This window comes from Brevibacillus sp. FSL L8-0520, assembly GCF_037963895.1.
Taxonomy (GTDB): domain Bacteria; phylum Bacillota; class Bacilli; order Brevibacillales; family Brevibacillaceae; genus Brevibacillus; species Brevibacillus borstelensis.
In genome coordinates this window covers 2041788-2085000 of record NZ_CP150171.1, presented here as the reverse complement: position 1 = coordinate 2085000, position 43213 = coordinate 2041788, and the positions used below count along the sequence as shown (strand labels likewise).

Sequence of the window (43213 nt, the reverse complement as noted above, 5' to 3'; positions counted from 1 at the left end):
ATATGGCGTGATGTCTACGTAATCGTTTGCACCTAGCGACTCATCGCCGATTACACTGGAGAGAACTTTTGCACGGATAAGCCATTTTCCCTGTTCATCTTTCTTAAACAGAGGGTCAACAGCAGCAAAAGCAATCCCATTCACAACAGTGTCTCCATCCTCTGCTTCCAGCTGAAAGCTGTTTACGCCGATCGAGTGGAGAGCTCTTACGACTTGTGCCGCATAGTCTTCCTCTTTGACATCCGGTTCCAGCCCGACGTGATTCACCTTTGTATGCTTCGGTGTAAAATACTCATGCAAAGTGATTTTCAGCGCATCTCCCTCTGAAAGGGGAATAATCTGCTGAGCGCTGCCCTTTCCGAACGTCTTGGTGCCGACCAGCTTGGCGATGCCGTTATCCCGCAGAGCCCCGGCGAGCAGCTCTGAAGCGGAAGCAGTCCCTTCATTGACGAGAATGCGGACAGGATAGTTGACATCCCGGCCATTTCGCACCCACGTCTGCACTTCTACGCCATTGCGATTGGTCGTATACATCAAGAGTCCTTCTTCCATAAACAAGCTGGCAATATCCCGAGCGCTCGACAAGTATCCGCCGCCATTGTCGCGCAAATCTACCAGCAAGCCTTTTAATGAAGGCGATTGCTTCGTAAGCTGGTCGAGTTTGTCACGGAATTGGACGGCTGCTTCCGAACCGAATGTCTCCAGACCGATATAGCCAATCCTCCCGTCTTGAAAGAGACCCCCTTCCACTTCAGGAACAGTAATCGCCGCGCGCTTGAGCTTCACCTGAAGCTCCCGATTTTCTCCTGGCCGAAACACTGTCAAAACCGCTTCTGTGCCTTCTTCCCCTCTGAGCATCAGATATGCTTCTTCGGCGTTTTTGCCTTTCAGCGAAGCTCCGTCTACTGCCAATAGCTGATCTCCTTTTTTCAACCCGGAGGCTGCGGCTGGCGAATTCGGAATGATCTCTCTGATCAGCATCAACCCATTCTGAAAACGCATACGGAAGCCAAAGCCGACTAGCTGATTTTCAACACCTGCTTGAAAAAGCTCCAGATCATCTTTTGTAAAAAACATCGTGTGAGGGTCGTCCAGGGTTGACAGCATCCCCTCGATTGCCAAACGGTTTAACGTGGAAGCTTCGAGCTTCGCCTTATCCTTCCACTCCGACAGGCGCCGCTCCAATTCTGCTAGCGTGTCGTCCTCAGCAGAATACTGCAAAGACAAGTTGCTCTCTTTTTCCGCCAGCTTCTTAATTCCCTCAAGAGCGCCTTGGACAAGCTGCTTTTCGCTAGGCCTGCTCAAATGATTGTCCAGCACTTGATGGTAGACCTCTGCTGTTTCCGCAAACGGTCCATCGGCAGCATGGACTGAAGAAACTCCAAATACGAGTAAAGCTGCTATTACCCACGAGAAGATCCGCTTCATCGCGCTGCCCCTTTCACGACCTCTCGCGGAATGGAAACCCGTACATCGACCTGGGTCTTGTACGTTTCCTCTCCCGCGTAGGCGACGTATTCTTGCGTATTATACACTTCTTCATAACGCCAAACGTGCTTCACCAACAGATCGGAGTCACTATCAATGTAGTACTTGTTCATGTAGACCGGTACGCTCTTGATCTTCCCGTGATTGAGCGATACGTTTTGGGCAGCCTCCACGATTTTGTCGCCTGGTATCCATTCGGTGATGATGTCGTATTCTCCAAATGATTGCTTGTAATATCTGGCCCCAAGGATACGAGCCCGGTCCTTGACACTCATACCGGCCACATAATCTGACATGAATTCCTGCTGGTCAACCCTGGAAGGCTCCCAGCTTTCGGAATCAAAATTGCGTTCATACTTGATGTTCTTTTCTGTATCCGTATAACTTTCCCATTTGTCGAGCACCAGCTTTTGCGGTGATTGATAAATTCCCGTCGCATGTCTAGCTTTGCTCAGACGGTCTACCTCTTCCGTATATTTCACCAGAAAGCCCCTCAGAACAGCTTCGCCTTCCGCCTTGTATCCCTTCAAATTCTCCATGCGGCCCATCGTAAAGCTCAGATCCCGCACAATGGATGCTTGCTCCAAGTCGATAGCCAATTCCTGCTGGAGGAGACGAGTAAGCTGGATGATTTCCACTTCTGTCTTTTTGGGTTGCAGTCCTGCAAGAAACGCCTCCGCTTCTGACAACTGCTCGTTTTGAACGAGATAGTAGACCAGGTTTTTCAAAGCTTCCTGGTGATGAGGAGCGAACGCACGATATATCTCCAGGGCTTTGTCCATATGGCCAACCTTCACTTCCAACGCCGCTTGGTAGATAGCCAGCGCTTCCGACTCTTTCGTATTTTTCCTGATTTTCTGCTCGTAGCCGTTGAGGCGTTCGAGAATCTTCTCGTACATTTTCGGGTCTGTCGAACCTGTCTGCAAAGCCATGTCATATACATTGGCGACTAACAGCTGCAGGGTGTCGGGCAAAACGATCCGATCATCGAAGTAGGCGTCGATCGCCTTGAAGGCATGCTCCAGATTATCTGCAATCTCGGTGTCAGGGTCCCAGCTAAGGTAATAGTGCACACCCACTTTATTGTCAAAGGTCCCTTCCGCCAGCTTGCGCAAAGCGCGGAAGGTCTCCTCGGAATCTTCATGAAACCGGATCGCTTCCGCAGCGTTGACGTATATTTGATCGTCCCCCGTCACCTGATCCGTGTAAGGGGCAAACAGCGGGAACATATCCTGAACCTCCGGAACCATCGGAAACTTCTGGCCGTCATAATCGAGCAGCGGCAGCATTACATCTCTCTGCAAGAACTGCACCAGACGGTCAAAAACAACCGCTGCCTCTCCACGTTTTAATTTGTCTGACGGTCTGCCTGTGAGCCATCCCCACTCATTGACCATGTTCCACGCCTTCTGTTGGTCCGTCTCCATTGTATAAATGGCGAGCAGTTTGGCCGCTTCTTCACGGGTGATTGGCTGATTAGGCGAAAAAAGCTGGCCCGGGAAAATCTCCTGGATCGCACCAGGACCATACAAGCGCTCCAACAGAACCGACATTCGCAATGTCGGGCCGTACATCCATGTCAGCCGGTCGACGTCCTTATATGGAAGATACGGCTCGTCAAAACCCTCTCCCTTTCCAAACTCATCATGCTCCGACAGAAAAGTGAGCGGGTACAAGTGCTGCTGTCCGACAACGAAAACCCTGTCCATCAAGGCGACAAACTCTGCCCGCGTCAGCTCGCGGTTGGGATAAAACCGCTCGATCGAACCACCGGAAGCAAAAAGGCCGTACTGCGCCCCTCTGATAATCGACGATTTCGCCCAGTGCTTGCTGATATCTGAATACGGCATGTACGAGCTTGCAGCACTTGCAGCCGAGGGTACGAGCAAGCTGCAGACAAGCAGTGCGCAGGTTAATACTTTACTCTTTTTTTGCACGAAAATCCCCCTACACCAGTTTGGCTTGCATAGGCTTGTATGAGCAACGAGACCGCCGCTGCGCCATCTAGCCAGGGAGCAAGTCGGGCCCCCTGATGGGATCGGTATTTATCTCCACATCGAATTTTTATAAAAACTGATACGGATCTGTATGTACACGAGAAGCAATAACCTCTGTCCCGTATCCATTTTCCTGAAGCCGATCACGCAAAAAGGCTGCCAGCTTCTCTTTCATGATTTTTTCAATGTTGTGGCCGGCGTCGATAATGAACAAGCCCTCTGCCAGCGCATCATGGGCCGTATGATATCCGATGTCCCCTGTCACAAAGACGTCCGCACCGCGAAAAACAGCCTTGGAGACATACGAGCTGCCGTCTCCTCCTACAACGGCTACTTTTCTGACAGGCGCATGCAAATCGCCAATGACGCGAAGCCCCTGCAACGAAAAGCGCTCTTTGATTTGCAGCGCCAGCTCCTGCAGCGTAACCGTTTCGGGCAGCTTTCCGATGCGTCCGATTCCCAGGGCCTGGCCGGTGTTGTCCAAAGGAATCAGATCATAGGCGACCTCTTCATACGGATGGGCAGCCAGCATCGCTTTGATCACGCTGGTTTGCCTTGAGGACGACACGACCGTTTCGATCCGAACCTCTTCCACTTTCTCCAGTTCGCCCTGTTTGCCGATATGCGGATCGGTGCCCTCTCTCGGCAGGAATGTTCCCGTGCCTTCTGCCTGGAAGGTGCAGTGGCTGTAATTGCCGACCCAGCCTGCACCAGCCTCGGTAATGGCCTGGAATACCGCATCCCGATGGGACTGTGGAACGTAGACGACCAGCTTTTTCAGCGTCTCGCGATAGTTCACGTCAAGCATCTCCACATTTTCGAGTCCGATGGCTTCTGCCAGCCAGTCATTCATGCCTCCTGCGGCTACATCCAGATTCGTATGGGCGGTATAAACGGCGATATCGTGCTTGAGCAGTTTTTCATACAATTTTCCGGCAGCCATATCCGTCCTCAGATGCTTCAGCGGCCGGTAGATGACTGCGTGGTGGGCGACGATCAGGTCTACACCCTCTGCGGTGGCCTCATCTACGACAGATTCCAAAACATCCAGCGCCACCATTACCTTTTTTACCTGCTTTTGCAAGGTCCCTACATGCAGTCCAATCTTGTCACCCTCCAGAGCCATCGCTTTGGGTGCGAGCTTTTCCACATATTGAATTACGGTTTGTCCGTGGGCAAACATGCTATCACCTCATTGATCCATTCGAGTTCTTCTTTAATCTGCGCCGCACGTACGGCCGCCTCTTGTTTGTCCGAGCGACTGAGCTGCTCCAGCACCTTCGTCCACTTCTCACGTTCGCTCATCCACTTTTTTGCCAGGACGGGCGACTTTTCTTCCCAAAGAAAGGGACCGATGCGCAGCAATTCCTCAGGTGAACGGTCCTTGTTTCGATATGGGATCATTCCGTCTCCCTTGTCTGCTACCAGAATTTCATAAATGATCCCGTCTTCCTCCATGATTGTTTCCGCAGAGAGCTGCCAATTGTTTTCCACAAACCAGCGGCGCACATGCTCCTCCCCGACATTCGGCTGGAGAATCAGTCGGCTGACGCCCTCAAGCTTGTCTGCACCCGCAGATAGAATGGAAACGATCAGCTGTCCGCCCATTCCGGCGATGCAGACGACATCCACTTCACCCGGTTTCAGGACAGACAGGCCGTCGCCTTTGCGGACTGATGCCTTGTCCTCGGCTTGTATCGTATGTATTTGTTTCAGCGCTGCCTGGTAGGGACCTTCATTCAGCTCGCCTGCCACGACAAACGAAGCAATTTCTTCCCTAATCAAATAAGAAGCCAATAACGCGTGGTCCGATCCGATGTCGGCAACGCGGGCTCCCTTCGGGCAAAAACGGGCAATCGTTTGCAATCGCCTGGATATCATCCATGTTGTCATAAGCTCTTTCTCCTTCCAATGCCTTTATTCTACCCTATTTGTTCCTATTTTCCCAATGCAAAAAAACGCGAAAAGCCCCGTCTTTTGTCAAGACGAGGCAAAATTTTTGCGTGTTAACAGCCGATTTCACGTGCAATGACATTGCGGAGAATTTCAGACGTTCCTTCCCCGATCTCAAGCAAACGGGCGTCGCGGAAAAAGCGCTCGACCTGATACTCCTTCATATAGCCGTATCCGCCGTGAATCTGGATGGACTGATGGGTCGCGGACATGGCGACTTCCGAAGCATACAGCTTGGCCATGGCCGCCTCTTTGGTGAACTTGCGCTGGTTATCCTTCAGCCAGGCTGCTTTGTAAACCATGTTCCGAGCCAGCTCAATCTGCATGGCCATGTCTGCCAGCTTGTGCTGAATCGCCTGAAAACGGGAAATCGATTGGCCAAATGCAGTGCGCTGATTTGCGTATTGAAGCGCTTTTTCATAGGCTGCCTGCGCAATTCCGACCGCCATCGCACCTATACCGATGCGTCCGCCATCCAATGTAATCAGGAATTGCTTGAAGCCTTCCCCTTCACGTCCGAGCACATGGTCTTTCGGTATCCGCACATTTTCCAAAATGAGCTCGGTCGTGTTGGAGCTGTTCAAGCCCAGCTTCTCGTAATTGTTCAATACGGTGAAGCCCGGTGCGTCAGTGGGAACGATAAACGCCGTGATCCCCCGTGTTCCCTTTGCTTTATCCGTTACAGCAGTCAATGCGAGAAACTTGGCATAGGAAGCATTCGTAATAAAGCATTTGGTGCCGTTTATGATCCACTCGTTTCCATCCAGAACGGCCGTGGTTTTCGTCCCGCCAGCATCCGATCCCGCATTCGGCTCCGTCAAACCAAATGCGCCCAGGCTTTCACCGCTGCATATTTTTGTCAGGTACTCCTGCTTTTGCTGCTCGCTCCCGAACATGGCGAGCGGCGCACCACCCAAGGAAATATGAGCGGAGTAGGTGATACCGGTCGAAGCGCAAACCCGGCTCAGCTCTTCCACGACAATCGCAAAACTGATGCTGTCAGCCCCTGCACCGCCGTATTCTTCGGGGAAAGGAAGGCCCATCAGGCTCAAGTCCGCCATTTTCTCGAAAATATCTGTTGGGAAAGCCTTTGTCCGATCGCGTTCATCTGCCCCCGGCGCAACCACTTCCTCGGCAAATGACCGAACCATGTCTCTCAGCATCAGTTGTTCGGTATTCAAATCAAAATTCATCATTGATCCGCCCCCTTGAAAGCGTTTTTTCATTTGCTTGGACATAGATGGATAATTCCGACTGAGCGTTTGTTCAGTTTGCAATTCCATTATACACCATATTCCTTTGCTCTGTGTACGCCTTTTCAAAAAAATACGACAACTTCTTAAATAAGAAAGCACGCCTATTCATTGCGTGCTCCCATCAATATCGCTCCAAAGAATGAAGCTCCTCCCAGTATGTAACCTATGTTGTATGTCTTCATGCTTACGACCATCGCGAATGCTTCAAATCCAAAGAAAACCGCCGCCAGAAGAATCCCTGTCAGCACCCACATTTTTTTATTCAAAACTCTCACCCCGATGATTTACTCCACTCCACGTCTATTGTAGCAAGAATGCGCAGAAAAGGGAAAAGGCCCCTGCAGGAGCCCTCTATAAACGAAGCCATTGATACCAGTACCCGCGGGTAAAAAAGAAGAAAGCGGAGCTGAGAAATACCTTGATAAACAACAGCAATTGGATCAGATCCTGCCGGGCTGTCGGAATATAAAGAGATTGCACCTCTGCTCCAAAGAAAGCAATCATGCCGCAAATCGCAAAAACGCCTGCCCATTTTGGGTAGTTCTGGTGTACGAGGAAGCCTAATCCGACCATCAGACCGGCGATCGGTACCCAATACAGCTCTGATCTCCACCATGTATACCCGTCCCCTACCCGGTCCACCGTCGCTACTCCATATACGAGAGCCAGGGCCAAAACCCCGCAGTACAGAAGATAGGGAAACCCGAACAAAAATGCGCTGATGCACAGCAGTATGGAAATAATTGACAAATAGATCAGCATGACCGATAGCGGGCCGCCCAACTCGTGAATCATATAAAAACCGCCTAAAAGCAGTACTACAAAGGATAGTCCCAATAGCAAATGCGTGACAAGTGGCGATGATTTCCTAAAAGCGAATGCCAGTATATAGCAAATTAACGAGAAACAGGCAAAGATGGCAATTTGCATTAGGGGGGTAAAACGGTTAAAATGAAAAGCAAGTAAGATGATCCCAGCGATCAAAAAAGCGCCAATCAGCCAGGACAGAATCATTTTACCTGATATGGGAGCAGCACTTCCTGATACATACGGGGCCGTTGCTTTCGTCCCTCTTGCTACAGCTCCCTGTGACGTCGCTGCAACTTGCCCATAGCCAGAGGCAATACTTCCGCCGCTGCCCTTTCTTGCCATCTCTGACGATTGCGGCCTGTCTCCTTCCGTATACAAATTTAACAAGAAAATGCAGTAATGTTCGGGCAGCAAATGATTGCGCCGCCAGTTTTCGATTTCGGAAATGATGACACGCTTGCGCTGGTCGTCCAACGCGAGACCCTCCTTTGTCTTGACGGGTTGGCCTGAGATCGGAAAAAGAAAAGCCTACGCAGGCTAACGTAGGCCACATATTTCCTATATCGGTTATTCCAGAAAATCTTTTAAGCGTTTGCTGCGACTCGGATGACGAAGTTTGCGAAGTGCCTTTGCCTCAATTTGTCTGATGCGCTCACGCGTAACGCCGAACACTTTCCCTACTTCTTCCAGTGTCCGCGTACGCCCGTCATCAAGACCAAAGCGCAGGCGCAGTACGTTTTCTTCCCGATCCGTCAGCGTATCCAATACATCCTCAAGCTGCTCTTTCAACAGCTCATAGGCAGCTGCATCGGAAGGCTCCAGCGCGTCCTGATCTTCGATAAAATCACCCAAATGGGAATCGTCTTCCTCACCAATCGGTGTTTCCAACGATACCGGCTCCTGAGCAATTTTCATGATTTCACGTACCTTTTCAGGCGTCAAATCCATTTTTTCCGCGATTTCTTCCGGCATTGGCTCACGTCCCAGCTCCTGCAGCAACTGGCGGGAAACGCGAATCAGTTTGTTGATCGTTTCTACCATGTGCACCGGAATGCGAATGGTTCTTGCCTGATCGGCAATAGCGCGGGTAATCGCTTGACGAATCCACCAGGTCGCATACGTACTGAACTTGAAGCCTTTTCGATAATCAAACTTTTCCACGGCTTTGATCAAGCCCATGTTGCCTTCCTGGATCAAGTCGAGGAACAGCATGCCTCTTCCAACATAACGCTTGGCAATGGATACCACCAGACGCAGGTTGGCCTCAGCCAGACGACGTTTTGCTTCTTCATCACCCTGTTCAATGCGATTTGCCAGCTTAATCTCCTCTTCAGCGGAGAGTAGAGGAACACGGCCAATTTCCTTCAAATACATTCGCACAGGGTCGTTGATCTTGATACCGGGCGGCACGGAGAGATCGTCGAATTCGAACTCCTCGTTTTCCTCATCCTTCATGATCATATCGTCCACTTCTTCGTCGTCCTCGCTGTCATTGTTGACCTCGATTCCTTGATCGCCCAGATATTCAAAGAACTCATCCATCTGGTCGGAATCCTGCTCAAATCCCGAAATGCGATCAATGATTTCTTTATACGACAGCGCACCGCGTTTCTTGCCTAATTCGACCAGTTGTTCCTTCACTTGTTCAATGGACGCTGCTTCCATGTCTGAAGTGATGTTTTGTTTGTTCATCTACTATCCCTCCTTCCCCGGGAATGATCTGATGCTACCCTTCTTTTAAAGCATTTTCCAATTCAAGAATCTTCATCCCTACGACGGCAGCTTGAATTTCCAGTTCTCTACGCGCTTCCTCGCTGTCCGCTGCAGATGCCTTCATGTGAAGAGTTCGTAGTTCTTCACGCAGCTGCTCCAGCTCGGTGCGCTTCGGGTAGTGATTTACTTGCTTGATGTAGTCCCCGATCTCTTGATCAGATACGTCGTCTCTGCACTCCATCATGGCCAATCCCGAGGCTAATTGCTTTAACGGTTCGTCTTGCAGGTAATGTATAAACTGTCCAGGATCTTCCTGATGTCCTTCTGCGAAATATGCGTATAAATAGGCTGCCAATGCATCGTGTTCATCTACTTGGAACGAACCGGTACACTCAGCCTGAACCCGATCCGCGATATGCCGATTGCGCATCATATAGCCCAGCAGCATGCGTTCGGCTGTATGGTAAGCGGGGGGCAGTGTTTTTGCGAGCGTAACTTTGCCATTATTTATACTATTATTCCATGCTGGCGTTACTTTATCCCTTTGTCTGTCACTTTTTTGCTGTTTGTAAAGCCTTCGTGACTCCCACTTGATCGCTTCAAGGGTCAGGGAGTGTTCTTCCGCCAATTGCCGCAAATACAAGTCCCGTTCAACCGGACTGTCCAGCTCGTTTACGAGTTCAATCGCCTTTTCGATGAATTGCTTCTGATCGGTCTCATCCTGTATTACGTGCTTGTCACGCAAATGTTTCAGACGAAAAGCCGTGACAGGCATCGCCTGAAGTAATACCTGCTGAGAAAATGCTTCTGCTCCGTGCTGTCGAATGTAATCGTCAGGATCTGTACCGGGCGGCAAGGGAGCGATGCGGACAACGACCCCCGCTTCCTGCAGAATGTTGATCGCTTTCGCAGTCGCCTCTTGACCGGCAGCGTCTCCATCAAAGAGAAGCACAACCGACTCAGCATTGCGCCGGATCATTCTCGCCTGCTGCTCGGTCAAAGCCGTTCCCAAAGTAGCAATCCCTTGGGGAAAGCCTGCTTGCCATACTGAAATCACATCCACATATCCTTCGAAGAGCAACGCTTGTTTTCGCTTCCGGATATATGGGCGAGCGCGATGAAGGTTGAATAGTGTTGTACTCTTGCTGAAGAGTGGACTTTCCGGACTGTTTAGGTACTTGGCAGGCGCTGATGGGTCCAATGCTCTCCCACCAAAAGCGATTACTTTTCCCTGTGAATCGTGGATCGGAAAAATAACGCGCCCGCGAAACCGGTCGAAAATCTTGCCGGCTTCACTTTTTGCAAGCACCCCTGCTTCAACCATCAGGTCCAACGAGAAACGTCGATTTTGCAAAAATGAAGTGACGAAGTTCCAAGAGTCCGGGGCAAAACCGATCCCGTATTCATCGATCGTCTGCCGTGATATTCCCCGCTTTTGCAAATACTTCATCGCCTCATGGCCATACGGCGTTTCCGTAAGGACGTAATGGTAGAGCTTAGCTACGAGCTGATGGGCCTCGAGCATAATCTGCTTGGCCTTTTTTTCCGGAGCCGCTTCTTCCTCCTCTTGCGCCTGGGGCACCGCGATCCCGGCACGTTCAGCAAGCCTGTGGACGGCTTCGGGAAATGTCAATTGCTCCAGCTTCATTAAAAAGGAAAAGACATCTCCGCCTGCCCCACAACCAAAGCAATGAAAAAATTGTCGCTCCGCATTGACATTAAAGGAGGGTGTCTTTTCCGAGTGGAACGGACACAAGCCTAGAAAAGCGCGACCGCTTTTTCGCAGCTGTACATACTCTCCTACTACATCTACGATGTCAACAGCGGCACGGACTTGGTTCACAAAATCAGCTGAATTGGGACCAGCCATGTCTTTCCACCTTTTTTATAAATTACGCAATGAGGTTATTTAGTTCGTCAAAATTCGTCATTTTCCTTCTTGAAAACGCTACTCTTTTCTTCTTTTCTACTTTTCCACATTTTCGCAGGCGGTAAACGCCTTCCGAGCGCTCCTTTGAAAAGGAGGCAATTCTCTTTTATTCTACAAAAAACGTCAAAACCCTTCTTAAGACCTATGTTCTTTTCGAAGATTATTCTTGCGGATGATTTCCAAAATGATATTGGCTGTTTCCTCTACCGCTTTGTTGGAGACATCGATGACAGGGCAGCCGACACGTTGAATGATTTTCTGCGAATACGCCAGTTCTTCGTTGATTCTGTCCAGGTTGGCGTAATTGGCCTGTGCGGTAAGACCGAGAGCCTTCAGCCTCTCCGTGCGGATGCCGTTCAACTGCTCGGGATTGATGGTAAGTCCGATGCAGCGTTCGGGCGGGAGCTGAAACAGCTCTTCCGGCGGTTCCACTTCTGGAACCAACGGCACATTTGCCACCTTCAAGCGCTTGTTCGCCAAATACATCGAGAGCGGTGTCTTGGACGTACGGGACACCCCGATCAGCACGACATCCGCACGCAGCAGCCCGCGGGGATCGCGGCCGTCATCGTATTTGACCGCGAACTCGATAGCGTCCACCTTGCGGAAATACTCTTCGTCCAGCCGCCTGACCAAACCCGGTTTTCCGGTAGGCGGTTCATGCAGCATCTCCTGCAGCGTTGTCAGCAGCGGTCCCATTACATCAATCGTACGGATGCCGTGCTTTTGCGCCTGCTCGACGATATACGTTTTCAGCTCTGGCACGACGAGGGTAAACACGACCATCGCATTCATCTCTTTTGCAGAGGCGATAATTTCATCGATTGATTCTTTGTCCTCTATGTATGGATACTTGTGTACATCGATGGAAAAGCGGTCAAACTGGCTGGCTACTGCGCGCACGACCAGTTCCGCCGTTTCGCCGATAGAGTCTGAAACCACATAAATAAGCTGTCCTCTTTGATCCATTGTATCGCTTCTCCTCCTACACTTTCGGCTCGCTGCCCAATTCGACAAATGCCTTGGCAATCGTCGTTTTCGTCACTCTTCCCAATAGCTCCCAATGCTTGCTGTCCTCTCCCTGTCCGGGACGAACTACTGGCAGCGAGTCGATTTGGAAGTCGATCAGTTTCTTCGCCGCCGCGTAAAGCGTCTCTTCAGGCCCGCAGGTGACAATATTGGGCATCCTGGTCATGATGATCCCGACGGGCACATCCTCAAGGGTCTTGTTTCCGAGCGAGGCTCGAAGCAGGTCCTTGCGCGAGAGTACACCGGCCAGGAAGCCTTTTTGGTTGACCACAAAAAGAGTGCCTACGTCCTCCAGAAAAAGGGTCACGATTGCATCGTAGGCAGAAGCCGATTCAGATACGACGATGGGCATCGCCTTGTAGTCTTTGACGAGAAGCTTGTGAAGCCGTTCACTAATGATCGAGCCAGCCGGTCTGCCCGCATAAAAATAACCGACGCGAGGTCTGGCTTCTAAATAACCTGACATCGTTAGGATGGATAAGTCTGGGCGAAGAGTAGCCCGGGTCAGATTCAGCCGCTCCGCGATCTGCTCACCGGTAATCGGCCCCTCATCCTTCACGATCTGTATGATGTGCTCTTGTCGTTTGGTAAGCTCGATGACCAATCACCCCGGTTCTGTCTGGTTACTACCCCTAGTATTACTCTATTCGACGAGATATTCCTTCTTTCCAAGGGAAAAAAGGTCGCCCCCGCGAGTGCTGGCGGAGGCGAATCTGTATGGTTATAATCAGGCAAACACAAGCTTGGAGAAATCAGCGTACCCGTAAATCAGGCGGGACAGGCGCAGCAACAGGCCCAAACGGTTTTGGCGAACCGCCTGATCTTCCGCCATGACCATCACCTTGTCAAAAAATGCCTGAATCGGTTCACGGAGAGTAGACAGTGTCTCCAGTACGCGCTTTTGATCATCCAGCCCGCTTACTTCCTGAGCTACGGACACGTACGTTTGATGCAGAGCCCGTTCTACGTCTTCTGCAAATAGGCTCTCGGAAACCGCGTCCGCTTCTGCCTTTTGGGCCAGATTGTTTACGCGGTTAAACTGCTCCACGGTAAACTTGAACGCTTCGGACTGCACGGCGTTCATCAGTGCTTTTGCTTTTTGCAAAAGTACAGGCAGCACATTCAAATCTGCGGACAGAACAGCATCGATCACGTCGTAACGGACGCCTTCTTCCTGCAGTACATTTTTCAGGCGCAGTGCGAAGAAGTCCTTGAGGTCCTGTTTCACTTCATCACTCGTGCGTTTGGACACGCCTTGTTCGTTGTACGAAGAAAGCGCAGCATCCCACAGCTCATCGAGTGAGAGGGTCCAGTTCCGATCAAGCAGAATGGCCACGATACCGGCAGCCATCCGGCGCAATCCGTACGGGTCTTGGGAACCGGTCGGGACAATGCCGATCGAGAAGCAGCCGACGATCGTATCCAGCTTGTCGGCAATACTCGCAATCGCTCCGGGTGCGGACACGGGCAGCTGGTCTCCGGAGAAACGCGGGAGATAGTGCTCAAACACACCGTGCGCTACCGTTTCGCTTTCGCCAGCCTTGCGGGCGTAATCCTCACCCATCACGCCTTGCAGTTCAGGGAATTCGCCGACCATATTGGTGACGAGGTCAAACTTGGCAATCTCGGCGATACGGTCCACCTGGCGAGCTTCCTCTGCGGTGATGCCCAGCTTTTCAGCGATCAGGGCTGCTGTCTTGCGGACGCGGCGCACTTTGTCGCCGATGGTCCCCAGCTCTTCATGGAAAACAATCGTCTCCAAACGCTTCAGACAACTGTCAATCGAGAGCTTCTGGTCTTCCTCGTAAAAGAAGCGCGCATCGGACAGACGGGCCCGGAGAACTTTTTCATTTCCTTTGGCCACATTCTCCAGCGCATGGCTGTCGCCATTGCGAACCGTAACAAAGTGATTCAGCAGCTGGCCGCTGGCATCCTCCACCGGGAAATAGCGCTGATGCTCCCGCATGGATGTAACCAATACCTCGCGCGGTATAGAGAGAAAATCCCGTTCAAAGGTACCGAACAGAGCTGTCGGATATTCGACGAGATGCACAACCTCGTCCAGCAGTCCTTCGTCCATCGGAATCCGCCAGCCGTTTTCTTTTTCCAAACGGCGGATTTGTTCGACGATCAGAGAGCGGCGCTCTTCTGCACTGACAATGACATGCTCCTCCGCCAATCGGCTCGCATATTCGGCAGGCGCTTGCAGGCTCACTGCCTGGCTGCCCAGGAAACGATGGCCACGGGTCACATTGCCTGTCTTTACGCCGGCAATTTCCATCTCAACCAGCTCTGCACCAAAAAGGGCAACGAGCCAGCGGATCGGCCGAACGAACTTCAGGTCATGGGCACCCCAGCGCATGTTCTTTGGAAAGTTCATGGACGTAATGACATCCGCAAGCGCTGGCAGCAGGCTGACCGTTTCTTTTCCTGCTTCCAATCTCCGTGCATGGACGTACTCTGCACCGTTTACTTCCTTGAAGTACAGCTGCTCTGTATCGACACCGTTGCTGCGTGCGAAGCCCTGTGCCGCTTTGGTCCAGTTGCCCGCTTCATCTACAGCGATCTTTTTTGCCGGCCCTTTTGCTTCCTCGTCTTTATCCGGCTGCTTTTCTGCAAGGCCGTGGATCAACAAAGCGAGGCGGCGAGGCGTTTCATAAGAATCGATCTTGTCGTATGGGATGCGCTGGCCCTCCAGCCAATTCTCGACTTTTTCGCGCAATTGCGCCGCTGCTCCGGCAATAAAGCGGGCAGGCATCTCTTCCGTACCAATCTCCAAAAGAAAATCTCGTTTACTCATTTGTGCTCACTCCTTCCTTGCTGTCAGCCGCGTGTTTCAGCATAGGGAAACCGAGGCGCTCGCGCTCAGCCAGGTAGGTCTGGGCTACTTCACGGGACAAATTGCGCACCCTGGCAATGTAACCGGTTCTCTCCGTCACGCTGATGGCGCCTCTGGCATCGAGCAGGTTAAAGGTGTGGGAGCATTTCAGCACGTAGTCATACGCAGGGAATACAAGATGTTCTTTCATCAACCGTTTGGCTTCGGCTTCGTACGTATTGTACAGGTTGAACAGCATGTCCACGTCAGACAGCTCGAACGTGTATTTGGAATGCTCATACTCCGGCTGCAGGAACACGTCACCGTAGGTAACGCCGTTCACCCATTCCAGGTCAAAGACGTTCTCCTTCTCCTGGATGTAGGAGGCAAGTCGCTCCAGGCCGTACGTAAGCTCGACTGCGACTGGCTTGCACTCCAGTCCGCCTACTTGCTGGAAGTACGTGAACTGGGTAATCTCCATACCGTCCAGCCACACTTCCCAGCCCAGTCCCCACGCACCGAGACCCGGGTGCTCCCAGTTGTCCTCGACAAAGCGGATGTCGTGCTCGAGCGGGTTGATTCCCAACTGGCGAAGGCTCTCCAGATACAGCTCCTGAATGTTGTCCGGAGACGGCTTCATAATCACTTGAAATTGATGATGCTGGTACAAGCGGTTCGGGTTTTCCCCGTAGCGGCCGTCAGCCGGGCGACGGGATGGCTCTACGTACGCCACATTCCACGGCTCCGGGCCGATCGAGCGCAGGAATGTCATCGGATTCAGTGTGCCCGCCCCTTTTTCCACATCATACGGTTGAACGACCAGGCAGTTTTGCTTTGCCCAATAATTCTGCAGTGTCAAAATGATGTCTTGAAACGTCATGCTCATGGACTTGTACCTCCCTGTTTTTTTCGGGCCAGCCTGTAGGGACAAAATAAAAAACCTCCCGCCGCCTACACTGTTGCCCAACAGTGTAGGGACGAGAGGATCTCCCGCGGTTCCACCCTACTTGACGACACGCCGAACGCATCGTCCTCTTTCCGAAAAAAGCGTTGCTCCAGAATGCCCTTCGTCAGCTTGGTTACCGGGCTTTCACCCTCCCCGGTTCGCTTTGTCAGACCACCCGCACATCCCTTTTGCAGGTCCATCCGAAAAAACCAGCGGCCGACTACTCCTTTCTTTCACCGCAACGTATTTGAATTGGTTTTTATGATAGCGAAAAGTGTTCGGAATGTCAATCGCTCCCGGCGAGCGGCATTCGTTCCATCTGATCCAGGAAGGCTCTGCTCTTGAGCCGCAAATCAAGGTGCTCATCCATGAAGCTTCTGAGCACATGCTTGAGCTGGCTTCTGGTCGTCGGCTTTACCTCGATGTCCCCCAGACGCTCCAGATCAAAAACCTGGAACAGCCTGAGCAGCTTCCAGACCGACGGAGTCACAGCAATCGCATAGGCATCGCCGGCTGCACAAGCAGGGCACAGCAAGCCTCCCTGCGAGACGCTGATGACATAAGGCTCACGCTGCTCGCCGCAGTTGGCGCAAGCTGTCAAGCGTGGAGTGATTCCGGCTACCTGAAGCATTTTGGTTTCGAATATGCGGCAAAGAATCTCCGGGTCCCGTCCTTCGTCGAGGTGGCGAAAGAGCTGGTGCAACAACTGAAACAAAAAAGGATTTCCTTCTCCGTCTTCTGTCAGCCGGTCCAACAGTTCTGCTATGTAAGCGGCATAAGCCGTAGACATCAAATCCTGCCGCAGATCCCGAAACGAGTCAACGATCTCTCCCTGCGAGAGATCGGCCATACCGCTTCCGGGTCCCGTTTTACAGAGATAGTATCCGTGGGTAAAGAGCTGGGAGACGGCGCTCAACCGGCTCTTGGCCTTCTTGGCGCCTCGAGCCATGATCGCTACCTTGCCGCGCTCCCGGGTAAACAGGGTCACCACTTTGCTGGACTCGCCATAGTCCACGCTTCGGATGACGATACCTTCCCATTTTACAAGCATGCGTGTGTGTCACCCAATTCATCCTGGGCGAGATCAAACGGGGCCTCCTCACTGGCTCCTGACGTTTGAAGGTGCTCTCTGTAGAGGAGATAAGCATGGATATCACCGGTTGAAGCGAAATAACTCCAAGAAAACTCGTTGAGCATGGAGCAACATCCTTTCTGTTTTCGGCTAAATCCACTTCCTTACTTAGATTCACCTGTGCCCGTTATTCTATGCCTTGGAAAAATTACCTTCGATCGCCAAGCCGCTTGCCGCAAGCAAAAACGTCTTATTCCTCGTTGTAGAAGCCAAAGTTTCGCAGCATTCTTTCCTGGTTGCGCCAATCCTTTTTGACCTTGATCCACAATTCCAAAAACACCTTGTCACCCAGCAGCCGCTCGATATCCACCCGTGCGCGTTTGCCGATTTCCTTGAGCATCTTGCCTTTTTCGCCGATCAAAATGCCCTTCTGCGAATCGCGCTCTACATAGATTGCTGCATAGATATACAGCGTTTTGCCGTTTTCTCCCCGCTTCACTTCTTCGATCGTGACGGCAATCGAATGGGGAATCTCTTCGCGCGTCAGATGGAGCACTTTTTCGCGAATCAATTCAGCCATGACGAATCGCTCAGGATGGTCCGTCACCTGGTCGGCCGGGTAAAACATCGGTCCCTCTTCCATTTCATCAAAGATGGCCTGTACGAGAGATCCCGTATTATTCCCCTCCATTGCGGAGATCGGAATGATCGCTTTGAACTCGTACAACTGCCGGTACTCGTCAATAATCGGCAGCAGGGCTTCCGGATGGACCTTGTCAATTTTGTTGATGACTAAAAAAACCGGTGTCTTCACCTGTTTGAGGCGATCGATAATGTACTCGTCGCCCGCCCCGCGTTTTTCTGTCGCGTCAATCACAAAGAGCACCAGGTCGACTTCATTCAAGGTGTTTTCCGCCACCGAGACCATGTAGTCGCCCAGCTTTGATTTCGGCTTGTGAATGCCCGGGGTATCCAGGAAGATGACTTGGCCTTCTTCTGTCGTATATACGGCCGTAATTTTATTGCGCGTCGTTTGCGGCTTGTTTGACATGATGGCAATTTTTTGGCCAACAATGTGATTGAGCAAGGTTGACTTGCCGACGTTTGGTCTGCCCACGATCGAGACAAACCCCGATTTGAACGATGATTTGGTCTTGCGGTTATCCACGTAAATCCTCCTTGGTGAACGCCCCTGGCAGCAGGGCTGATACGGTTGTCTCCAAGACATCTCCATTCAGATTGGACAGAATGACAGGCATGTCAGGCGGGCATAATTCGGCCATGACCTGGCGGCAGGCACCGCACGGCGAGACGGGATCCGGCGTATCGGCTACGACGGCAATCGCCTTGTATTGTTTGTCTCCCTCGGAAAAAGCCTTGAACAAAGCTGTTCTCTCCGCACAGTTGCAGAGGGGAAACGCCGCGTTTTCAATGTTGCAGCCGAGATATACCTTGCCGCTTTCCGCCAGGAGCGCTGCGCCCACAGGAAACTTGGAATAAGGTACATAGGCCCGTTGTCTAGCTTCTTTTGCCTGCGCCAAAAGCGCTTGTTTATCCATATTCATCACTCTCTGTTCTGTGAAAAACGCTGAGGCGTTTTTCTTATTTTCGACTTCAAACACATACTTCTTGCACCGTTTTACGACTCCTCTGGTTGAATCAATGCGGTGGGCTCGCTAAGCCGCTCTTTTGGCGGAACAACACCGCCCGAGATGACAAATTTTAACCCATCTTCGATCGACATGTCCAGAAATGTTACCTCACTTCGCGGAACCAGGGCAAGCCAGCCATTGGTCGGATTGGGCGATTTGGGCAAAAACACGTTTACGTATTCCTTGCCCGTAAACTCCAAGGCCCCGCCCTGCGACTCTCCTGTTAAAAATCCGACCGTGTACACTCCCTTACGCGGATATTCCACCAGCACCACCTGCTTGAAGCTGGAGCGTTCATGCACCAGCGCTTGGGACACCTGCTGAACCGTAGAATACACGCCTCGTGCGACCGGAATGAACCCGAACAGCCGCTCCACCATGGAAAAGACATGCCTTCCGACCGGTGTACGGGCAATCCCCCCGATCAATAGCAGGATCAATAGCAGCAGCAAAACCCCGATGACCGGGATGTGGCCATGAAAAGGGACGCCAAGAAACCAGACGAGCTCCCCCTGCCTGGAGGCCAGTCCGGTTGTCAGCATCAGTTCTGTCAGCCATCCCCCGACAGCGCGATCCACCATGAAAAAAACCAACTGCAACAAGTAGACGGTTACAAACAACGGAAGCAATACCATGAAGCCAGCGAATACTCGTTGCCACACTGCAGTCATGCTCCTTTCACGCTGGTAGCCATGCGGACAATTTTTGTAGGATAGGAGGACCAAAGACGTACAATCCGACGATGACAGACAATACGGCCGCAACCAGTACAGATCCGGCAGCCGCATCCTTGGCTGCTTTTGCCTTTTCGTGTCTCTCGGGTGAAGCGAGATCCACTGTTGCCTCGATTGCCGTGTTCATCAGCTCTAATGAAAAGACGAGCGCGATAGAAAAAAAGACCAGCAAAACATCGTTGCGGGAAATCTCCAACCACCACGCCATCACCAGCGCCACGATGGCTGCTGCGACGTGAATGCGCATGTTTCGCTGAGTCTTCACGGTATGGGCAATTCCTGCAAAGGCGTACGAAAAGCTGCGAATAAAGCTGCTCCATGCACGCAAGGTATATCGCCTACCTCGTCAAGCCAATTTTCTGCAGTACTTCCTCTTGACGGGAAAACATTTCTTTTTCTTCCTGCTCGGTTTGATGGTCATACCCGAGGAGATGGAGAAAGCCATGGACGGCCAAAAAGCCCAGCTCCCGCTCCAGTGAATGACCGTAATCCCGGGCTTGCTCCTCAGCCTTTGGCAACGAAATAATGATGTCGCCAAGCATGTTGGGAAATTGGTCAAGCTCTTCTTCGTCGATAAAAATGTCCATTTCGCCTTCTCCCGCCTCGTTCATGGCGAAAGACAGAACATCTGTTGGACGATCGACATTCCTGTACTCGCGGTTCAGCTCGTGTATGCGTTCATTGTTAACCAATGTGACGACCACTTCTCCGCTGACTTCTTCCCGCTCTGCTGCTTCCTGCAGACAGCGGACGATAAGGGCTTCGAGCTGCTCGCCAATCGGTTCGATTTCTTCGTGAAGGACTTCTACAGATAACACGAATGCTTGTCTCCTTTACCTGGTGCTGTGTTCTACTTCGTCTTTGGCGTACGCCTCGATAATTTTTTGAACCAGGCTGTGACGTACGACATCCGTCTCCTGGAAGCGGATAAAGGCGACGTCCGGGATAGGGCCGAGAATCCGCTCAGCCTCTCGCAATCCGGACTTTTTGCCCTTCGGCAGGTCGATCTGTGTCACGTCACCCGTAATCACCATCTTGGAGCCGAATCCAAGACGGGTCAAAAACATTTTCATCTGCTCCGGAGTGGTGTTCTGGGCCTCATCGAGAATGACAAAGCTGTCCTCCAGCGTGCGGCCGCGCATATACGCAAGAGGCGCCACCTCGATCAGTCCCCGCTCCATCATTTTTGCCACCTGCTCTACACCCAGCATGTCGTACAGTGCATCGTACAGCGGACGCAGATAAGGATCTACCTTTTCCTGCAGGTCGCCAGGCAAAAAACCGAGACTTTCCCCTGCTTCTACCGCAGGCCGTGTCAGGACGATCCGTTTGACTCGTCCATTTTTAAGAGCGCTGACTGCCATCACAACCGCCAGATACGTTTTTCCGGTACCCGCCGGTCCGATGCCAAACACGATATCATGCCGTTTCATTTCGGATAAATAATGGCGCTGTCCCAGTGTCTTGGCGCGAATCAGTTTTCCTTTCTGCGTCCGAGCCACTTCCTCCTCGTAGACATGGAGCAGCTGTTCAACCTCTCCATTTTCGAGAAATTGCAGCGCGTACGATACGTCACGCTCAGAAAGGGGGATGCCTCTGCGGATCAGCTGAAGCAAAACGGAAAACAAGCGAGACAGCTTATCCACCTCTGCCTTGTCACCAGCGATGAGGACCTCACCACTTCGGGAAATGATTTTTGCAGTTGTTTTTTCTTCAATGATTTTTAGATACGCATCGTGGGGTCCAAACAACAGTAGTGCTTCAGATGCATCAGCAAACGGGATTTTTACCTCTTCTTGTACGTGCAACAGGCTTCCATCTCCTTGCAGCAGTAATCATATGTTAGGGAGCTGGATCAGGCGAGGGCGGCGAGGCCACAATCGGCTGTTCCTCAGCAATATCTTCGATGACAGAAAAATGAATGCTCAAGTAAACTTTACCATTCTCTCTCTTGACGTGCAAAACTTTTTCGTCTCGAATGGCCGCATCCGCTCCCGCTTTTTGCAAGATATCCTCGCGTGCGATCTGTTGGGCCAAAGCGATTGCCTCCTCTTGGCTGAGCTCCTGCGCGACCGGCTCTACCTCCGCATGCGTAACGGTCTTCCAGCCGATGGGAATCGAGAACCCGGCTATCGAAGGCGAATATCTTTCTTCGGAGGACTCCGCTTTTGCAAATGGCTCGATTTGCCACGGCCAAATCTGCAGCGCGTATGGCCCGACCAGCAAGTACTGGTGTTCTTGCTTTTCCCCCGTGTAGCGGTATTGGGAACGGGTTAGCGGAACGGAGACGTTGCTGATATACCAGACTTCTCCTTTTACAGTCCCTTTGGCTGCCACTGCCTTTTGCCGTTGATCATTCCCGATGATCCCTGAAATGAGGATTTGTCCTTTATTGACAACCTGATTGACCGTCACCGCTTTCTTGCCTGCCTCTGGCAAAATGGTGGAAATGACCGCCCGCTTCTTTGCCACCAGATGGCGTGGCCCGATCGGATCAGGCAACTCCTGTTCCTCCTTCTCGACCACCTGGATGATCGCCTTCGTTCCCTGGATGTTCACCCATATCCAGGAGGCTTGCGGAATCAGCTTCATCATCTCCCGCCGTATTTCCTGCGGTTCTTTTAGTTTGGCCTTCCATACCCCTTCTTTAATCCCTACTTGTTCTGCTGCCTTGGCCACCATTTCCGGATGGAGCTTTTTGGTCCCCACTACCTCTATTTGCCAAACGAATGAGGAGAGCATGTACAATCCGAAGAAAAACAAAGCGACACCCGTGATAAAACCCGCTTTTTTCCGCAAACGAAACAGCCAAAACGGAAATCCCTCCCGCTTTTGCACATGCACCCGGCAGCCCGTCTCCTTTAAAAGCGGCCGCAAGCGAAAGTAATCCTGAAGCAGGATATCACAACTGCTGACCTCTGTACCGACCCTGCGAATGTTCCATACCTGTATTCCCTGTCGCACTGCCATGTTGAGGAACCTTTCAAAACGTTTGCCACGGACCGTAATCGTGATATGTCCGTTCATCCATTCCTGCAGTCCATTGCGCATGCTAGTCCCCACTTTCCTCGCGTATTCACCCTCATCCCCGCCGGGAATGGCAGACCACTGGCTCATCGGTGGCCCCCCATCCTTCCTGCGAGTCCGACTTACGTTTTCTCGAGAAATTTCACCCCGCCGATCCTGCCTTCCAATAGCACTTCTTCGGGTAAAATGGCGCGGATGACCAGTTGCTCTCCCGTCACAATCAGTTGACCGTTGGTTAACAGTAAACGGAGCTCCTTCTCACTGAAGTGGAGAACTCCGCGGTGGTTTTCAATATACATCTGCAAATGACCAATCATGGTGATGCGCGGGACTTCGAGAACCACATCCTGCGGCAAATCCAGCACTCCTACTGCCAGATTACGCAACCGGCGGCTCCATCGCCTCATGAGTAAGCCCCCCCTTTCGCTGACGCATCTATGGAGTATGGAGAAAGAAAATCGTCAAAGACAAGACAGCATCGTGCCCGCAATTCTTCTCTTATAACCGTATGCGGCATAGCCGGAGGAACATGCAGAAAACTTCATGTCACAAACGAAACGATAGGCGAGAGGACCCAAAGGCAGCCAAAATAAAAAAAGCCCGTCACTCCATGCGAGGAGGAGCAGGCTAGTTCTATCATCCTTGATGAACGGGTTGTTTGGAACCCTTCGAGGATCGCGAGGCCGCTTTCCACTTTTTCAGTACACGCTTTACTTTTTCAGCCGTACAACCGCAGGCGATTGCTGTCTCGTAGATGGATTTTTTTTCATAAATCACCAGCCGAATCACTTTCTGTCGAAATCGGCTCATCCCTTCCAATGCCTGTGGATTCATCCTTTTCTACCCCTTATCTTTTCTAAATATTGTAATTCTTTTCCTTCTTTAAGAATAGGAGATGGATGCAATCGACACAAGTAGTGTTATTCGATATCTTTCGACAGCGAAATCTACCAAAGGGAAGCCTTCTATGGAAAAAAGAAGAGCTGCCCTGCATGCAGTCTCTTCTGCTTTACAGGACAGCCCCTGCGGCCAAAATAGGTTTACAACCTTCTTCTCGCTGGAAGATGGGGAGTGCGCGCTCGAGGTGGGCCATAAATCATCGCCCACTTCATCCCTTCCCGAGGATCGAACGTATCGTGCTGCTCTTCCTCACGCGAAACTGCAGGAGCGCTTGCAGACTCTTTTCTCTCCAGCGGACGTTCTGCCTCAGCAGCGGTTTCCAGCGTCACCAAATGCTCCGACTCTTGCCACCCCTCAGTCTGTACGCTGCTTTCCATAGCAGGTGCCGCTTCAGGTCGAGGCTCAAGCGATGTGACGGTCCGCCTTTCTTCCTGCTCTTGCTCCCACGGCCATCCGCCGCCATCCGCTGGTGTAAGCACCGGGCGGGGAGCGGGTTTTTGATTCGGCTTTTTATTTCCTTTCAGACCTAACAGCTTATAGCCCAAGTAGCCCAGTATGACAAACCAGAACTTGCCGATCAGCGGAATTGCCCAACCCAGCAGATCAAATAAGAGCTCCAGGAGATCGTCCATGATCCCGGCCTCTACTTCTTGTCATCCGGCGGGGTAATCGGTTTCTGTTTTTCACCCGCATGACCGAATGATTGACGCATCTGGGTATCCGCTGAAATATTTTGCAGGTTGTAGTAATCCATTACGCCCATTTTGCCGCTTTTCAAAGCCTCGGACAAAGCGAGTGGCACTTGCGCCTCCGCTTCCACTACTTTTGCTTTCATCTCTTCTACGCGGGCTTTCATTTCCTGTTCGGTTGCGACAGCCATCGCGCGGCGCTCTTCGGCTTTTGCCTGGGCAATGCGTTTGTCCGCCTCTGCCTGATCGGTCTGAAGCTGTGCCCCGATGTTTTTCCCTACATCTACATCTGCAATGTCGATGGACAGGATTTCAAAAGCGGTACCAGCGTCCAACCCTTTGTTCAATACCGTTTGGGAAATTCTGTCCGGATTCTCCAGCACGTCTTTATGCGCCTCGGAAGAACCGATTGTCGTCACAATTCCTTCTCCTACACGGGCAATGATCGTCTCTTCGCCTGCACCCCCGACGAGTCGGTCGATATTGGCACGCACGGTTACCTTTGCTTTCGCTTTTACTTCAATACCGTTCTTGGCCATCGCAGCTACGATTGGCGTTTCGATTACCTTCGGATTGACGCTCATTTGGACCGCTTGAAGCACGTCGCGGCCAGCCAGGTCAATCGCGGCCGCACGCTCGAAGCCAAGCGGAATATCCGCACGCTGCGCGGCAACCAGGGCATCAACAACGCGGTCTACGTTACCGCCGGCGAGATAGTGACTCTCCAGTTGATTGGTGTCCAGCTCAAGCCCTGCTTTTCTTGCCTTGATCAACGGATTGACGATCCGCGACGGGATAACCCGGCGCAGGCGCATAGCCACCAGTGTAATGATCCCGATCCGAACGCCGGACGCCAATGCAGATATCCAGAGCATGACCGGGACGAACGAGAAGAAGATGGACAGGACAACAATTGCCACTGCCACCATAAAAATAAGAGGAATTAATCCGCTTTCCAACATGTACAATCTACTCCTTTTGATCGATTTCCTGAACGACTACCCGAGTTCCCTCAACTTGGCTCACGACTATTTGCGAACCAGCGGCGATAAATCCGCCTGCGCTGACTGCGTCAATCCGCTTGCCATCAATCTTCACGACACCGGCCGGACGAAGCGGCGTCAGTGCCACACCGTTTTTGTTCAACAAATCGCGCTGGTCTTTCGGGGCGACGTATCCCGCTTCGTTTCGCTGAACCTCACCTAGGATAAACTTGCTGAAAAGGCCTTTTATCCCATACTTCTTGATGAGAATGAGCATGACGATAACCGTGACCAGAACGGCAATACCCAAAGACGCAAGCCCTTGCTGCGTGTCGTAAGCCGCCATGATCAAACCGGTGACGATACTGATAAAACCAATGGCTCCCACAATTCCGCCCGGCAAAAAGATTTCCATGATCATCAGCAAAATACCGAGGACGAACAGGGCGATGTGCAGCCAGGTGGCAAAACCTGCCACGTAATGCCCGAAGAAGTACAGGCCAAAGGCACACAGCGATATCGTCCCCGCCACACCAAAGCCTGGCGCAAACAATTCAACGACGATTCCGACCAGGCCGACAATCAGCAGCAGACTCATGACGACCGGACTTGTAACGACACGGGCGACACGCTCTCCCACTGTAGGCTCGATGGTCTGCAGGCTGTCCGCCTGAACACCCAGGTACGAAAGCAATTCTGCTTTGCCCGACACCACCTGATCGGCATATCCGAGCTCTTTGGCCCGTTCTGCCCCGAGCGAGAGGACGGTCCCCTTGCCTTTCAGCCCGGGATACTCTTTGTCGATCTCTACCATTGCACGGGCTACCTCTTCGTTTCGCCCGTTCAGCGCTGCTGCTTGGGCCATTTTTTCAGACCAGCCGGAAATGAGCTTCACGTCCGCCGCATTTCCTGCCAGATCGATTGGAGTGGCTGCCCCGATGCTGCTGCCGGGCGTCATCACAATCTCGTTTGCATTTAGGGCTATATAGGTTCCCGCAGAGAAAGCCTGATTGTCGATATAGGCGACTACGTGAACCGGAGATTGCCTGATCAGCTGCCCGATCGAATCGGCAGCTCCGATCTCGCCGCCCGGCGTGTTGATGTGCAGGACAATCAGGTCGGCCTGCTGGCTTTCCGCTTCGGCGAACGCTCTTTTTAGGAAACTTCCCAAGCCTTGCTCGATCTCATGCTCCACAGGGATCCAGTAAGCCTTGTGATAAGTTTTGGCATCGGCCAAATGTCCGGTGGTAAAACCCAAAATCGCTACAGCAATGCAAATGACTGACAGTAATAGCCGCAGAGGGTTCACCGTACGCCTCATTGAACGCATCCCATATACCTCCTTTCTTCGATTGCCTCAGATGTCAGCTACTAAGGGTATACGGAATACATCCCTAATCGTTTCATTTTTCCTTTGTTCATTGTCAGGATCGGCATTTTCACGCAAAATATCCCGCTTCTGGAAGCTTTTCGCTGCAAAAAAAGAAAAACCCAGTCGTTTGAAGACTGAGTTTTTCTGTCGTATCTATATGAGGTTGTTCCTTTTTTACGTTGGTAGTTCCTCAGATACTATCTTTTGCACGAGTGTACCGTCAGCTTTTCCCTTTACTTTTGGCATGATGACGCCCATTACCTTGCCCATCTCCTTTTTGGAAGAGGCACCGGTGGAAGCAATCGCTTCCCGGACAATCTCACGAACTTCGTTTTCACTCAGTTGTACAGGCAAATAAGCTGAAAGCACTTCAATTTCTTCTCGTGTTTTTTCGGCCAGATCCAAACGGCCGCCTTTTTCAAACTCATGGAGGGATTCACGGCGCTGTTTTAACTCACGGGTCAAGATGGTCAGCTCTTCGTCTTCAGACAACTGTCTACCTTTGTTAATCTCTTCGTTCTGGAACGCAGCTTTCACCATGCGAATAACAGAGAGTTTTAGCGCAGCTTTGTCCTTCATCGCTTGCTTCATATCTTGATTGAGTCGCTCCATTACACTCATGATGGGCCCTCCGTCAATTAATACTTGCGCTTACGAGCTGCTTCGGATTTTTTCTTGCGCTTAATGCTTGGCTTTTCAAAGTGGCGACGTTTACGCAGTTCCGCCATCACCCCAGATTTGGCGCTCTCACGCTTGAAGCGGCGAAGTGCGCTATCCAAAGACTCGTTTTTCTTGACTCGAATTTCTGCCATCTGTCTTCCCTCCCTCCGCTAAAACCGTGGGACACCTGTTACCAACAGACTGTCACACTTCATTATAGGACAGAAAACCAAGGCAGGTCAACCTTTCTTTCCAACTTATTCTTGGAAACCTGCCATAAAGTGATAGTGAATATGGAAAACTTCCTGTCCGGCTGATTTTCCGCAGTTGTTTACGAGACGGAATCCGTCCAGCTTCAATTTTTCCGCAAGATGCTGTGCAACCTTGTGAATATGAGCAATCAGCGGCAAATCCTCTTCCTTTGCATCCATCAACGTAGGAATCGGCTTTCTCGGAATGATCAGGAGGTGGACCTTCGCTTTGGGTGCGATGTCGTGAATCACGATCACCCTGTCATCTTCATATTCAAACCTGGCTGGAATTTCTTTATCCATGATACGCGAAAAAATGCTTTTTTCCATCGGGGAAATCTCCTCCTGCCCGCACATATTCTCATTTCAGAAGCTGTATGTATTGGTAAGATGCCGAGGCCTTCCTCCAAACTAGTATTATGATAGCCGAGTTCCTCCGGGAAATGCAATGTCCGCCCGCCAAAAGGTCGTTTATGCGGACAAAAAAGCCTTGCGGTGTCAGGACAGGAATGGTAGCATGGCTTCGTAGTTTTCCCCGGTATAGTCCGCATCTTTTTTCTATACCGTCCGTGGTCAACAGCGAACGCTGCGCTGCCATGAATTTCTCATCAGAGACAAACGTATCATCAAAGCGTGCGGTCGCCGTTGAGCACGGGAAAAATGTCGAGGCGTTTCGATCCCCGCGGAAATGGGGACATTATGCACGCAAAAAGGAGATTGTTTACATGAAGCCAATGAAACTGGAACAGATCGCCGTCATGGCAGAAGGTCTGGTTTTGTCAGGTGATCCCGCCCTCGCTCTGACCTCTGTTCATTTTGACACGCGGCAGTTGGATGCTGGCGCACTGTTTGTAGCGATTCAAGGTGTACGAGACGGACACGATTACCTCCTGCAAGCGGTTGAAAGGGGAGCACAGGCTGCCATCATCTCCAATCAGCAAAAAATCCCGGAGAATCTGCCGGAAGGCTTTGGACTGATCCTGGTCAACGATACGCTTCGCGCCTTTCAGAAGCTGGCCAAAAATTATCGCAGGCTCTTTCCGATTCCGATGGTTGCCGTTACAGGCAGCATAGGCAAAACGACGACAAAGGATATCGTCTCGCACGTTCTGGAAAGCAAGCTCTCGATCCATAAAACGTATAAAAATCTGAACAACCACCTGGGTGTGCCGTATTCCCTGCTGCAGCTTGCGGACAGCCATCAGGCCGCCGTTCTGGAGCTCGGCATGAATCATGCCGGAGAGATTGATCTGCTCGCCTCTTTAGTAAAGCCTCGCATCAGTGTCATCACGTACATCGGTGAATCCCATCTGGAATTTTTCGGTTCCCGGGAAAAAATCGCGCTGGCCAAGGCAGAGCTGCTGCCCCATACGGATCCCGACGGCTTTGTTCTGTTAAACGGCGACAATGAATACTTGCGCAAAATCGCTCATTTGTACCCTGGCAAGGTTCTCACCTACTCGGTCGAGGGTCCGGCGGATATTTGGGCGGAACGCATAACGGCGGAAGAGAACGGCATGGCATTTGACGTCTGTTTTCGGGGAGGAGACCGTTTTTCCGCATTCCTCCCGCTTTTCGGAAGCCACAATGTGTTGAACGCGCTGCCTGCTGTAGCGATCGCACGCCATTTTGGAATGACCGACGGGGAGATTATCCGGGCTTTGGCCGCTGTAAAGCTGTCCGCCATGCGCTTTGAACGGAAAAATTCCGTCACCGGCGCGGTTTATATCAGCGATGCCTACAATGCCAGCCCCACATCGATGGAAGCGGCTGTCTCCACCTTTGCTGACATCCTGCCAGATCGCACGAAAGTATTGGTATTGGGGGAAATGTACGAGCTTGGTCCGGACAGCGGAGAGATGCATGCACAGGTTGGCCGTTTTGCCAGCAAGCTGCGCGACCGGTTCTCGCTGCTGGTAGCCATCGGAGAGCTGGCCCGTCCCCTGTACGAGGCATACGAAGGCGAGAAGCGCTTCTTCGCTGCGAAGGAAGAAGCTGCGGATTTGCTGGCTTCCCTCTGCGACAGCTCGCATGCCTTTTTGTTCAAGGCCTCGCGCGGAATGGAGCTGTGGACGCTCCTGGAGGAAATCGAGAAGCGACAAGGATAAAAAAAGCCCCGGAATGGGGCTTTTTCTGTATCAACTATACAACTCTACTGTTCGACAACATGTCGGTATTCATTGAGTTTGTCAGGCGAAAACGCGGAGTAATACATAGAGGCCAGGTCAGCAACATAGACAGATTTTCCGTCTTGCGACCATCCGATTACCCGGATATTGTCAATGGCAGACAAGTAGGGACTCCATTTATTCTCTCCGATTCCTCCGAAAGGATAGAGAAAGCTGCTCGGCTCCTTTTGATAGCGGATCATCATGTAGCTGTCCTGGGCATTGGAGGGGCGGAAAAACCATTCCGCTGCGAAAGCATGCCCTTTCGGCGACCAGACAATCTTGTCGATGAATTGCTCCATGATCGGCAGATGGGACTGTTTTTGCTGCATTACTTTTTTGCCTGTTTGAAGATCAAGGAAATACTCCTCGTTCTGTGTTCTGACATACTTGTACTTCATGTCACTGGAATACGACGGAAAAGCACTTAGCTTGTGCTCGTATTTGAGCCCGGTCGGAAGGTCGAGCTCCTTGTAGGCGGCGTTCGTTTTATAAAACAGCTTGCGCGATGTCGGCATCCAGTACAGGCTTTGAACATCCCGGCTGTAGCTGGGAGTCATCGCAAACCGGTCATTTATTTTCATTTTCAGAGTGGGAACATGCTGCAGATACAAGTGATACCGCACCTGCTCATCTGTGCCTTTCAGGTCCTTTCGGATAAAAGCGAGATATTCTTCATCAGGTGCAACCAGGAAGTCTGTGATCGGATACGCAGCGGATGCGTGCACCAGAACCTTCTTTTTCCCTGTTGCAGGCTCGAACAGCACCAACTGTTCGTTTTCCAGCATATACAACAGATCTTTGCGGGGAGACCATTTGGCAAAGCCGGGGAGCTTCACCAGCTTTTTTGTCTGCAAGTCGTAGAGATACGGGACGGTTGCATCCTGTTTCGAAAAGCCGATTTTCTCCCCGTAAACGTAGCGGCCCGATGGGGAAATAGCGGCTCTGTGCATCGCCGGCATCTGACCTACAGCCTTGATTGCTCTGCCGTCACCGCTTATTTTGTAAATTTCTGTTGGCGGCTCCTGGGGTTTGGGGGATGGCTGAACGGCCGAGGCCGCGGGAATCGAACCGCCGAGCAGTAATGCCATTGTCAAATAAGTAAGCAATAATCGCTTCATGGCAGAGTGACTTCCTTTCTCGTTATGTGTATCGTTTTCCAGCTCTTTTATAGACGCCCTACTTCCCTGTTTGTTTCACTTCCACTGCAAAAAGATCTGGCAACGGCCTTCTCTGGTCGGCAGAACATAAAAAGAGCGCCTGTCGCGCTCTTTTTCATGCTTGTCTATTGATGTGACTGCCTGCTATTCCAATTCTTCGGCATCCACGATATTTCGTTGTTTGTCCGCATGCCGCTCCAGACCGAGCGTGACCAGTCTGTCGATCAGTTCGCTGTAGCTGATACCGGACTCCTGGAACAGCAACGGATACATGCTGAATGGCGTAAATCCGGGCATTGTGTTCACTTCGTTGATGTACAGGCGATCATTGGCTTCGTCCCAGAAGAAGTCAACCCGGGATAGGCCCGAACCGTCCAAGGCGCGGAATGCCGTTTTCGCCATTTCTGCCATCCGCTCGGCCACATGAGCGGGCACCTCCGCCGGTATCTGAAGTTCTGTACCCGCACCCTTGTATTTTGCTTCGTAATCGTAAAATTCTTTGGCTGCAATGACTTCACCTACCGCAGAGGTAAGCAGCTCCTCATTGCCGAGCACGCCGATCTCCAGTTCGCGTGCCTTTACAGCCTCCTCCACGACCAGACGGCGGTCAAACTTGGCTGCCAGGTTCATCGCTTCGATCAGTTGATCGCGGTCCTTCGCTTTGCTGACTCCCACACTGGAACCCATATTGGCCGGCTTCACAAAACAAGGGTAGCCCAGCTTCTCTTCGATCTGCCTGATAGTCTCTTCCTGCTTTTGTTCCCACTCGGAACGCAGCACGCCAACATAGTTTACTTGAGGCAAACCGGCCTGGGCAAACACGTTTTTCATCATCCATTTGTCCATCCCTACCGCAGATGCCATCACTCCGGCACCTACATAAGGGATATTTGCCAGCTCAAGCAACCCCTGAATCGTCCCGTCTTCCCCGTTCGGTCCATGTACGACGGGAAAAATCACGTCAATTTCCTGCCCGATCGAAAAGACGGATGCTGGACGAACGGCGGCTACAAGCTGCCCTTCCGCTGAATCTTCTGGCTGCTGACTGCCTCCGTCCGACAAGCGCAGCGAATCAACCGCTTCCGGCAATTGTCCGGACAGCGTCGCTCCTTTTACCCAACTGCCGTCCAATTGTACGTAGACCGGCATGATCTCATATTTATCAGCATCAACCGCCTTCATAATAGACATGGCGGTTCGCAGCGAAACTTCATGTTCCGAGGACTTTCCTCCGTAGATGATTCCAAGTCGTATTTTGTTCCCCATGAACCTTTGCTCCTTTCGCCTCTGCGCGGGCAGAGAGCCTACCCGTATCTCATTCTCTCCCATGGTATGCAAACGCCCTATTTTCTTCTACTCACAAGGCTAATCCATCATCCAGCATACACAATCCCCCTCTCAAATACAAGGGACGTCACGAAAGCACCGCCTGACATTGCTCCTCATATTCTGTAACCAAACAGACATGGAGAATCCTTTACGGGAGGTATGTCCATGAGGGATTATCTGCTTTTTTGCAACTACTGCCGCATGTTTACGCTGCTCCACAGCTACAATCGGGAGACGGGCATGTTTTTAGGCGAGTACTCCCTTTTGCACAACGAGTACACCCGCAACAGCATCGTTCTGAATCGATTTTTACTGGCTCATGTCGGGCATGTGATGCGAGTGATCCCCTCCAAAACAGAGGAATTCCAGGAGATTATTTGCACGGCCGCCCATTTTCTGCAGGACGATATCGACAAGTTCGTCGAGGAAAGTCTGGCGCTTGAAAAATACAAGGAGAGAGATCGGCGAAGCGAACGGGAAATCGGGTTGGTCCAGTTGTATATACTGGAGCATCTGCTCGTACACGAACTGGAAAATATCACGGAGATTCGCGCTTCAACCCCGGCAGAAGGACAAGTTCTGCTCGGCAGGGAGCTCGGTCTGAAACGCGCCCTCGAGCTTCTCAGGAGCGCACTGGCGGAAAAACAGGCACTGGAGTAGGCACTCTTGCAACTTTGCCAGCTAGAGATACGTATAGATTGATAGAGAAATAGCCGCAGGGAGGTCGTGCCATGTTTGAATACAAGTTCGTCCGCGTCGAGTTGTCCCCTTTCCGCCGCCGTCCCAAGCAGGATTATCAGGCGATTGTAGCCGAGCACGCCAGACAGGGCTGGAGATTAGTACAGATTTTCGCTCCGGCAACAGGCGGCGAGGGTGCCGCCATGTACTTTGAACTTATCTTTGAAAAGCAAGCTTCCTCGTCTTGAGGTTCCGCTTTTAACGCTAAAAAGAGCGGGACATACGCTCCCGCTCTTTTTTGTTGCCTACCGCATGGCTATTTTCGATCGCGCACTTCAAAAATGGCGAATTTCAAGTAATGGGCTTCTTCTGCGCCGCTGATTTGCGGATGGTCTTTTCCCGCTCCCCGCCATTCGATCAGCCGCAAAATTTTCTTCGCATCCACCGCCGCTTCTTGAATCGTTTCCAAAAAGAGCTCGGGAGACATGTGATAGGAGCACGATGCGGTCACCAGAAACCCTCCCGGCCTCACCAGCTTCATCCCATGCAGATTGATGTCTTTGTACCCGCGGCAGGCACCCTTAACCGCTCCCCGTGACTTCGCAAACGCTGGCGGGTCCAAAATTACGACGTCCCATGAACGCTTGGCCTCTACGCTCTCCCGCAAATAGTCGAAGGCATTGGCTGTGACAAAATCGACACGATGCAGGAAACCGTTCAATGCGACATTCCGTCTGGCTGTCTCAATCGCAAGTTCGGAAATATCGAGGGCCGTCACTTTTTTCGCACCGTGCTTGCAGGCGTTCAACGTAAAGGAACCGGTATGGGTAAAGCACTCCAGCACTTCCGCTCCATCCCAAAACGGATTTTTGACGATTTTCCCCCTGCGGTCTACAGGGATAAGCATCTTTTCCCCATCTACGTCCACTTCCTGCATCGTAATTCCGTGAGCCTCTCCCCAGCCTTTCATCAGAGGAGCGATTGCCGCACGATTTTCCCGTTGGTCGTAGAAAAATCCGGTTTTTTGTCCCTCTACGATATCGACTACATACTTTAATCCATTCTCTTCGATCGTCACTTCCCGCGGACATTTGCCATACATCACTTCTTTGCTTTGGGTCAGGCCCTCCAGCTCACGGACAGGCACGTCATTTCGCAAATAGATGCCCGTCGGCGCAAATACCTCAACCAATGCATCCCGAATCCATTCCCGGCGCATTTCCATCCCGAGCGAAAGAATTTGGACGACCAAAATGTCTTCGTAGCGATCGACGATCAATCCTGGCAAAAAGTCTGCTTCTCCATAAATCACCCGGCAGGCCCGCGGATTATCCACAAATCGGGTACGAAACTCGGCAGCTTGTCTGATCCGGCGCAGGAAAAAAGAATAGTCGATCGTTTCCTGCGGGTCGTAGCTGAGAATGCGCACGATCATTTGCGAGGAGGGGTTGATATATCCTTTTGCCAAAAAGTGACCTTTGTGGTTCGTCACTTCTACTATATCCCCCGGTTCGACCTCTCCTGCAATTTCCATTACCTCTGACTGAAAAATCCACGGATGTCCCGTTTCCAGCCGTTTTTTCCTGTGTTGATGAAGCTTCACTTGTGCCACTTGGTGATCCTCCTTGTCATGCTCGTCTCGGTACAGGCATAGCGTAATATATAACCCGACAGGTAAGGAGGATCGCTTGTGATCGGTGCTGTCCTCGCTCCCTTTACGTTTGGACTGAGCTTTTTTCTATTGGGTATGTACGCCATGCGAACCGGCTTTCAGAATCTGGCCGGCAAACGCATGGCTGATTGGCTAGCCCGTTTTACCCGTACTCCTGTGCACAGCTTTTGGGTGGGGCTGCTCTCCACCTTTGTCCTGCAGAGCTCCAGCGCGGTAACGGTCTTGACCATCGGACTTACGCACGCAGGCATGATCGGCTTCGCCCAGACGGTGGGAATCATTCTCGGAACAAACGTTGGGACGACCGTAACGACTGAATTGATTGCCCTTCGCCTCGAGTCTTTTGCCGTGCCGATGCTGCTGGTAGGCGTCGCCATGTGGCTTCTGCCGCGCCGGCTGCCGCGCTGTATCGGGCTGGTCGTAGCGGGCTTTGGCTTGATCTTTCTCGGCATTGACACGATGCAGGTCATGGCCGGACCGCTCCAACAGTCCGATACGTTTCGCGCCTTGTTTCTGGAAAGCAGCCATTCCATCTGGCTCGGTTTACTCACGGGTACGATTTTTACGGCGTTGATCCACAGCAGCTCGGCTACCACCGCAATTACAATGGGGCTGATGTCCCATCACATTCTCTCGATGGAGACGGCCTTGGCGATTGTGCTTGGGGCCAACATCGGCACGTGCTTTACCGCCGTGATCGCGAGCTTTGGAACGAATGCTGCGTCCAGACAGGTGGCGTGGTGCCATACCTTGTTCAACGTTGCCGGTGCTCTCCTGTTTTTGCCGTTTCTTTCTCAGCTTGCCCTGGTCAGCGCATTTTTAACGGACAGTCCCTCGATGCAGATCGCTCATTCGCAGACGATCTTCAATGTCATCTGCTCGCTGGCTGCCCTGCCCTTTACTCGTCAAATTGCTGCGTTCGTCAGGTGGATGGTCCCTGACAAAAAAAGGACGTAAACGCGTTTCTGGCGTAAAATCAGAGTGAGAAAGGAATTAAATAAATGGCGGTGACAACTCCGGCCATAATCATCGCTACACTGGAGGCAGCGGTCTGGACTTGGGAAACGCGGTTCAGACTTGCCGTTCCGATCGCATGTGCGCTCGTTCCGACGGCAATACCGATCGCCCAGTCATCTTTCACCCCGACAAGCGCAAGCAGCGGACGGGCAAAAGCGATGCCGACAATCCCGGTCAGCGCTGTAAAGAATGCGGCCAATGCGGGGACTCCGCCGATGTTTTTGCTCAGCTCAACCGCGATCGGTGTCGTGACCGATTTGGTCAGCATGCTTTTTGTCAGCACATCATCCGTTCCAAACAGCAAGCCCAATCCAAAGACAGTGAGTATCGCGACTGCGCAGCCAGCCCCGACGCCAAGCAGCACGCCCCGCCAGATGTGGGCAAATTCGCGTATCTGTTTGGCCAGGGGAACAGCCAGCGCCACTGTGGCCGGGCCTACCCAGAAGGAAATCCAGTCTCCCCCCAGCCGATAAGCATCCCAGTCGCCATTGATGACCCACCAGATAAACCAGGCGCAAACCGATGCCACCAAAACGGGCTGGATAATAGGAAAACGCGCAGCGGCATACATCGCCATCTTATAGGCCGCCAGCGTTACGATTATCGCAAGCAATGGACTAAGCATCCAGCGACCTCCTCTCTGCTTCTGCCGGGGTCGGAGCAGCCGTCTTTTCCCGTTTCCGATCCAGATACCATTGGATCACCTTCCCGGATACAATCATGACAAAAGCGGGCCCCAGCACCATCGCCAAAATCAGTGGCAGCGGATTTTGCGCTACTGTCTGTAAATAGGATGCGACTCCTACCAGAATCGGCACAAATAACAGCATCATATGGCGAATCAGCAAATGACTTGCTTCTTCTACCCAATCCAGCTTGACAACCCCGGTGATCAGGGCAAGCGTCAGCAGGAGCATTCCCAGAAGGTTTCCCGGCAGTGGAATGTGAAGCCACTGGCTCGCCATCGTTCCGATCCCATAAAAGGCGAGCAGCAAAATGATGCCTTTGATGGTCTTCACGAAAACTCGCTCTCCTCTCTCCTTATCTAATCTCCCTATGACAAACAACTGTGCCCGGCTTAGGGCAAACACGCCTTTCCGGGCTGAAATTCCGTTAGATGGTGACATCTGTTGCAAAAGTATAACAGAAAACAGACTGCAGCAGCCTCGTAAAAGAATAAAAAAAGCCTGACCATCAAACGGTCAGGCTTTCCGTTGTTTAGTAGCCGCTTCCCGCTGCTTCCCCACCGTTTACAATCGCGATACCGGAGCTGGCGCCGATGCGAGTGGCTCCTGCTTCGATCATGGCAAGTGCTGCAGCACGATCACGGACACCGCCGGAAGCTTTTACACCTACTTCGGGCCCGACCGTTTTCCGCATAAGTGCGATATCTTCGACAGTCGCGCCGCCCGGACCAAAACCGGTAGAAGTCTTTACGTAATCTGCTCCTGCTTCGACGCACAGTTTGCAAGCCGTTACTTTTTCTTCCTCGGTCAAAAGCCCCGTTTCCAGGATCACTTTCAGGAGTACATCGCCACAAGCCTCCTTCACGGCGGCTACATCCTGCTTGACGGCCTCAAGATCACCTGATTTGAGTGCACCGATATTCAGGACCATGTCAACTTCCGTCGCACCGTTCGCAATCGCATCGCGGGTTTCCGCTGCCTTGGCTGCCGTCGAGTTTGCCCCGAGAGGGAATCCGATGACCGTGCACACCTTTACATCCGTTCCCGCCAGCAGTTCGGCAGAGCGTTTGACCCAGTAAGGATTTACGCAAACCGAGGCAAAATCATGTTCTCTTGCTTCCGCGCACAGCTTGTCAATCATCGCAGCGGTCGCATCAGGCTTTAACAGGGTATGGTCGATATACTTGTTCAATTTCATATTCCTACACCTCAATCCCGAAATGGTGCAAAGCTAGGCGAAGCACATTATCGTTGTTCCGGTACCCGCGCTTTTGCTGCAGCGCCCACGCCTCATCCGGAGAATGCCAATGGACAGCGTTGATCTCTTCCTCCTGAACAACGATCTCGGTAGAATACGCTTCTACCAGATAATAGTGGACCTCTTTATTGACCAGTTCTCCCGTGACAGGATGATGGTAGTCGTAATAGATGGTGTCCAGCTTTTCTCCCAGACGCCCTCTCACCCCAGTCTCCTCCAGTACCTCGCGGAGAGCTGTTTCCTCAATCGTTTCCCCTAGTTCCTGCTTCCCTTTGGCGAGTGTAACTTTTCCGTAGCGATCTTCTATCAGCATGATCAGCAGGTTGCTGTCTGTTGCTTGGTAGACGACGCCGCCAGCAGAGATTTCCTTCATCCCACGTGTTCCTTCAACTGCATCGGGATCGGTGTGTCCAGAACGCGGACAAACGTGCCTTTGCAGTATTCAGAGCCTGCTTCATCCAGCCGTACCTTGCAAATCTTGCCGATCATGGATTCATCGCCAGGGAAAACGAGATTGAGATAATTGTCCGAATACCCCATCAAGAGGCCGCTTTCGGGCGCTTCTTTGTAAGGACGCTCAGGAATAACCTCCAGGACCTCTCCGACAAATTGCTGGGCGTATTGAAGCGTCAGCTCTCGGTTCAGCCCCAGAAGCTGGGTTACGCGCTCGTGCTTGATTTCTTCCGGAATTTGATCGGTCATCCGTGCCGCTGGAGTACCTGTCCGCATCGAGTACGGGAACACATGCAGCTCGGCAAAGCCGATCTTTTGAATGAACTCGTATCCATTGCGGAATTGCTCGTCCGTCTCGCCTGGGAAGCCGACAATCACGTCTGTTGTCAAAGCAACGCCAGGCAGCGCCTCGCGAACCTTGACCATTTTTTCATAAAACTCTGCCGTGGTGTATTTCCGGCGCATCCGTTTCAACACGTCATCGTCGCCGGCCTGAAGCGGTACGTGCAGATGGCGCACGACGCGGTCTGAATGATTGATTACGTCGATCACTTCATCCGTGATTTGGCTCGCTTCAATCGAACTGATGCGGATGCGCTTCAAGCCTTCTACCTGATGCAGGTCGACAAGCAGCTTGGCCAGGTTGTAATCTTCCAGATCTTCCCCGTAGCCGCCTGTGTGGATACCGGTCAAAACGATCTCCAGGTACCCCGCCGCAACCAGCTGTCTCGCTTGCTCAAGGACACTTTCCGGTTTGCGGGAACGCATCAGGCCCCGCGCCCATGGAATAATGCAGAAGGTGCAAAAGTTGTTGCAGCCCTCCTGAATTTTCAGCGAAGCCCGCGTGCGGTCGGTAAAGTTGGGTACGTCCAACTCCTCGAATTCGCGCGCTTTCATGATGTTTGCTACTGCGTTGATCGGCTTGCGCTCAGAACGGATCTGATCCACATACTCGATCAGCTTCTCGCGCCCCTGAGTTCCGACAATGATGTCTACTCCCGGAATTTGAGCGATTTCGCTCGGGGAGGTTTGCGCATAGCAACCGGTAACAGCGACAATGGCGTCAGGATTGCGGCGGATCGCACGGCGAATGACCTGACGGCTCTTCTTGTCTCCGGTGTTGGTAACTGTACATGTATTGATAACGTAAACGTCTGCCTCATCCTGTTCAAAATCAACCCGCTCGTAGCCACTGTTTTTAAACAGCTGCCAGATCGCTTCCGTCTCGTAGCTGTTCACTTTACAACCCAATGTGTGGAAAGCAACCGTAGACATTGCGCCTCCTCCTTTCACTCTATCCATAAACGATTGAAATTTTTTATGATTGGCCCAAGGTACGCTCAAACTGATAAGATGCCGCCGCCAGCACGTATTGGCAAGCTGTTTCCGTCCGCAAGATACGGGGACCAAGGGAAATGGACCGGATTCCGGCAGCTTCAGCCGCTGCTACTTCCTCCGGGGAAAAACCTCCCTCCGGTCCGATCAGGACCAGCAGCGAGTCGCCCGGCATCAGTGCCGGCAAAACCTCATGCAGTGTTATACCGCCTTCTTTTTCGTATGCAATCACCGCACAGGTGTAGCGCGATGATTCCTCCACGATCTGTCTGAACGTGACTGGTGCCAGCAGCTCCGGCAAGATACTGCGATGCGACTGTTCCGCCGCTTCCTTGACAATCTTGCGCCAGCGGTCCAGCTTCTTCGCCTCTTTCTTGGCGTCCAGCTTGACGATGGTCCGCTCGGAGGAAAAAGGAAAAAAAGCGAACGCTCCCAATTCCGTTCCCTTTTGCAGGACCCACTCCATCTTTTCACCTTTTGGCAAACCCTGTCCAATCGTGATCTGCACCGGGAGCTCCCTTTGTTCGCGAAGCAGCTCCACAACAGTTGCCACTACTTCCTTGCCGGACAAGGAATCGATGCGAACAATCGCGGAACGTCCTGCTCCATCGCTGACGATGATCTCCTCGCCGCTTTTTGCCCGCATCACATTTACGATATGATGAACGTCATCGCCTGTAATGGTGACCTCTCGTTCGGAGAACAGGTGCGGCTCGACAAAATATCTTTGCATCCCGCTAACCTCACTATTTTATCTTTTTTTTGCTGTAATGGCTACCCAATCATCAATGAAAATGGTTTCCACGATCTCCAAACCGGATGCAGCCATCGCGTTTTTCACTTCTTGCGCTTTGGCTTCGATGATGCCTGAGGCAATGAACGTTCCCTCCGGCTTGAGTACGCGGTAAACGTCATCTGTAAAGCGAACGATGATCTCAGCCAAAATGTTGGCGACGACGAGGTCTACCGGTCCATCGACGCCTTCCAGCAGGTTGTTCTGTCTGACCGTAATTTTCTCATCGACTCCGTTCAGCTCCGTATTGGCCTGTGCGGAACGGACAGCCACCTCATCCAAGTCCATGGCCAAAACATGCTCAGCACCCAATTTGACCGCTGCGATGCTGAGAATAGCCGTACCGGTCCCGACGTCAAATACGCGGTCCCCCGGCTGCAGATATTTTTCCAAGGCCCGCAGGCAAAGAATGGTGGTAGGGTGTGTACCCGTTCCAAAAGCCATTCCCGGGTCCATCTCGATGATGACTTCATCCGGACTCTTTTGCTGATACTCTTCCCAAACCGGCTTGATCGTCATGCGATCGGAAACATGCACCGGCTTATAGTACTTTTTCCAGGCGTGGGCCCACTCGTCTTCGTGAACATCGTTTACGGCAATCGTGCCCTTTCCGATATCCAAGCCATAACCTGTCAACTCGTCCAGCTGCTGTTTCAACTCGCTCAGCATATCTCCGAGCGTACTGCTGTCTGCCGCCAGATACGCTTTGACGAATACGCCCTCGGCCGGAAAATCATCCGGGGATAGCTGGTAGATCTCACCAAATGGGGTATCCCAATCGCGATGCAGCACCTCCGGGTCTTCGATCACAACCCCGTTGGCTCCCATCTCGTATAGAAGATTGGACACTGCATCTACTGCCTCCGCTGTAGTATGGATACTAACTTCAGACCATTTCATGAACTACCAACTCCCCATTTACTCTTTTCCTTGGGCAAAACTACTCTCCGCGAAATGCGCGTTTCATTCTTTCAAAAAAGCTCTCGTTGTCTTCCGATGCCGGATGTCCAGGCGACTCGCCCGACAGCTCCGCAAACTCCCGGAGCAGTTCTTTTTGCCTGTCTGTCAGCTTTTTCGGCGTGACGACGCGCGCCTTTACATGCTGATCCCCGCGGCCGTTTCCGCGCAAGAACGGCACACCCTTCCCGCGCAGGCGGAAAAAGGTCTCCGATTGTGTACCAGCCGGGATCTTCAGCTTGACACGACCGTCAACAGTCGGTACCTCGATCTCGTCTCCCAGTGCCGCTTGGGCAAAGGTAATCGGCACCTCGCAGTAAATATCGTTCCCTTCACGTTCAAAAAACTCGTGCGCTTTTACCCGCAAGACGACGTACAAGTCTCCCGGAGGCCCCCCGTTGAAGCCAGGCTCTCCCTCGCCGGAAACGCGAAGCTGGGCACCGTCATCCACACCGGCCGGTATGTTGAGGTGAATTTTGCGGCGAATCTTGACCCGACCTGCGCCTTTGCAGGAGGTGCATTTCTCTTTGACGACCTTCCCTTTGCCCTCGCAGGTCGGACAAACGCGCCGGTTGACGATCCGTCCAAACGGCGTATTCGCGGCCACTTCCTGCTGACCCGTCCCCTTGCACGTATGGCAGGTTTCAACGCCGGAACCCGGTTTGGCTCCGGAGCCGTGACAAGTATCGCACTCGGCTTCTTTCGGAATCTCAACATCTGTCTCTTTTCCGAAAACGGCCTCCGTAAAATCGATGGACAGCCCAAACTGCAGGTCCGAGCCTTTGCGCGGAGCATTTGGATTGGCACGTCTGCCGCCGCCAAAGAACATGTCGAAGATGTCGCCAAAGCCGCCCATATTGTTCGCGTCGAAGCCGCCAAATCCACCGCCGCCGAAGCCCTGATTCGGGTCCTGGTGGCCAAAGCGGTCATACTGGGCGCGAGCTTGCGAATCGGACAGAACGTCGTACGCTTCCTTTACTTCCTTGAACTTCGCTTCGGCATCCGCCTCTTTATTCACATCGGGGTGGTACTTGCGAGCCAGTTTGCGGTACGCCTTCTTGATTTCCTCGGTATCCGCATCCTTGGAGACTCCCAGTACCTCGTAATAATCCCGTTTCATCTCCTGAATCACTCCCATGACAGTCAACTGTTATCATAGCATGTGACAGACTCGAAAAAAAGTCAAAGTCAGCGTTCCGTGACTTTGACTTCTTTTCTCGCTATCATTCGCTTACTTCTTGTCGTCGACAACCTCGTAGTCAGCGTCTACGACATTCTCTTTTTTCGCATCGCCGGATGCATCCTGGGCATTGGCTCCCTGTGCGGCCTGAGCTGCTTGTGCAGCCTGCTCATACAGTTTCACGGAGATTTGCTGAATGATCTGGGACAGTTCGTCCTTGGCTGTCTTGATCTCGTCCAGGTTTCCACCTTCGAGTGCCTTTTTCACCTTATCCTTGGCTTCATTCGCTTTATCGATTTCAGCCTGATCTACCTTGCCTTCTACTTCCTTCAAGGTTTTCTCGGTAGTGAACACGAGCTGGTCGGCTTCATTGCGGACTTCTACCGCTTCTTTGCGCTGTTTGTCGGCCTCGGCGTTCAATTCGGCCTCTTTTACCATGCGTTCAATCTCTTCATCGGACAGACCGGAGTTAGAGGTGATCGTAATGCGCTGCTCTTTGCCGGTACCCATATCCTTCGCGCGAACGTTTACGATGCCGTTGGCGTCGATATCGAAGGATACTTCGATTTGCGGGATGCCGCGAGGAGCCGGCGGGATATCGGAGAGCGTGAAGCGGCCGAGTGTTTTGTTGTCTGCCGCCATTTGGCGCTCCCCTTGCAGCACGTGGATTTCCACGGATGTCTGGTTGTCGGCAGCCGTAGAGAACACCTGCGATTTGCTGGTCGGAATCGTCGTATTGCGCTCAATCAGCTTCGTAAATACGCCGCCCAGCGTTTCAATACCGAGAGACAGCGGGGTTACGTCAAGCAGAACAACGTCTGTCACGTCACCGGTCAGAACGCCCGCTTGCACGGCAGCACCCAGTGCGACGACTTCATCCGGGTTGACACCTTTGTGCGGTTCTTTGCCGGTAAACTTCTTGATCGCTTCCTGTACGGCCGGAATCCGGGTAGAGCCCCCTACGAGGATAACGCGGTCAATTTCGTTTGCGGAAAGACCCGCATCCTGCAGCGCCTGACGGGTTGGGCCCATCGTGCGTTCCACGAGGTGAGCGGAAAGCTCTTCGAATTTCGCACGGGTCAGGTTGAGTTCCAAGTGTTTCGGACCAGTTGCGTCTGCTGTGATGAACGGCAGAGAGATCGTGGTCGTCAAAACGCCGGAGAGGTCCTTTTTCGCTTTTTCCGCAGCATCCTTCAGACGTTGCAGAGCCATGCGGTCTTTGGACAGATCGATACCGTGCTCCTTCT

The 43213-nt window shown here is 52.1% G+C and carries 46 protein-coding genes (2 of these 46 only partly in view); 4 read left to right on the top strand and 42 right to left on the bottom strand.

Going from position 1 to position 43213, the window contains the following annotated elements; translation table 11 throughout:
- From NSQ24_RS10365 to NSQ24_RS10220, 30 genes are all read right to left on the bottom strand, one after another.
- Positions 1–1428: the 5' portion of a S41 family peptidase gene (locus tag NSQ24_RS10365; RefSeq protein ID WP_243014932.1), read on the bottom strand. The gene continues 78 nt to the left of window position 1, outside the view; only the first 1428 of its 1506 coding nucleotides appear in the window; its start codon is at positions 1426–1428; the stop codon falls past the left edge of the window.
- Complete coding sequence (locus NSQ24_RS10360) at positions 1425–3425, bottom strand: S-layer homology domain-containing protein (protein WP_122958719.1); 2001 nt, start codon at positions 3423–3425, stop codon at positions 1425–1427. The genes NSQ24_RS10365 and NSQ24_RS10360 overlap by 4 nt, the downstream gene beginning before the upstream one ends.
- A 127-nt stretch (positions 3426–3552) precedes the next feature.
- A complete protein-coding gene (locus tag NSQ24_RS10355) occupies positions 3553–4668 on the bottom strand; it encodes a Nif3-like dinuclear metal center hexameric protein (RefSeq protein WP_171506855.1) in 1116 nt (371 codons plus the stop codon).
- Positions 4644–5378, bottom strand: a complete 735-nt coding sequence (locus NSQ24_RS10350) for a tRNA (adenine(22)-N(1))-methyltransferase TrmK (protein ID WP_003390586.1) — start codon at positions 5376–5378, stop codon at positions 4644–4646. The genes NSQ24_RS10355 and NSQ24_RS10350 overlap by 25 nt, the downstream gene beginning before the upstream one ends.
- Positions 5379–5491: 113 nt before the next feature.
- Positions 5492–6631, bottom strand: a complete 1140-nt coding sequence (locus tag NSQ24_RS10345; RefSeq protein ID WP_172920860.1) for an acyl-CoA dehydrogenase — start codon at positions 6629–6631, stop codon at positions 5492–5494.
- Between the two features lie 164 nt (positions 6632–6795).
- On the bottom strand, positions 6796–6960 hold the full coding sequence (locus NSQ24_RS10340; RefSeq protein WP_155808002.1) for a hypothetical protein: 165 nt from the start codon (positions 6958–6960) through the stop codon (positions 6796–6798).
- Between the two features lie 85 nt (positions 6961–7045).
- The gene (locus NSQ24_RS10335) at positions 7046–7978 is read right to left on the bottom strand and encodes a hypothetical protein (protein ID WP_003390592.1); all 933 of its coding nucleotides are present in this window, start codon (positions 7976–7978) and stop codon (positions 7046–7048) included.
- A 93-nt stretch (positions 7979–8071) separates the two neighbouring features.
- Positions 8072–9196, bottom strand: a complete 1125-nt coding sequence (gene rpoD / locus NSQ24_RS10330; RefSeq protein WP_003390594.1) for an RNA polymerase sigma factor RpoD — start codon at positions 9194–9196, stop codon at positions 8072–8074.
- A 34-nt stretch (positions 9197–9230) separates the two neighbouring features.
- The gene (gene dnaG / locus NSQ24_RS10325) at positions 9231–11087 is read right to left on the bottom strand and encodes a DNA primase (RefSeq protein ID WP_122958718.1); all 1857 of its coding nucleotides are present in this window, start codon (positions 11085–11087) and stop codon (positions 9231–9233) included.
- A 195-nt stretch (positions 11088–11282) separates the two neighbouring features.
- Positions 11283–12116: a pyruvate, water dikinase regulatory protein gene (locus NSQ24_RS10320; RefSeq protein ID WP_003390598.1), complete on the bottom strand. Its 834-nt coding sequence runs from the start codon at positions 12114–12116 to the stop codon at positions 11283–11285.
- A gap of 16 nt (positions 12117–12132) precedes the next feature.
- Positions 12133–12780: a helix-turn-helix transcriptional regulator gene (locus NSQ24_RS10315; protein ID WP_003390601.1), complete on the bottom strand. Its 648-nt coding sequence runs from the start codon at positions 12778–12780 to the stop codon at positions 12133–12135.
- 123 nt (positions 12781–12903) lie between these two features.
- Positions 12904–14976, bottom strand: a complete 2073-nt coding sequence (gene glyS, locus NSQ24_RS10310) for a glycine--tRNA ligase subunit beta (RefSeq protein WP_171506856.1) — start codon at positions 14974–14976, stop codon at positions 12904–12906.
- Positions 14969–15880, bottom strand: coding sequence for a glycine--tRNA ligase subunit alpha (gene glyQ, locus NSQ24_RS10305; RefSeq protein WP_081607812.1), 912 nt, complete (start codon positions 15878–15880; stop codon positions 14969–14971). Before glyQ ends, glyS begins: the two co-directional genes overlap by 8 nt.
- Positions 15881–16226: 346 nt before the next feature.
- Entirely contained in the window at positions 16227–16991 is a 765-nt protein-coding gene (recO, locus tag NSQ24_RS10300) for a DNA repair protein RecO (protein ID WP_003390610.1), read from the bottom strand.
- Positions 16982–17137 carry a YqzL family protein gene (locus NSQ24_RS10295; protein ID WP_003390612.1) on the bottom strand — a complete coding sequence of 52 codons (156 nt, stop codon included), beginning with the start codon at positions 17135–17137 and terminating at the stop codon, positions 16982–16984. Before NSQ24_RS10295 ends, recO begins: the two co-directional genes overlap by 10 nt.
- A gap of 125 nt (positions 17138–17262) precedes the next feature.
- On the bottom strand, positions 17263–18180 hold the full coding sequence (era, locus tag NSQ24_RS10290; RefSeq protein ID WP_003390614.1) for a GTPase Era: 918 nt from the start codon (positions 18178–18180) through the stop codon (positions 17263–17265).
- Complete coding sequence (locus NSQ24_RS10285) at positions 18173–18634, bottom strand: cytidine deaminase (protein ID WP_161785208.1); 462 nt, start codon at positions 18632–18634, stop codon at positions 18173–18175. Before NSQ24_RS10285 ends, era begins: the two co-directional genes overlap by 8 nt.
- A 17-nt stretch (positions 18635–18651) precedes the next feature.
- Positions 18652–19335 (bottom strand): DUF502 domain-containing protein, encoded by a 684-nt coding sequence (locus NSQ24_RS10280; protein WP_194247095.1) that lies wholly within the window; start codon positions 19333–19335, stop codon positions 18652–18654.
- A 7-nt stretch (positions 19336–19342) separates the two neighbouring features.
- Positions 19343–19726 carry a diacylglycerol kinase family protein gene (locus NSQ24_RS10275; RefSeq protein ID WP_003390622.1) on the bottom strand — a complete coding sequence of 128 codons (384 nt, stop codon included), beginning with the start codon at positions 19724–19726 and terminating at the stop codon, positions 19343–19345.
- Between the two features lie 10 nt (positions 19727–19736).
- A complete protein-coding gene (ybeY, locus tag NSQ24_RS10270) occupies positions 19737–20216 on the bottom strand; it encodes an rRNA maturation RNase YbeY (protein WP_003390624.1) in 480 nt (159 codons plus the stop codon).
- A gap of 15 nt (positions 20217–20231) precedes the next feature.
- Positions 20232–21206, bottom strand: a complete 975-nt coding sequence (locus NSQ24_RS10265; protein WP_039071503.1) for a PhoH family protein — start codon at positions 21204–21206, stop codon at positions 20232–20234.
- Positions 21207–21240: 34 nt separating this feature from the next.
- Positions 21241–22515: a sporulation protein YqfD gene (yqfD, locus tag NSQ24_RS10260; protein WP_051567410.1), complete on the bottom strand. Its 1275-nt coding sequence runs from the start codon at positions 22513–22515 to the stop codon at positions 21241–21243.
- A gap of 32 nt (positions 22516–22547) precedes the next feature.
- Complete coding sequence (yqfC, locus tag NSQ24_RS10255) at positions 22548–22832, bottom strand: sporulation protein YqfC (RefSeq protein ID WP_003390630.1); 285 nt, start codon at positions 22830–22832, stop codon at positions 22548–22550.
- 229 nt (positions 22833–23061) lie between these two features.
- Complete coding sequence (locus NSQ24_RS10250; protein WP_003390632.1) at positions 23062–23259, bottom strand: sigma-70 family RNA polymerase sigma factor; 198 nt, start codon at positions 23257–23259, stop codon at positions 23062–23064.
- 206 nt (positions 23260–23465) lie between these two features.
- Positions 23466–23957, bottom strand: coding sequence for a hypothetical protein (locus tag NSQ24_RS10245; RefSeq protein ID WP_339167738.1), 492 nt, complete (start codon positions 23955–23957; stop codon positions 23466–23468).
- An 11-nt stretch (positions 23958–23968) separates the two neighbouring features.
- Positions 23969–24976, bottom strand: coding sequence for a flotillin-like protein FloA (gene floA / locus NSQ24_RS10240; RefSeq protein WP_003390637.1), 1008 nt, complete (start codon positions 24974–24976; stop codon positions 23969–23971).
- A gap of 7 nt (positions 24977–24983) precedes the next feature.
- Complete coding sequence (locus tag NSQ24_RS10235) at positions 24984–26327, bottom strand: nodulation protein NfeD (RefSeq protein ID WP_122958714.1); 1344 nt, start codon at positions 26325–26327, stop codon at positions 24984–24986.
- Positions 26328–26543: 216 nt separating this feature from the next.
- Complete coding sequence (locus NSQ24_RS10230; RefSeq protein ID WP_003390639.1) at positions 26544–26990, bottom strand: GatB/YqeY domain-containing protein; 447 nt, start codon at positions 26988–26990, stop codon at positions 26544–26546.
- A 17-nt stretch (positions 26991–27007) separates the two neighbouring features.
- Positions 27008–27181, bottom strand: a complete 174-nt coding sequence (gene rpsU, locus NSQ24_RS10225; protein ID WP_003390641.1) for a 30S ribosomal protein S21 — start codon at positions 27179–27181, stop codon at positions 27008–27010.
- A 105-nt stretch (positions 27182–27286) separates the two neighbouring features.
- Positions 27287–27610, bottom strand: coding sequence for a histidine triad nucleotide-binding protein (locus tag NSQ24_RS10220; protein WP_003390643.1), 324 nt, complete (start codon positions 27608–27610; stop codon positions 27287–27289).
- Positions 27611–28005: 395 nt separating this feature from the next.
- Here NSQ24_RS10220 and murF point away from each other — a divergent pair, with 395 nt between their 5' ends.
- Positions 28006–29388, top strand: a complete 1383-nt coding sequence (gene murF / locus NSQ24_RS10215) for a UDP-N-acetylmuramoyl-tripeptide--D-alanyl-D-alanine ligase (protein WP_339167735.1) — start codon at positions 28006–28008, stop codon at positions 29386–29388.
- 44 nt (positions 29389–29432) lie between these two features.
- Here murF and NSQ24_RS10210 read toward each other — a convergent pair whose 3' ends face one another.
- Positions 29433–30569 carry a hypothetical protein gene (locus NSQ24_RS10210; RefSeq protein ID WP_003390647.1) on the bottom strand — a complete coding sequence of 379 codons (1137 nt, stop codon included), beginning with the start codon at positions 30567–30569 and terminating at the stop codon, positions 29433–29435.
- Between the two features lie 183 nt (positions 30570–30752).
- A complete protein-coding gene (locus NSQ24_RS10205; RefSeq protein WP_003390650.1) occupies positions 30753–31874 on the bottom strand; it encodes a D-alanine--D-alanine ligase in 1122 nt (373 codons plus the stop codon).
- Between the two features lie 228 nt (positions 31875–32102).
- On the opposite strand from NSQ24_RS10205, the gene NSQ24_RS10200 reads away from it, so the two are divergent.
- Positions 32103–32597 carry a hypothetical protein gene (locus tag NSQ24_RS10200; RefSeq protein ID WP_003390653.1) on the top strand — a complete coding sequence of 165 codons (495 nt, stop codon included), beginning with the start codon at positions 32103–32105 and terminating at the stop codon, positions 32595–32597.
- 71 nt (positions 32598–32668) lie between these two features.
- On the top strand, positions 32669–32863 hold the full coding sequence (locus NSQ24_RS10195; RefSeq protein ID WP_003390655.1) for a DUF4177 domain-containing protein: 195 nt from the start codon (positions 32669–32671) through the stop codon (positions 32861–32863).
- Positions 32864–32931: 68 nt separating this feature from the next.
- On the opposite strand, the gene NSQ24_RS10190 is transcribed toward NSQ24_RS10195, so the two are convergent.
- Positions 32932–34227: a class I SAM-dependent rRNA methyltransferase gene (locus NSQ24_RS10190; RefSeq protein WP_003390657.1), complete on the bottom strand. Its 1296-nt coding sequence runs from the start codon at positions 34225–34227 to the stop codon at positions 32932–32934.
- 78 nt (positions 34228–34305) lie between these two features.
- On the opposite strand from NSQ24_RS10190, the gene NSQ24_RS10185 reads away from it, so the two are divergent.
- Positions 34306–35244: a Na/Pi symporter gene (locus NSQ24_RS10185; protein WP_003390659.1), complete on the top strand. Its 939-nt coding sequence runs from the start codon at positions 34306–34308 to the stop codon at positions 35242–35244.
- A 19-nt stretch (positions 35245–35263) separates the two neighbouring features.
- Here NSQ24_RS10185 and NSQ24_RS10180 read toward each other — a convergent pair whose 3' ends face one another.
- From NSQ24_RS10180 to dnaK, 9 genes are all read right to left on the bottom strand, one after another.
- Positions 35264–35929, bottom strand: coding sequence for an LrgB family protein (locus NSQ24_RS10180; protein WP_003390661.1), 666 nt, complete (start codon positions 35927–35929; stop codon positions 35264–35266).
- Positions 35922–36323, bottom strand: a complete 402-nt coding sequence (locus tag NSQ24_RS10175; protein ID WP_339167732.1) for a CidA/LrgA family protein — start codon at positions 36321–36323, stop codon at positions 35922–35924. The genes NSQ24_RS10180 and NSQ24_RS10175 overlap by 8 nt, the downstream gene beginning before the upstream one ends.
- A gap of 199 nt (positions 36324–36522) precedes the next feature.
- Complete coding sequence (gene deoC, locus NSQ24_RS10170; RefSeq protein ID WP_003390664.1) at positions 36523–37188, bottom strand: deoxyribose-phosphate aldolase; 666 nt, start codon at positions 37186–37188, stop codon at positions 36523–36525.
- A gap of 4 nt (positions 37189–37192) precedes the next feature.
- Positions 37193–37621, bottom strand: a complete 429-nt coding sequence (locus tag NSQ24_RS10165; RefSeq protein WP_031932413.1) for an NUDIX domain-containing protein — start codon at positions 37619–37621, stop codon at positions 37193–37195.
- On the bottom strand, positions 37618–38976 hold the full coding sequence (mtaB, locus tag NSQ24_RS10160; RefSeq protein WP_031932412.1) for a tRNA (N(6)-L-threonylcarbamoyladenosine(37)-C(2))-methylthiotransferase MtaB: 1359 nt from the start codon (positions 38974–38976) through the stop codon (positions 37618–37620). Before mtaB ends, NSQ24_RS10165 begins: the two co-directional genes overlap by 4 nt.
- 43 nt (positions 38977–39019) lie before the next feature.
- Positions 39020–39769 (bottom strand): 16S rRNA (uracil(1498)-N(3))-methyltransferase, encoded by a 750-nt coding sequence (locus NSQ24_RS10155; RefSeq protein ID WP_327955828.1) that lies wholly within the window; start codon positions 39767–39769, stop codon positions 39020–39022.
- Positions 39770–39787: 18 nt separating this feature from the next.
- Positions 39788–40729: a 50S ribosomal protein L11 methyltransferase gene (gene prmA, locus NSQ24_RS10150; RefSeq protein WP_003390673.1), complete on the bottom strand. Its 942-nt coding sequence runs from the start codon at positions 40727–40729 to the stop codon at positions 39788–39790.
- 40 nt (positions 40730–40769) lie between these two features.
- A complete protein-coding gene (dnaJ, locus tag NSQ24_RS10145) occupies positions 40770–41906 on the bottom strand; it encodes a molecular chaperone DnaJ (protein WP_003390675.1) in 1137 nt (378 codons plus the stop codon).
- A gap of 111 nt (positions 41907–42017) precedes the next feature.
- Positions 42018–43213, bottom strand: partial view of a molecular chaperone DnaK gene (dnaK, locus tag NSQ24_RS10140; RefSeq protein ID WP_024984575.1) — the 3' portion only. Its footprint extends 643 nt past the window's final position; the window shows 1196 of its 1839 coding nt (coding positions 644–1839); its start codon lies beyond the right edge, outside the window; it ends in the stop codon at positions 42018–42020.

Bases quoted from the DNA above. Each gene is read 5' to 3' on its own strand.
- dnaG (WP_122958718.1), bottom strand. From the start codon at position 11,087: ATGGCTGGTCCCAATTCAGCTGATTTTGTGAACCAAGTCCGTGCCGCT.
- NSQ24_RS10355 (WP_171506855.1), bottom strand. From the start codon at position 4,668: ATGTTTGCCCACGGACAAACCGTAATTCAATATGTGGAAAAGCTCGCA.
- murF (WP_339167735.1), top strand. From the start codon at position 28,006: ATGAAGCCAATGAAACTGGAACAGATCGCCGTCATGGCAGAAGGTCTG.
- NSQ24_RS10250 (WP_003390632.1), bottom strand. From the start codon at position 23,259: ATGAATCCACAGGCATTGGAAGGGATGAGCCGATTTCGACAGAAAGTG.
- NSQ24_RS10210 (WP_003390647.1), bottom strand. From the start codon at position 30,569: ATGAAGCGATTATTGCTTACTTATTTGACAATGGCATTACTGCTCGGC.
- prmA (WP_003390673.1), bottom strand. From the start codon at position 40,729: ATGAAATGGTCTGAAGTTAGTATCCATACTACAGCGGAGGCAGTAGAT.
- NSQ24_RS10180 (WP_003390661.1), bottom strand. From the start codon at position 35,929: ATGCTTAGTCCATTGCTTGCGATAATCGTAACGCTGGCGGCCTATAAG.
- rpsU (WP_003390641.1), bottom strand. From the start codon at position 27,181: ATGGCAGAAATTCGAGTCAAGAAAAACGAGTCTTTGGATAGCGCACTT.
- NSQ24_RS10345 (WP_172920860.1), bottom strand. From the start codon at position 6,631: ATGAATTTTGATTTGAATACCGAACAACTGATGCTGAGAGACATGGTT.
- glyS (WP_171506856.1), bottom strand. From the start codon at position 14,976: ATGAGTAAACGAGATTTTCTTTTGGAGATTGGTACGGAAGAGATGCCT.
- NSQ24_RS10245 (WP_339167738.1), bottom strand. From the start codon at position 23,957: ATGGACGATCTCCTGGAGCTCTTATTTGATCTGCTGGGTTGGGCAATT.
- NSQ24_RS10220 (WP_003390643.1), bottom strand. From the start codon at position 27,610: ATGGAAAAAAGCATTTTTTCGCGTATCATGGATAAAGAAATTCCAGCC.
- NSQ24_RS10230 (WP_003390639.1), bottom strand. From the start codon at position 26,990: ATGAGTGTAATGGAGCGACTCAATCAAGATATGAAGCAAGCGATGAAG.
- deoC (WP_003390664.1), bottom strand. From the start codon at position 37,188: ATGAAATTGAACAAGTATATCGACCATACCCTGTTAAAGCCTGATGCG.
- yqfC (WP_003390630.1), bottom strand. From the start codon at position 22,832: ATGAGGCGATGGAGCCGCCGGTTGCGTAATCTGGCAGTAGGAGTGCTG.
- NSQ24_RS10200 (WP_003390653.1), top strand. From the start codon at position 32,103: ATGAGGGATTATCTGCTTTTTTGCAACTACTGCCGCATGTTTACGCTG.
- mtaB (WP_031932412.1), bottom strand. From the start codon at position 38,976: ATGTCTACGGTTGCTTTCCACACATTGGGTTGTAAAGTGAACAGCTAC.
- NSQ24_RS10350 (WP_003390586.1), bottom strand. From the start codon at position 5,378: ATGACAACATGGATGATATCCAGGCGATTGCAAACGATTGCCCGTTTT.
- glyQ (WP_081607812.1), bottom strand. From the start codon at position 15,880: ATGAGCATGACGTTTCAAGACATCATTTTGACACTGCAGAATTATTGG.
- NSQ24_RS10205 (WP_003390650.1), bottom strand. From the start codon at position 31,874: ATGGGGAACAAAATACGACTTGGAATCATCTACGGAGGAAAGTCCTCG.
- NSQ24_RS10320 (WP_003390598.1), bottom strand. From the start codon at position 12,116: ATGGATCAAAGAGGACAGCTTATTTATGTGGTTTCAGACTCTATCGGC.
- NSQ24_RS10155 (WP_327955828.1), bottom strand. From the start codon at position 39,769: ATGCAAAGATATTTTGTCGAGCCGCACCTGTTCTCCGAACGAGAGGTC.
- NSQ24_RS10165 (WP_031932413.1), bottom strand. From the start codon at position 37,621: ATGAAGGAAATCTCTGCTGGCGGCGTCGTCTACCAAGCAACAGACAGC.
- floA (WP_003390637.1), bottom strand. From the start codon at position 24,976: ATGTTGGAAAGCGGATTAATTCCTCTTATTTTTATGGTGGCAGTGGCA.
- NSQ24_RS10295 (WP_003390612.1), bottom strand. From the start codon at position 17,137: ATGCTCAACGAGTTTTCTTGGAGTTATTTCGCTTCAACCGGTGATATC.
- dnaJ (WP_003390675.1), bottom strand. From the start codon at position 41,906: ATGAAACGGGATTATTACGAGGTACTGGGAGTCTCCAAGGATGCGGAT.
- NSQ24_RS10280 (WP_194247095.1), bottom strand. From the start codon at position 19,335: ATGACTGCAGTGTGGCAACGAGTATTCGCTGGCTTCATGGTATTGCTT.
- NSQ24_RS10195 (WP_003390655.1), top strand. From the start codon at position 32,669: ATGTTTGAATACAAGTTCGTCCGCGTCGAGTTGTCCCCTTTCCGCCGC.
- yqfD (WP_051567410.1), bottom strand. From the start codon at position 22,515: ATGAGCCAGTGGTCTGCCATTCCCGGCGGGGATGAGGGTGAATACGCG.
- rpoD (WP_003390594.1), bottom strand. From the start codon at position 9,196: ATGAACAAACAAAACATCACTTCAGACATGGAAGCAGCGTCCATTGAA.
- recO (WP_003390610.1), bottom strand. From the start codon at position 16,991: ATGCTTGTAAAATGGGAAGGTATCGTCATCCGAAGCGTGGACTATGGC.
- NSQ24_RS10235 (WP_122958714.1), bottom strand. From the start codon at position 26,327: ATGCGTTCAATGAGGCGTACGGTGAACCCTCTGCGGCTATTACTGTCA.